Origin of the sequence: Alkalibacillus haloalkaliphilus, assembly GCF_007991275.1 — a bacterium.
GTDB classification, from domain to species: domain Bacteria; phylum Bacillota; class Bacilli; order Bacillales; family Alkalibacillaceae; genus Alkalibacillus; species Alkalibacillus haloalkaliphilus.
The window spans coordinates 57,672-115,342 of record NZ_BJYA01000002.1 but is presented as its reverse complement, the minus strand read 5'-3'; the positions used below and the strand labels follow the sequence as shown (position 1 = coordinate 115,342).

The following is a 57,671-nucleotide window of genomic DNA, read 5'->3' as shown; positions in this document are numbered from 1 at the left end:
GAATCATCAAATACTTTTTATTCAACCTATCAATAAAAGAACCAGCCCATAGATTTGTGCACAATGTGGCTAGCGGTTTTATGATATAAAGCATAGATACAGCTAAAGGAGAGCCTGTCATTTCTAATACGATTAAATTTAGAGCAATGAAATATACCCACTCACCAACACTTGAGCTACCGATTCCGAACAATAACATGATAGAATACTTTCAAGAAACCAACCTCCTCATAATCTAACCCCCCCTTATTTAAAATACAAAAAGCCCCCAAGGCCTTAGCCTTGAGGGCAGGAACATCAAATCCGCGGTGCCACCTCATTTTGATTATATGTCGCCATATAATTCTTTGAAGTACAATATAATACTCGCGCTCTATAACAGGAGCACCTGTCACACTATCATTTTACCATTCCAGCATGATACTCAGAGACTTGTTTCAACGAAATTATCATACCCTTTCTCAGCACATAAGAGCTCTCTGTCATGATTGAACCCGTTTACTTCTTCTCATCATCGCATATTTTAGTATAGAATTTTATTTATATTATCATGAACAGGAAAAAATTACAATGGATTGTTTTTTAATAGGTTCTAAACCAACCCTTTTGATGCCTTCTAAGGAACCCTCTTAATTATGCCATTGGTGTTTGTACATGTAGGAACAAGGATAACAAATAAGGAGTTAACGTGCTTTTTTATATTCTTGATTAAGCACAAAGTTGGTATCAGGTGAGGAGCGAAGGTGGCGACTCCAGCGGGAACAGCACGAGTCTCGAGACCCCACAGGCCCCGCTTTTTGGGCCGAGGAGGCTCGAGCCGTGCCCGCGGAAAGCGTCCACCGAGAGCGGATCACCTGATACCAACGGTTCAGGCACAAAACACGCACCCTTTAAAGCTATAAAAATTGTACAACTACCCCAACAAATATTTTAGAGTCTTTAAACATAAAAAGAGCCCAATTTCTTGGACTCTTTTGAATGCATATAATTTATAATATTACTCCACAGAAAAGATATATGAATAGATCGGTTGGTTTCCTTTATGCACTTCTACTTCAATTTCTTCAAAATGCTTTTCGATATATTCTTCGATTTGTTCTACTTCTTCGTCAGTTCCTTCTTCACCTTGTAAAATAGTTACAATTTCATCTTCTTCATCATCAACAAGGTTGTTTAACAATTCATTGATCGCTTCCATTTTGTCACGGTTCACGGCTTGAATGGAACCATCTAAAATCCCCATGAAATTACCTTCTTCAATTTCACGACCGTCAATTTGTGTATCGCGAACTGCATAAGTGATCTGACCAGTTTTAACAAATTGCATTGCTTCAGTCATTGCTTCTTGATTATCTTCAAGAGAAGCTTCAAAATTCAGTGCTAACATGGCACTCATACCTTGAGGCACTGTCTTCGTTGGCACCACTTTAACGTTAGCATCTGCTAATTCTTCAGCTTGTTCTGCAGCCATCACGATATTTTTATTATTTGGTAGGACTAGTACATGATCAGCATGTGCCTTATTAACTGCTTCAACAATATCTTGTGTACTTGGGTTCATTGTTTGTCCACCCTCAATGACGACCGTTGCGCCTAGGCTTTCAAACATTTCTTTAATTCCATCACCCATACCAACTGTCACAACAGCTAAATTTTGACGTTTAGCCGGGGCTTCTTCTTTAGTTTGTTCTCCGACAATTGATGTATGTTGTTCACGCATATTTTCAATCTTAATATTGATTAAGCTTCCAAACTTTTGACCAAGTGTCATCGCTTCACCAGGATATTCAGCATGAATGTGCACTTTCACAACTTCGTCATCTGATACAACTAATAAAGAATCACCATGTTCGCTTAACTCATTGCGATATTGTTCTTCATCAAATGGGTTGTCTTTTAACTTGTCTTCCTCAAACTTAACCATGAATTCAGTACAGTAACCGAATTCAATATCTTCTGTCTCCATGAAATCTTGGTGCATTTTATGGTGTTCAGCACTTACTAAATCATCAAGTGAAGGAGTAGAACTAACATCTGGTACTTCTTCACCTTTCAATGACGCTAAGAATCCTTCATACACTGTCACTAGACCTTGTCCACCACTATCTACTACTCCTACTTCTTTTAATACCGGAAGTAGATCTGGGGTACGCTCTAATGAAGCTTTTGATTCTTCTAACACTTGTTCAAAAAACGAAACAAGGTCATCAGTTGAATCAGCAGCTTCTAAACCTTTTTTAGCAGCATCTTTTGCAACTGTTAGAACAGTACCTTCCACTGGTTTCATGACCGCTTTATAAGCAGTTTCAACACCAGCTTCTAAAGCTTGTGCTATGTCATTTGTCGTTAAAGTTTCTTTTTCTTTAACACTTTTAGAAAAGCCACGGAACAATTGAGAAAGGATAACACCTGAGTTACCTCTCGCTCCCATTAATAAACCTTTAGCTAAAGCGTTAGCCACTTCGCCAATATGGTTATTAGTTACTTTTTCGACTTCAGAAGCTCCTGAAGTCATCGTTAAGTTCATATTTGTTCCAGTATCACCATCTGGTACTGGAAAAACGTTCAAGGAATCAATCATCTGTGACTGATTAGATAGATGATTTGCACCTAGTAAAACCATCTGTGCGAATTTCTCACCATTTAAAGTATGATTAGACACACTATTTTCCTCCTTCATCCACAACAATCCTCTATGTAGTTACGCGTACACCGTGAATATAAATATTAACGGATACAACATCTAAACCAACCATGCGTTTTAGGGCATACTTCACCTGGTTTTGAACGTTGTGAGCTACTTCTGATACTTTCGTTCCGTAGCTAACGATAATGTACATATCAATATTTAAATCACGATCTTCTTGTCTGACTACAACACCTTTTGTGAAATTTTCTTTACCAAGAATTTCAGACAAGCCATCTTTAAACTGTTTTTTCGAAGCCATACCAACTATACCATAGCATTCCATAGCTGCGCCACCAGCAATTGTAGAAATAACTTCCTTGGAAACTGTTACCTGACCATAATTGTTTTGAAATTCAACTGACATATCCATCCTCCTTGATTCGTGACCATGACTATGGCTATTTTACTACAACATAACATATTTTAAAAGCGTATTCACAAGAGAACAACGTGTCAAGTGTAAAAACTTGATAAACTAGTCATTCAATCGTTGAAATACTCGTAGCCATATGATAAAGTAGAAAAGTGATTTAAAAGAGATGATGCAGGAGGGATTTTATATGGCTCGTAAATGCCAAGTGACAGGACGCAAAACGTCAACTGGTAACCATCGTTCACACGCGATGAATGCCAACAAACGTAAATGGAAATCAAACGTACAAAAGGTACGTATTATGGTAGACGGTAAACCTCAGAAAGTTTATGTTTCTGCACGTGCTTTAAAATCTGGTAAAGTACAACGCGTATAATGCGAACAGAACACGTAAAAAGGGCTGGAGCTTAAAAGATTATTTCCTTTAAGCCAGCCCTTTTTTACGTCCTAATCCTTCTTAATGAGTCCCATCATTGATCTGACGATACCTCCTAAAAATCTAGGAAGCTTAATCGTATAAAATTTCATCTTCCCCCTCCTATACCAACACGATTACAAATATTAAACTATAAATTAATCACGGCTCTTTACAATTATTAATATGCCTTCAGTGAAAAAATAAGTACCTATTTTTTCTTTCCATTCATTTGAAACCGTTAAAGAACTACCACTTTTTACTGTTGCACCGTCTAATTCATATAAAAAACCTTTTAAATTCAAGTTATACACCGTGTCGCTAATTGGGAGAAATGATACATATTGAAAACGTTCATCGCGCTTTAGTTCATATTGACCAGGTGTTTTTAACGTCAACTCATTTTGCACATTACAAATCCAAGCTTCAATTCCTGCATCGTTAAACTTCTTTAATAACATGATATTCACTATTTCATGATCTTTTCGTCCACCAGTAGCACCAAATAAATAGACGCGATCAGGATTTTGTTTCATAACATAATTAATGGCAAGTTCTAAATCTGTATCATCTTTGTCTACAGGATGTACTTCCACTTCATTAGAATACGTCTTAATTTGGGAAAATTCGGTCGCACTAACAGAATCGAAATCTCCAATCGCTAAATCAATGTGACCAACATTTTCACTCAATAAGTAAGCTCCGTGATCCACACCGATCCAATGATTAATATCTTCATAATGATTTAAAGGCGGCAAGTCCGATTTAGGACCTCCCGCCACAATACCAAACACTTTCATTACAATCACCTACACAGATTGTTCATAACTAGCTTTAATTGTTTGTATGGCAGCTTGACGGTCTTCTTGATTAAAGATCGCACTGCCAGCAACTAGCACTTCAGCACCAGCATCAACGCAAGCTTTAGCTGTCTCGGCTTTCACGCCACCATCAACTTCAATTTCATAATCAAAACCGTATTGTTTCTTCAGTTCTGACAATTGTTCGATTTTGGACAATGTTGAATCAATAAATGATTGACCACCAAAACCAGGGTTTACCGTCATAACTAAGACAAGGTCAACATCTTGCAAGATCGGTTCAATCGTTGAAACCGGTGTTGCTGGATTAATGACGACACCAGGTTTAACACCTTCGTTACTAATTTGTTGGATTACACGGTGCAGGTGCGGACACGCCTCAGCATGAACCGAAATGATATCTGCTCCAGCTTTAGCAAACTGCGGGACATAATCTTCAGGGTTCTCAATCATTAAATGAACATCTAATGGGAGATTAGTAACAGGACGGATCGCTTCTACAATTAATGGTCCAATCGTAATATTTGGAACGAAATGACCATCCATGACATCAACGTGAATGTAGTCGACATCATTTTCAACTGATTTAATCTCAGTTGCTAATTTTGAAAAATCTGCTGATAATATCGATGGTGCAATCTTTACCATAACCTAATACCTCGGCTTTCTATTTTTAATTTCTTCATAGAATTGTTTGTAATGCTCATATCTAAATAGCTTAATTTCTTCACTGTCTACTGCTTGTTTAACAGCACACTTGGGTTCGTTCATATGGTAGCATCCTCTAAATTTACAACGGTCTTCATAGTCTAAAAACTCTCGGAATGACCTTCTAATATCCTCTAATTGAAGTTCATCAAAGTCTAGAGCGCTAAAACCAGGTGTATCAGCAACATATCCATTGGCAATAGGATATAGCTCAACATGGCGTGTCGTATGTTTTCCCCGACCTAAACTTTTGGATATGTCACCTGTTTCAATCTCTAACGTTTCATCTAGCTGATTTAAAATTGTTGATTTTCCAACACCTGATTGACCTGCAATTACAGAAATTTTATTAGCTAAATAAGGTTCTAGTTGATTATTTAAATCATCCATCTCACTTGAAACTTTAACAACATCATAGCCAATTGATTGATAATAGTTTATGAAAAAATCAATCTCTTCCTCATGCTTTGAATCAATCAAATCTTCCTTACTAAAAACAATTAAAGCATCTAAGTCTTTATTTTCAACAAGGACTAAAAATCGATCGAGCAGTAATGGATTAAAATCTGGTTCTATCATCGAAGTAACAATAATCGCCTGGTCAACATTAGAAACGGGCGGTCTAATTAGTTCGTTTTCTCGTTCGTATACCGTTTGAATTGTCCCTGTATAATTTTCTTGTACAGATATCTCAACTTCATCTCCAACGAGAGGAGTAATCTTTTGATTTCTGAAGACTCCTCTACCTTTGCAACGATACACTTCCTGACCTATTAATACATCATAAAACCCGCTTAATGCTTTAACTATTTTTCCTTTTGGCATTCATTAATCCTCTCCTGGCTCATAAGGAATTGCTTCTTCATAATAAAGTGTACCCTCTTTCGTAACACGAACTTCACCTGTTTCATCAGGTTCAATCGTTAGTTCAACTGTATAGATTGTATCTTCATAAATGACATCTTCTTCAAACACTTCATTAATACTATTGTTTTGATCCTCTATAAAAATCTGAACCTCTTGTCCTATTGGCTCTTCTTCTTCATCATCTTCAGAATTAATTTCTTCATCATAAGTAACGGTGAACGAAACTTGTTCTGTAATTGGTTGTGGCTCAGCACCTTTAGAAACATATACTTTAAACTCGTCACCACGTTCTAACTCAGCATTTTGACTTGGTTCTTGCCTAGTTATTCTGCCTTCTGAAATATCATCAGAATGTTCTTCTTCTGTTTCTAGCATTAACTCATTTTCCTGTGCAAAATTTTGAACACGCTCTAAAGTATCATCTCTAAAAGAAGGTAACGATATACTTGGTGGCCCTTGACTTACTTCAAAAATGACACGAGTGTCTTCTGGAATAATTTCTTCACCTGGCTCAGGTTGAATTTGATTAATAATTTCGCCTTCAGGACGTTCATCTTCAAGTCTAATTTCACGAACTTGTCCATATCCACGAGACTCAAGTAACCTTCGTGTTTCGTTAAAATCTTGTCCGACATAATCATCGAATTCGATCTTCTCTTGACCTAAGCTCGTATATAAAGCAACCGTGGAACCTTCTTTTACAGTCGTACCACTTCTAGGGTTCGTTCGAATAACATATCCTTCTTCTACTTCATCGTTAAAAACAGATTCACGTTCAACGTCTAAATCTATATTGGATAGTTCGATTAATGCCTCTTCATAAGTATACCCTTCTAGTTCAGGAATGGTGACATCCTCTGGCATAAACATTCCTGGCAGTACAAATAAAGCAATAATAAAAGCTGCAATTAATATACCAACTATTGAAGATACCCACGCAATCCATTTCTTTGACTTCTTTTTCTCATTTTGTTGAGTTGGGACGATTGTCTCTTCATTAGTACTGTTATTTGATGTATTCGGTTGGATCGCTGGAATTACTTTTGTATCTTCTCCTTCTTCTTCAGGAGGGTTATAACGCTCTTCATTTAGCCTTGAATGGTCAAATACAGTCTCTAAACTATTTCTTAACTCTTCTATCGTAGCGTAACGATGAATCGGATTTTTAACTGTTGCTTTTAGCACTACATTTTCGAGACTTTGTGGAACCTCAGAGTTAAAGCTTCTAACAAATGGTGGTTCAGTTTGCATATGTTTTAATGCTATTGAAACAGCAGATTCTCCTGAGAATGGTAATCGGCCAGTCAACAGTTCATATAAAACAATCCCTAAAGAATAAATGTCTGATTTACGTGTTGCTGTTCCACCTCTCGCCTGTTCAGGGGATAAATAATGAACAGAACCCATCACGTCATTCGTTTTCGTTAACGAAGTAGAACTCAGTGCTCTTGCAATGCCAAAATCAGTTATTTTCACATTACCACGATGATCCATCAAAATATTTTGCGGCTTAATGTCTCGGTGAATAATGCCATTATCATGAGCGTGTTCAACTGCATCAGATAACTGGATCATAATTCGAACTGCTTCATGTGTCGAAACCGTGCCTTTATGTTGGATATACTCTTTTAATGTCATACCATCAACATATTCCATAATCATATAATGTAAGTCATCTTCTTGACCGACATCAAAAATGTTAACGATATGATCATTTGAAAGACTTATAGCCGATTCTGCCTCTCGGTTAAATCTTTCAATGAATTCTTCATGATCAGAGTACTCTAGTTTTAATAACTTTATTGCTACTTCGCGACCTAAAATTAAATCTTCACCTAAATATACATTGGCCATACCGCCTCCACCAATGTATTGGATAACTTTATAACGTTCGTTTAAAACTTTACCTATGTCCATGTTTGATCACCCGATTCTAAGCTAATCAATGCTACAGTAATATTATCTTCACCGCCGCGTTGATTTGCCTCCTCTAATAATTGATCAACCTTCTCCTCATTGGACATAGAACGATTAACAATATGTAGTATATCTTCATCTGGCAGTTTATTTGTCAATCCGTCTGTACATAACAAGCAATACGTGTCATTTTGCCACTCATAAGATAACGTATCGACGTTAACTTCTTCTTCCGTACCTAAAGCACGTGTTAACACATTCTTTCTAGGATGTGATTCTGCCTCTTCTTTTGTGATGTGGCCTTGTAAGACGAGTTCGTTCACGAAAGAGTGGTCAGTTGTTTTCTGTTCAATGGTTTCTTCAGTGACATGGTACAGTCGACTATCACCGATATGAGCGACAACGATCTCATTATTAAGTACTGCAGCAGCAATAAGCGTTGTCCCCATTCCTTTGCACTCTTCGTTGTTTTGCGCATGGTCTTTAAGGTCATCATTAACTTCTTTAACGACCGTTTCTAACCACACCTCTAATTCTTTAACATCTGTGAAGACTCTAGTACTTTCCCAGTAACCTTTCATTTGCTCTACCGCTAGTCGACTAGCTACATCACCTGCTTGATGGCCACCCATACCGTCCGCTACAATAGCTAACAACTGATCGTCTTCGTTAAAAAATACGCCACCAAAGTCTTCATTGGCTTCACGAATTTTCCCCTTATCTGTCTTAAATACAGCATGCATCCTCTCATGCACCTCACTTATATAAAAATTACTTAAATACTAAACGAGTAATAAAGAATCCATCTGCTTTAAAATCATGCGGGAAAATTTGAACCCCATATTCAGATTTCCCCTCTAAATGCTGACAAGATTCCGGTAACTCTTCAAAAAAAGCTGGATCAACTTGTAAGTTAGAATACTCTTTTAATAGTTGTTTAATTTGTTCTTCGTTTTCATGACGATCTACGGTGCATGTACTATATACTAGTTTACCATTTTCTTTTAATAAAGGAAGAACTGACCTCAATAAATCATGTTGAATATTGGCTAATTGTTCGATATTTTCTTCCTGTTTGCTATATTTAATATCTGGCTTACTTCTTAACACACCTAATCCAGTGCATGGAGCATCTAACAAAATACGGTCAAACGTACTTTCATCATGTAATTCTGATAAAAGGCGACTGTCATAGGCTTTTACTTGAATATTCGTTAAGTCTAAATCACGCGCCTTTTCTTCAACGAGATTAACTTTAGATTGATGAAGGTCATAGGCATAAATTTCACCCTGTGAATTCATCTTCTCAGCAATGTGTGTCGCCTTACCACCGGGAGCACTACATGCGTCTAACACAGTCATATTTGGCTTTGCATCAATCATTTCAGATACTAACATTGACGTTTCGTCTTGAATTGTTAGAGCGTGTGGAAACAATTCACTTTTTAAAATGTTTCCTTCCAAAATATTTAACCCTTGATTAGATAGAGGCGATCTTTCAACCTTAATCCCTTCAACCTCTAGTTTTTCAACCGCTTCTTCAATTGACAGTTTTTCTGGTTGAATTCGAACTGATACTTTTTTCGACTCAATGTTTGACTCACACATCTTCTTAGTGACATCAAAACCATACTGATCTACCCAACGCGATACTAACCAATATGGATGACTCGTTTCTATAGATACGCGCTCAACTTTGTCCTCAATTGTATCAAATGATGGGACACCTTTTCGCTGAATATTTCTTAAAACCCCATTTACAAATCCACTAATACCTTTATGGCCTTTCTTCTTCGCAATCGTTACCGCCTCATTAATGACAGCATGATCAGGTACTCGCTCTAAATAAACCATTTGATAGACAGACATTCTAAGCAATGTTCTTACCCAATGATCCATCTTCTTGTTACCGACAAATGGAGTTAAATAGAAGTCTAGCGTTAATTGACGTTGTAATGTGCCATATACTATCTCTGTGAATAAACCTTTATCTTCTTGTTTCACTTCATGTTTTGAGATTGCTTGATTTATTAAAATATGACTAAACCCACCACTTTGACTAACTCGTTGTAATAAGTTTAGTGCGACTTCTCGAACTGTTTGTTGTTTAGCCATTTAATCACCTAGTTTCTCGCCTATTTCAAAGTAATCTTTAGATCCTCTTAGGAAATCGACTGTTTTCATACGTTTCTTTCCTGCTGGTTGAAGTTCTGTTATATTAATCAACTTTTGATCACCAGTTGCGACTAAAATTCCTACTTGGTCATCAATTGTCACAATCGTCCCTGGAATTTGATCAATCGTTTGATTAACTTTTTCGCCCCACCATAGTTTTACCGTTTGGCCTTGATATGTTGTAAATGCAACAGGCCAAGGGTGCAAACCTCTAATATGATTATAAATCTCTTGTTGCGATTTGTTCCAATCAATTCGCTCTTGCTCACGCTTAATGTTATAAGCAAATGTTGCTTCATCATGATTTTGTTCTTCTGCTTCAACATCTCCAGCAAACAACTTTGGCAAAGTATCGACTAATAGATTAGCACCGACTTCAGATAATTTATCATGTAAAGTGCCGACGTGATCGGCTTCTTCTATTTTCACTTGATCTTTTGAAATCATCGCACCGGCATCTAGGGCTTCAACCATATACATAATGGTAACGCCTGTTTCATCATGACCTTCTAAAATCGAATAGTGAATCGGTGCTCCACCTCTTAATTTCGGTAACAGTGAGGCATGGACGTTTATACAACCGAAAGGAGGCTCTTCTAAGATCTCTTTCGGTAAAATTTGTCCATAAGCAGCTGTTACAATAAGGTCCGGCTTGTAATCGAGTATGTTTCGATAATCATGTCTAATCTTCTCAGGCTGTAATACTGATAGATCGTGTTTAAGCGCACACTCTTTTACCGGTGACGGTGTTAAAACTTTCTTACGACCTTTAGGGCGATCTGGTTGTGTGACGACAGCTGCTACGTCATAACCTTGTTCTATAATTCTTTCTAAAACAGGTACACTAAAGTCAGGTGTCCCCATAAATACAATTCGTTTTGTCATATAATACCCCTTCTTTTCTACATAAAGTAATACGGTTCAAAATCAACGGTTAATTGCAGTTCTTCTTTATTCATTTCTTTTTGGAAACTGTTTAATACATGCTCTAGTGGTTCATCGACATCTTGGCGATTTTTATATTTAATCATACATTGATATCGAAAACGGTCTTTAATTCTCAACATCGGTGATGGTGATGGCCCCATTAACAAGGCACTTTCACCGAGACGTTGACTTAACATGTTAGCAATCCTCTGTGATGCATCAACTACTTTAACATGGTTTTCATGAGATATATTAATTAATACTAAAAAATAGTATGGCGGGTAAGCAAACCGCCTTCTTATTTGCATTTCACGGTTAAAGAAAGATTCATAATCATATTGTGCAGCTAATTCAACTGTATAATGTTCTGGTGTATACGTTTGAACGACGACTTCTCCAGGAAGCTCATGTCTACCTGCACGTCCACTGACTTGTGTTAATAATTGAAAAGACTTTTCAGCAGCTCGAAAGTCAGGTAAATGTAAGATCGCATCAGCAGCAATCACGCCTACTAACGTTACATTTTCAAAGTCTAATCCTTTAGCAATCATTTGTGTACCTAGTAAAATATCAGCTTCTTGATTACCAAACTTCTTCAGCAGTCGTTCGTGTGCACCTTTACGGCTTGTTGTGTCAACGTCCATACGAATAATACGGGCATGTTCAAATTGTTGTTGCAATGCTTCTTCAACTTTTTGCGTACCAGTACCGAAAAAACGGATCGCTTCACTTTCACACTTAGGACATTGGTTTGGCATCGGCTTTTCATCACTACAGTAGTGACATTTTAATTTATGATTCGTACGGTGGTAAGTCATCGATATATCACAATGTTCACATTGGACCGTTTCACCACATTCGCGACACATAACAAACGTAGAATACCCTCTTCTATTTAACATTAAGACGACTTGTTCACCGCGCTTAATTCGGTCATTAATTTTCTCAACTAAAGGATCAGAAAACATCGTACGGTTACCTTTTTCTAATTCTTTACGCATATCCACGATTTCCATGTGCGGTAACGCCTGTTCATTAACACGTTCTGACAATTCCAGTAGTTGATAAACCCCTTTTTGTGCTCTAGCATAACTTTCTAACGTTGGTGTTGCACTTCCTAATATGACAGGACACTTATGGTATTGACCACGATACTTAGCCACTTCTCTCGCATGATATTTCGGATAGTCTTCTTGTTTGTATGTTGTTTCATGTTCTTCATCGATAATAATAATTCCGAGGTTTTCAAATGGAGCAAAAACAGCTGAACGTGCACCGACAACAACTTTTACTTCTTTTCGATGAATTTTACGCCATTCATCATATTTCTCACCTGTTGATAATCCACTATGTAAAACTGCGACATCATCGCCAAATCTAGATTTAAAGCGTTCAACCATCTGTGGCGTTAAAGAGATTTCAGGAACTAAGACGATTGCTTCTTTGCCCTCTTGTAGAACGCGGTCAATCGATTGTAAGTAAACTTCAGTTTTTCCACTTCCCGTCACACCATGTAATAAGAACATTTCGTGTTTATTTTCATCAATACGTGATAAAACAGGTTCAATAACTTGTTGTTGTTGTTCCGTTAACGGAAGTGGTTTCGTACGTTCATTACTGTTAGCGTGAGGATCACGGTAAACTTCCTTTTGCACTAGACGAATAATACCTTTATCTTCTAACGTTTTAATCGGTGCTCGAGTAACGCCTAAGTCATCCATCAACTGCTTTAATCGGATTTCTCCATTAGTATCTATTAAATACTCTAGTACTTGCTTTTGCCTTTTTGCTTGCTTCCCTAGTTCTTCAATAACTTCTATTACCTTTACTTGTTCAAGTGCTAATTCAATATATGTATCTTTCTTTACTCTATTTTTTCCTTTGACGACATATTTAATTTCTATTAACCCTTCACTTACTAGTGATGAAATTTGGCTCGCCTTTATACCACTCTCTTCTAACTCATTAAACGGGAATACTTCACGCCCTTGAGTCAAGATTTGCCAATCGAATGGCAGCTCACCTTCATCTGCTAATAACCATACTTCTTTTTCATATTTCGCTTTAAAAACAGCTGGTAACATCGCTTGTAAAGCAGAAACTCTAAAGCATAGTGTCTCTTCTTGTAGCCATTTGGAAAGGTTTAATAACTCTGGTGTTAAAACGGGTGCATAATCCATCACAGTATGAATCGGTTTAAGTTTTTCAAATTCGCTACTTCCAGTAATATCAATGACAAACCCCATAATTTTACGAGGTCCGAATGGTACTACCACTCGCACCCCTGGTTTTACAACACTTAGAAGTTCATCAGGAATTTCATAATCAAACAATGAATCAATCGATGAGACAGGAACATCGACAACTACTTTTGCAACTTTCACTTCGATTCACCTAACAATTCTTCTGTAAAAATTGACCATAGATCTTGTGCAATTTCATGTTTTGTCTTCAATGGAATGGATTGTTCTAACCCTTTTTTCGTCAACACGTGAACCGCATTAGTATCAGATTTAAATCCATGTTTGTCTTCACTTATATCGTTAACTGCAATCGCATCTAAGTTTTTGCGTTCTAGTTTGCTTTTACCGTACTCGAGTATGTGATCTGTTTCCGCAGCAAATCCAACTAAATATTGATGTTGTTTCATTTCGCCTAATGTTTTTAATATGTCATCTGTACGTTCCATTTCAATCGACAAGTTACCGTCTTTTTTCTTCATTTTATTTGTTTGAGTATCTTTAGGTCGGTAATCAGCAACGGCTGCAGATTTAACTACGAAATCTTGGTGTTCGAAACGGGTCGTTACCGCGTCATACATTTCTTTAGCTGACGTTACGTGAACCATTTCTACACCGACAATCTCATCTAAATCAACTGGACCACTTACTAACGTGACATTAGCCCCTAATTGTTTTGCTACTTCAGCCAAGGCATAACCCATTTTGCCTGATGAATGGTTTGTAAAATAGCGGACTGCATCAATAACCTCAACAGTCGGACCTGCTGTCACCAGTACATTTTTACCTTTTAATGGTTGGTCTACTGCTTCATTTTGTTCGATAACTTCAATAATGCGTTCAGGCTCTTCTAAACGACCTTTGCCTACATAACCACATGCTAAATAACCAGCACCTGGTTCGATAAAACGGTATCCATATCCATCTAGCGTTTTTAAATTAGCTTTTACTGCTGGATGATCGTACATATGAACATTCATAGCTGGTGCAACGTATACCGGGGCTGTTGTAGCAAGTAAAGTTGTCGTTAACATATCATCTGCAAGTCCATTTGCAACTCTTCCTAATAAGTGCGCAGTAGCAGGAGCTAATAAAACAAAATCAGCCCAATCCGCTAAATCAATATGGGCGATTTTCTCAGGATTCTTCTCATCAAATGCATCTGTAAATACTGGGTTTCGTGATAACGCTTGAAACGTTAACGGACTAACGAATTGCGTTGCACCTTCAGTCATGATTACTCTTACATCATAACCGCGCTGAACTAATTGGCTCGTTAATGCACAAGCTTTATAAGCTGCGATCCCACCCGAAACTCCTAACAATACTTTTTTTTGTTGATTCATCGTTTCTCCTCCAACAACCATTAATTTAGTAATTAAACGGCTAATATGGTTTAAGTATAACCCATTAAAAAGAACAACCTGACATGCAGGTTGTTCTTTTCGGTCAAGACATTGATCACGCTAGGTGGTGAATTGAAATGCTAATTCAACACCAACCTGCAAGCGTATAAATCAACTTTACTTGTAGCCACTAACAGTTAGCTTATCTTCCATAATTTCTTCTAACGCTTGACCAACGTATTTAGGCGACTTGTGATTATCTAAAATGTAATTATTCTCTTCGTGCAATTCACGTGCACGCTTAGCTGATGCAATCACAATCGCATATTTAGAGTCAATCTTATTAAGTAAGTTATCGACAGATGGCTCTAAGATCACAGTTCAACACTCCCTAAAGCTTTTTTATATTGACTAGCAATTCTTTCACGTTTACAATGCTCACTTACTACAATCGATTCAATTCGATCAACAGCATTATGAACGTCATCATTAACGACGACATAATCGTAAGCATCCATCATTTCAATTTCTTTTTTCGCTTCTAATAAGCGATTTCTAACGAGATCTTCAGTTTCAGTACCGCGACTAATAATACGGTTCTTTAATTCTTCTAAACTCGGAGGGAATAAAAAGATAAAAACACCTTCAGGGAAGTTCTCTTTCACTTGTAAAGCTCCCTGTACTTCAATCTCTAAAAAGACATCGCGTCCTTCTTCTAAAGTTTGTTCTACGTATGCTTTAGGTGTTCCATAATAATTCCCTACATATTCAGCATACTCGATAAATTCACCTTGTTCAATCATCTTTTTTACTTCATCTTTCGTTTTGAAGAAGTAGTCAACACCATTTTGTTCGCCTTCACGCGCTTGCCTTGTTGTCACGGAGATCGAATAGGCTAAATCTGGATCACGTTCAAATAACGCTTTTCTAACAGTGCCCTTTCCGACACCAGACGGTCCAGACAGAATAAATAAAATACCTTTTTCGTCTTTCACAACAGTTCCTCCTAGTTGTCTATGTTCATATCTTCATTTACGACACGTTGTCCTACTGTCTCAGGTTGTACAGCTGATAAGATAACGTGGTCACTATCAGTCACGATGACTGCTCTTGTTCGTCTTCCGTATGTAGCATCAACTAACTTATTATTATCCCTTGCAACTGTGATAATACGTTTGATCGGGGCTGATTCGGGTGACACAATCGAAATAATGCGATTGGCAGAAACAACATTTCCAAACCCGATATTAATTAATTTTAAATTCATCCTCTTCTCCCCTAACTTTTATTCTTGAATAATAACTCTATTATAGTCTAAAAATAGTCAAAAACTCAAATATTATTCAATATTTTGTACTTGTTCTTTAATTTTCTCTATTACACTCTTTAAATCTACAGTTACCTTACTCACCTGTACATCATTCGATTTAGACCCTATTGTATTAGCTTCACGGTGTAATTCTTGTGTTAAAAAATCTAACCTTCTACCAATAGATCCATCCTGTTGTAACAACGATTTTACTTGTTCAACATGAGATAGCAATCGGGTGATTTCTTCTGTAATATCACCTTTATCAGTTAAAATTGCGATTTCTTGTAATAACCTATTTTCATCAACATTTGCATCAGCAACAAATTCATTTAAACGATTGGTTACTTTTTCATAATAATTTTGCTTGAATTTATCTTTGTCCTGGTCTAGGCTTTTCGTTAACTGCTCTATTTCTTGAGCGAATTGGTACACATCAGTTTTTAACGCTTCACCTTCATCTATGCGCATACGGTCAACACGACTTAGCGCTTCACCTAACGCATCCAATATGGCTTGCTCAACTTCCGAATTAAAATGATCTTCTTCCTCAATAACGAAAGCATCTTCAATTTGAAAGAGCTGTTCAATGTCTAATTGGCCTGATAAGTTTTTATGTTGTTTAATTTCTTCAACACGATCTATGTATTGGTTTAACAGAGGCCAATTAACGTGGATTGCTTGGTTCGTTTCCGTTTTTCCATTAACATTAACAAAAATGTCGACACGTCCACGTTCAAAATACTGCTTTACTTGACTTTTCATTCGATCTTCAAGTGCCATTAATTCTCTAGGCATTTTAAATGAAAAGTCTAAAAATCGATGATTCACTGTTTTGACTTCTACTGATAGTTGAAGTTCATTTAACTTCTGAGTCGCTTGTCCATAACCAGTCATACTCTTAACCATATCATCACCAACTTTCATATTACGTCTTATATTGTCGCATTAATGACATCGGTTTTTCAACTGTTAACGGCTATTAATCAATGTTTTATTCGTGATATACTTAATATTGATGAGGTGATAGACATGCCATTTGATGGAATCGTAACTCGAGCCATAACAAATGAACTAACTAAACTAGAAGGCGGACGTATTCAAAAGATTTACCAACCGACAAACAGTGAACTAATTTTAACTGTAAGAAATAAAGGACAGAACTATAGCTTACTTATTTCTACACATTCAAGTTATGCAAGGGTTCACTTAACAGACCAAAAGTTTACGAATCCAAAAGAACCACCTATGTTTTGTATGGTGTTACGTAAATATTTAGCAGCTGGTTTTATTGAGAAAATTGAACAAGTCGATATGGAGCGAATTATTCATATCACTGTTCGTAGTAAAGATGAGATCGGTGATGAACAAAATAAAACGTTAATCATTGAATTAATGGGTAAGCATAGTAATGCGATATTAGTTGACCCAGAACGTGAAGTGATTTTAGATAGTCAAAAACATATAAGTCCGGCACAAAACCGTCACCGCACGATCTTACCTGGACAGACTTATATTGCACCACCAGACCAAGGTAAAGTTCATCCATTATCATTAGATGGTGTTGATTTCGTAAAGAAACTTGACTTCAACCAAGGTAAAATTGAAAAGCAAATGATGAGTCTGCTTATGGGCTGCTCATCTGTTGTTACAAACTCATTAGCAAAACAAGCATATTTAGGCTCTAATGAAAAATATGAAGCCATTTATGATCAGTTTAAACAAGAAGTTGAACACCATGAGTATGAGCCGAAGATCTTCAAAGGTAAAAAAGAAGACTTCCACGTATTACAAGATATCGAGCTTGAAGGTGAAGTTACCACGTATGATTCTATTAGTGGTATGCTTGATGCTTATTATGAAGGCAAAGCTGAGCGCGACCGTGTGAAAAACCAAACTCACGATTTAATGAGATTACTAAAGAACGAAAAAGCAAAAAATGAGCGCAAAATAAAAAAACAACAATCAACATTAAAAAAAGCAGAAAAAGCTGATGACTACCAGAAATACGGTGAATTATTAACTGCTCACATGCACCTTGTTAAACAAGGTGATGAACAAGTAAAAGTAATGGATTATTATGACCCTGACCAAAATGAAATTACACTTGAGTTAAATCCTAATAAAACACCAAGTGAAAATGCCCAGCACTACTTTAAGCAATATCAAAAGCTTAAAAAATCTAAAGAAGTCGTACTTGTTGAAATTGAAAAAGCAAAGAAAGAAATTGACTACCTAGAACGCTTAATCCAACAGTTAGAACAAGCTCGTGAAGAAGATATCGAAGACATTCGCGAAGAATTACAAGAAGAAGGCTATATTAGACAAAAACAAAGCAAAAATAAAAAGAAGAAGCAAAAATGGATTACACCTGATTATTATAAATCTTCAGATGGTGTTGAGATCATTGTAGGTCGCAACAATAAACAGAATGAGTTCGTTACAAATCGTATGGCTAACAAAGAAGATATTTGGTTACACACGAAAGACATTCCTGGTTCACACGTCATCATTCGTTCAAGTGAACCTAGTGAAGAGACGATCTTAGAAGCAGCGATGATCGCAGCCTTTTATAGTAAAGCAAAAATGTCTTCATCAGTACCTGTTGATTACACGAACATTAAACATGTCCGTAAGCCAAACGGTGCTAAACCTGGTTATGTCACTTATGATAATCAACAAACTGTTTACGTGACGCCAGATGAAAAAGTAATTAATCAATTAAAAGTAAATGAATAACTAAAATTGACGAACCAGGTTTGGTAAATGGTTCAGTGTAGAGTACAAACAATAATTTAAAATGAGCGTTGAAATGCATAACATTTCAACGCTCATTTTTTACCAATGTTTGTTTTTTTGAATAGTTAATAACACAGGAAAATGCACTCTGTTTGCAAACCACAATATTTATTGAAGGCGGTGCAAATACTAATGCAATTTGCCAACCTTTATTTATCTCTTCTTCAACTAACGATCCGTTACTTGAATACTGCTTATGCTTCACCCATTCCAAATCCAAGTAGGAGAAGAAATGCTATTGTGATAAATGCTAATAAGTTAAGTATTATAATTATCCACTTAACAAAACTATTTTTTGCTTTTAACCCCACAATCGCACCTAATAATGGAAATAGACACATCGAAATTATTGCTATCCTTCCTAATGAACCGAAAGATACATCATTTACCATCATAAAGAATAAGATAACAAATATTCCTAAACATAAACTTGAAATAGCGTTATATTTTTTCATTTTCCCCCTCCAATTTTTGGCATTAAAAAGACCACCCACAAAACTAAGGACACCGATAACTGCTAGGAAAATGTAAAATAATCTATCAACTAACGTAGGAACCACATTCTTCCACCCTTATAGGTTATAAATTGATGCCACTTATTTAGCTTTCACATTAATTAAGTATCCTCTATAATGCTAAATTTCTTGATCATGACTTATCAAATATTCTTCTAAATTTGGAGTCTGATTATATTTAATCGCTGCCTGCTGATCCTTTTTAATAATGGTTTCAGTTAAATCTATACCATTTAAGCTAGCAATCGCCACTGTGTAATGAATAACATCAACTAACTCTTTCTCTAAAGAAGCAGTGTTTGAAGTTTCTTTTCGACCTTCTAGCTGGTTAAGAACCTCTGCGACCTCGCCAATTTCCTCTACAAGTTTCATAAACAGAGCCGATGAAGAGCTACCTTCTTTATACTTTAGTTCTAAATAGCTTTGTAAATCATGGAATGTTAATTGCTTCATATACGACCTCAATTCTCAGTTTATAATTTTTTGCATGATATGTAATCATTACTCTCTGATAAGCACTGGTAAAACTTGATAGGACTCTCCATAAATTTCGTCGTCCCATATGAGTTGAGCAACTATATTATAACGCCCCTCCGTTTCTAACAATTGAAATGTGTCTCCAAAAGTCAGTGTTTCACTATGAGTTTCTACGAGCTCATCGGATGCTGAATAATACATAATGTTAATTTCATCAGGATTGCCTATTCTTGGATCGTCCACCAACCGAAAACTCATGTTGACCTCTTTGCTTGGTTGGTAGATTCGTGTTCGTATTCCTAGTACAACTTCACTTGGATCACTTGGGCTTACTTCACACTTTTCCCCACTAGGAGCCCAACAATGTTTATCTGCCATTAGCTGATTGCGTGCATCATTTCCACTAAAGGAAATGCTAGGGGGTGATATATAACTAGCTATTTGCTCCTCCGATTCTTCAGGTGATTCTTCTTCGCTTGTACAGGCTGTCATTAGAAATAATCCAATACATACAATTAGAATGTATCTCATAATTCCTCCTCATTTACTAATTTTTCTTAATTTTACCATTAAACTGCTTCGTTAGTGAATCAAGAAGCAAAGTTCTTCTTCAACTAACGCCCCCGTTAGTGAAATATCATTTCTTTCTTACAACGAAAGTGATAGCATTTGTTTTTAATAATACATCTCTTTCATTACGAATAATTTTATATTCGAGTGGCTTTACTAACTGCTTAACTACTTCCCAACCATCATAAATATGACTTAATTTATTCATCATATTCTCCGTTGTTATATTTACTTCCATCAGTGCGTCTAATTTCTCGTTTGTTTCAATATCCATTTCTTCTACTTCTGAATTAACAATGATACAGTTTATTCCTTCATTTTTTGTTCCTAATGCCATTTGGCGAATTACATTTTCAAATACATCTTCTGATTCAACATGTTCTAATGTTGATACGGCAACAATAAAATCAAATTCATTTTTAGGAATAACGTAATTTCCTATATCTGCTTTATTCGTTTCAATTACTTCTTCAACTCCGTACTCTTTGCTATACAGTTCTAATTTATCTAATGCAGAATCCAATAAATCTACACAAAGCACTTTTCCATTTTTCGTTTTTATATCTTGTGCAATTGGAATACTGTTTCTACCCACTCCTGAACCTAAATCAAGCACTTTAATATTATTAGTTTTCCCTTCCAACAGTGGTAGTAAATCCATTACTGTTTTAACGGGTTTATATAGCCATGAGCCTTCTTCAAATAATTTGTAGTTTTCGTAACAAAAATCATGGTACTTCTTTTCTTCATTACGGATAAATTCCACTCTACTCATATAGCACATCCCTTATAAATTCACTTCTTTTTAATTTTAAACTCTTACCCTTCTTCAACTAAACTGCTCACGTTAGTTTAATATCTTCTACACCAATGCTAACATAATATTCCAACAATTATTCCAATAAAAAAGACGACCAATTTTCTTGATCGCCTTGCTAAACTCTTGCCCCCGTTACTTTAAGTACAATACATCACAAAGCATAAATCAAATAAATTAAAGCTAAAGCAGCAAGAAGAATTTGTAAAATTCTAAATCCAGTTCTAAATTTAACTATCTTTCTCTCTCCAATAACAGCTAGTACCCATAAAAGAATTGCCGTAATAGGAACTAATATTAAAGTTTGAAATGAAGGGTCAAAAATAAACCACCCAGCTAAAACTAATAAACTAACTCCCAAGACTAATATCCCTGTAATAATATTTATTATCACTACAAACACCCCTTTAGTTTTTCATAATTGATATTCTCTTTATTAAAGGAACCTGCTTCGTTAGTTTAAGAGCAATCGTTCTTATTGAACAATCGCCACCCGTTTGTTGAATGATGGACAAACATATTAGCGTTGGAGAATATCAACTATTTCAATATATTTACTATACTCCTGTTTTGAAAGTACAAGAAATGGGTCTAATTCAAAATTTCTAATTTCGTGGTTTGATACTTTATTTTTATCAACCTCAGATTCGATGGTCAAACCTATAGAATCATCAGTACGACTTAAATCAACCTGCTCATATAATTCCTTATCAGCTAATTGATATATTCGATGACAATCATTTATTTTATATTTATCAATATAATGTTCATTATCAATAGTGAATTCTAGGTAATAATTTTCATCTTCCATAAATTTATCAAGTATAGTTACCTCAGCAAAAGAAATAATTGTAAACAATTGATTTTCATAGTACATCTTCTCTTTTACATAAGAGTAAGTCGCAGGACCAAGCACCAAAGCCAATAAAACAACTCCAATCAATATACCTATTCCTTTTTTCAACCTCACAACTCTCCCCCTCATATAAAAAAATTCACCTATCATAATCACTTTTCTTCTTATAGTTACCTGCTTCGTTAGTTGAACAAACGTTCTTTGTCTTATTTTACCATATAAATGTTAATCACCCTGGAATTTTTTCAATTCTTTATACAATTCGCATTAGAAATAGCCTTACATTATCAAAAACAATTTCATATGTAAAAAGTAGTTCAATTAAGGGTACAAATTACAATCCTGTACTCCTAAACTGAACTACTTTAAAATGGTTGTTCTTTTTAACTTAACACGAGGTCATCGCGCCAATTTAATACTTGCTCTCGTTCTTTTTCTGTTATGTTTCCATTCGTAGTTAATAATGAAGCGACATCATCGAAAGTTACTAGACTTTCATATTCAAAGCCTGCTTCCTTAAAGTTGTCCTCAGCTTCATTTAATCCGTATGAGAAGATTGATAATACTTTTACCACATGACATCCTTGTTCTCTTAAGGCTTCAGCTGCTTTAATGGCACTTGTACCAGTAGAGATTAAATCTTCAATTACAACGACACGTTCACTCTGATCAACTTTACCTTCGATCATGTTTTTAAGTCCATGCCCTTTTGCCTTGCTGCGTACATAAACCATCGGTAAATTCAGCTGATCGGATACAAAGGCAGCATGAGGAATACCTGCTGTTGCACAACCTGCTATTACATCTACATCTAAACCTTTAATTTCGTTAACAAACGCTTTTGCGATTGTCTGTCTAACATCTGGATATGACATCGTTAAACGATTATCACAGTAGACTGGCGATTGTATCCCTGAAGACCACGTAAATGGTTCTTGTACATTAACTTTTAAAGCATTAATATCGATTAACCTTTGAGCTATTGTTTGACGTAAGATGATGACCACTCCTTTAAAACTTGTTCATATGCTTCTTTAGGGTTAAAAGCGTTCGAAACAGTGCGCCCAACGACGATCATGTCACTGCCATTTTTTCGGGCCAATTTAGGTGTAGCAACACGTTTTTGATCGTCATGTTCGCTTTCACTTAACCGAATTCCAGGTGTCAGTGCTAGAAATTGTTCTCCACAAGCTTGTTTTATAGATGGCACTTCTAATACTGAACAAACGACACCATCAGCGCCACTTTGTTGACTGATTGATGCATAATGTTTGACCGTCTCATCCATTGATTGAGAAATGAGTAGCTGTTTATTTAACATTTGTTCATCTGTAGATGTTAATTGCGTTACAGCTAATAATTTGGCATGACAGTTTTCGGCGATTAAGCCTTCTTTAGCCGCTTCAACCATGCGCATACCACCAGCAGCATGAACATTTATAAGATCAGGCTCATATTGGGCTAAACTTCTCATCGATTCTTTAACCGTATTCGGTATGTCGTGTAACTTTAAATCTAAAAAGATCGGATGACCTTGTTCTTTTAAATAAGCAAGTACTCGTTCACCTTCACGGTAAAACAGTTGCATACCGACTTTTACTGGTATATTTGACAGGTTGTTGTTTTCTAACAATTGTTTTGCTTCTTGTAAACTCTTAACATCTAAAGCGAGATAGACGGATTGTGACACCTTGACTCCCTCACTTCCTGAATTGAATTAAATTGATAGTCTTCTAAAGTATTGGGAAGTTCGTTAATAAGCTTTTGACAAATGAATGGATCTTTAAAATTAGCCGTACCAACTGCCACAGCATCGGCTCCTGCAAGTAGAAATTCTATTATATCTTCTGCGGTTGAGATCCCACCCATACCGATAATTGGTAGGTTTGTTTGTTTTCTTACCTCATGGATCATCCTAATCGCAATCGGTTTAATAGCTGGTCCTGATAGCCCACCTGTTTGATTAGCGATCACTGGCTGACGGCTATGTAGATCAAGACGCATTCCCGTTAATGTATTAATCATAGCCAACCCGTCTGCTCCTGCATTTTCTACAGCTTCAGCTATTTGAATGACGTTCGTCACATTAGGTGATAATTTGACGAAGACTGGCTTTGAACTGACTGATTTTACAGCTGAAGTCACTTCATATGCTAATTGAGGGTCTGTGCCAAACTGGACACCGCCCTCTTTCACATTAGGGCATGATATATTTAGCTCTAGTGCTTTAATAACTGGTTCATTAGCCATTTTCTCAGCAACGTGTACATATTCTTCAAGTGTACTACCAGCAATATTAGCAATAATCGGTGTTTCATAGTTTTCAAGAAACGGCAGTTCATTTTCAATAATGCCATCAACACCCGGATTTTGTAGCCCAATAGCGTTCAGCATGCCTGATGACGTTTCTGCAACACGAGGAGTCGGGTTGCCATAGCGCGCCTCTCCTGTAGCAGCTTTAATAGCAATTGCACCTAGTGTGTTTAAATCGTAAAACTGACTAAACTCTTTTCCAAATCCGAAACAACCTGAAGCTGGCATAATTGGATTTTTAAGCTCTAGTTCCCCTAATGATACGGCTAAATTCATAACAACACCTCACTTGCTTTTAATACAGGACCATCCTGACAAATTTTAACGTAACCTTTCTGACTGCGGTATTCACAAACGCAAGCAAAGCAAGCACCGATCCCACAGCCCATTCGCTCTTCTAGTGATAAATAACCTTCTAAATATGTTAGCTGGTTTTGAACCGCTTTTAACATGCCATTCGGTCCACATGCATAAAAAGTTGTAAATGGTTCATTTAATTGGTTAATCACATCGGTTACTAACCCTGAGTGACCGTAAGAGCCATCATCAGTCGCAATGTAAGTCTTTGCATATTGACTAAATTGTTTTTCGTAAAACACAGCTTCTTTTGATTGAAAACCTAATACTGCTGTGACGTTGTTATGTTGTGATAGACGCTTCGTTACGTGGTATAAAGGAGGGACACCAACCCCTCCACCGACAATTAAAATGTTATCACCTACGTGATGGTCTAAATCAAAACCATTGCCGAGTGGTCCTAAAACGTTCAAAACATTAGATTCCTCACGTTTACTTAACCATTTCGTTCCTTCACCCATCACTTTATAAATAATCGTTATTAAACCATTCTCTTGATCTAAGTCAGCGATTGAAATAGGTCTTCGTAACATATGTTCATTTCCTTCTCCTATTTCAACATGGATAAACTGACCCGAATTCGCTCGTTGTGGAATTGTGTTACTAGTTAAAACCATCTCAAAAGTATCAAGTGCGATTGAGCTATTTTTAACAACTGTCATTTGCTCTTGAATCATACTGTCACAACCTCTTGTTTAGGCATAGGACTCGCTGAAAAGCTCATTGATTCTATGACTGTTAAAATCGCTTCTGCCGTATCTAATGAAGTTAAACATGCAATCCCGTGCTCTACTGCCTCACGACGGATCTTAAAACCATCTGTATGAGTTTGTTTCCCTCTCGATAAAGTGTTAATGACAAACTGGACTCTTCCTTCTTCAATGACATTTAAAATATTTCGTTCGTGATCAGCAATTTTATTCACTTCTTCAACTGGTAATCCTTGTTGCTTGATAACATTTGCTGAACCAGTCGTTGCATATAACTGGAATCCTAGAGCATGGAAACGCTTTGCAAGGTTAATCATTTCTTGTTTATCTTGATCTGCTACTGTAAGAAGTACGGCTCCTTCTGTTGGAACTTTAAGTCCTGATGCAATGATACCTTTGTATAGAGCTTTCTCTAAAGTGTTATCGCGACCAATTACTTCGCCAGTTGATTTCATTTCAGGCCCTAATGTAATATCGACACTTCGTAACTTTTCGAATGAGAATACAGGTACTTTAACCGAGATTGTACTGTCTTCTTCTACTAAACCTGAACGGTAACCTAAATCCGCTAAAGTTCTTCCTAACATGATTTGAGTTGCTAAATTTGCCATCGTAACGCCTGTTACTTTACTTAAAAATGGAACCGTTCTACTTGAACGTGGATTTACTTCTAAGACGTACACTTCACCTTCGTGATAAACAAACTGTATATTGATGAGACCTTTAACATCTAGTTCTTTAGCAATCTCTGTTGTAATTTGAGCGCATGTTTGTTTAACCGATTCTGGTATACTTTGCGTCGGATAAACTGCAATTGAATCACCCGAGTGGACGCCTGCTCGCTCAATATGTTCCATCATGCCTGGGATCACAACCGTCTCACCATCACTAATTGCATCGACTTCTAACTCTTGACCCACTAAATAGCGATCAATCAAGACTGGTCGATTTGGATGAACATTAACCGCTTCTTCCATATACCGGTTTAAGTCACGCTCTTCGTATACGATCTCCATCGCACGCCCGCCTAACACGTATGAAGGTCGCACTAAAATTGGATAGCCAACTTCACGTGCTAAACCGATTGCCTCTTCTTTACTTGTTGCAATTTTAGCTTTCGGTCTTGCGATATTAAGCTTCTCTAACATCTGTTCAAACTGATCCCGATCTTCTGCGCTATCAATCGCTGTTTTTGAAGTTCCTAAGATTTCGACACCGCGATCAACTAGATCATCAACTAGTGAAATCGCTGTTTGGCCTCCAAATTGAACAATGACCCCTTCTGGTTGTTCTAGATTAATGACATGCATCACATCTTCTATTGTTAAAGGTTCGAAGTATAACTTATCTGAAATATGGAAATCTGTTGACACCGTCTCCGGGTTATTGTTAATAATAATTGCTTCATACCCTGCTTCTTTTAATGCTAATACTGAGTGTACCGTTGCGTAATCAAACTCAATTCCTTGACCGATTCTAATCGGACCAGAACCTAGTACGACAACTTTTTTTCGATTAGACGCAAACGACTCTGTTTCTTGTTCATACGTGCTATAAAAGTAAGGTGTTTCAGATTCGAATTCTGCTGCACACGTATCAACCATTTTGTAAACTGGGTTAATGTGTTCTTCTAATCGCCAATCATATATAAACTTCTCTTCAGTGTCCCAAAGCCTTGCTAACGTTTGATCGGAGAAACCTAAACGCTTTGCAATAACTGTTAAATCATAATTCCATGGTTGTGTTTTAAGTTGCTGTTCAAGTTTGATTAAATCTTCAAGTTTGTGTAAGAACCAATAATCAATTTGCGTTAAATTAAAAATTTCTTCTAGCTTAAACTCTCTTCTAAACGCTTCCGCAATTAAAAACAGTCGTTCATCATCTGCTTTTTGTAACCTTTTTAATAGTTCAGTATTAGCTAATTGTCTTAGTTTTGGAATATACAGCTCATGAGTACCGATTTCTAATGAACGTACGGCTTTTTGTAGTGATTCTTCAAAATTACGACCAATCGCCATCACTTCACCAGTTGCTTTCATTTGTGTACCTAACGTACGATTAGCGGCTTGGAATTTATCAAAAGGCCACCTTGGGATCTTAGTCACAACATAATCTAATGACGGTTCGAAATGAGCATAAGTCCTTCCAGTTACAGGGTTCTTCATTTCATCTAACGTTAATCCGACTGAGATCTTCGCTGCTAGCTTAGCAATCGGATAACCTGTTGCTTTAGAAGCTAGTGCTGAAGAACGGCTCACCCGTGGGTTTACTTCAATGACATAGTATTGAAAACTGTTTGGATCTAGTGCCAGTTGAACATTACAGCCACCTTCAATGTTTAGCTCTCGAATTAGTTTAAGTGAAACATCACGTAACATTTGATACTCACGATCGCTTAACGTTTGTGATGGTGCCACAACGATTGAATCACCTGTATGGACACCGACTGGGTCAAAATTCTCCATGTTACATACGACGATCGCGTTATCATTAGAGTCACGCATCACTTCATACTCAACTTCTTTAAATCCAGCAATATTACGTTCTATTAAACATTGATTCGCTGGTGATACAGCTAGCCCATTCTGAACCGTTTCTTTTAGTGACTGTTCGTCATCACACATACCTCCACCAGTACCACCTAAAGTGTACGCTGGACGGACAATAATTGGATATCCGATTTCATTTGCGAACTGTACGGCATCATCTACTGTGCTAACAATCTTACTTTCAGGAATCGGTTCGTTTAAATCAATCATAAGCTGTCTAAACAACTCTCGGTCTTCTGCTTTTTCAATTGCTTCTAAATTCGTACCGAGTAATTCAACGTTATATTGTTGCAGAACCCCTCTTTGATCTAATTCAGTTGCTAAGTTTAAACCTGTTTGACCACCTAATGTTGCTAATAACGCATCTGGGCGTTCTTTGCGAATAATCTTGGATAAAAATTCAGGGGTTAACGGCTCCATATATACGACATCAGCGATCGCATCATCTGTCATAATAGTCGCTGGGTTTGAGTTGGCTAAAATAACTTCATAACCTTCTTCTTTCAATGCTTGGCATGCTTGAGTTCCTGAATAATCAAATTCAGCTGCCTGCCCGATAATAATTGGGCCAGATCCAATCACTAAGATCCTACGAATATCTGTTCTTTTTGGCATGATGTAACCCCTCCTAGTTTATTTTCTTTCATCATGTTTAAAAAATGATCAAATAAGACGTTGGCATCACTTGGTCCAGGTGAGCTTTCTGGGTGAAATTGAACCGAGAAGATCGGCAAACTTTCATGTTCTACCCCTTCAACCGAACCATCATTGATTGCTTGGTGTGTTACTTTTAGTTTTGTATGTTCAATAGATTCAGTTGATACGGTATAGCCATGATTTTGTGAAGTCATCCAAGCTTCACCTGTTTCAATCACTTTAACGGGGTGATTGGCACCACGGTGACCAAACTTAAGTCTTTCTGTATTAGCTCCACAAGCTAAAGAAATAAGTTGATGTCCTAAGCAAATGCCGAAGATTGGAACTTTGCCAAGCAAGTCTTCAACTAAATCGATTCCTTGTAGTACGTCTTTCGGATCTCCAGGGCCATTTGATAGCATAATGCCGTCTGGTTGGAGCTGCATCACTTCATCTGCCGTAGTATCATAAGGGACTACGGTGATGTGGCAGCCTCTTTCCGTTAATTCTCTTAAAATGCCATGCTTCATACCATAATCTACTAATACAACCCGAAGCCCTCTTCCTGGAACGACATATGGTTTAGCGGCTGACACTTGACTGACTTGATCTTTAGGGAGTGCTGTTTGTTTGACGTAATCGATAACTTGATCGAGATTAGCTAAATCGTCTATTAAAATACCTTTCATCGTTCCACTTCGGCGGATCTTTTTTACTAAGCTACGTGTATCTATTCCTTCGATGCCAGGGACACCTTTTTGGCTTAAAAACTGACTAATTGACATTTCACTTCTGAAATTCGACGGGTAGTTTTCTGCCTCTTTCACAATCAATGCTTTTAAAGCAGGTCTCACCGTTTCAAAATCATCACGATTAATTCCGTAATTACCGATCAAAGGGTAAGTCATAACGACCATTTGACCGCAATATGACGGGTCTGACAACGTCTCTTGATATCCAGTCATTCCAGTTTGGAACACGACTTCACCAACATAGTCATTGATCTCAGCCCCAAAAGCTCGCCCTTCATAAATAGTTCCATCTTCTAATAACAAATAGCGTTTAGACATAAGTCTCCTCCTTTTTCCAAACTACTTTTCCATCAACAATCGTTAAAGTAGGTATTCCTTTTACTTTCCAATCTTGAAAAGGTGTGTTCGTTCCTTTTGAGTAAAAGTTTGCTGTGTCAATTGATTCTTCATGATCAAGGTCAACTAGTACAAGGTCTGCCTTTGAACCGACTTGTAACGTGCCATAAGGTAAGTCAAACAATTGAGCTGGCTTAACAGTTAACCAATCAATAAGTTGATCTAATGTGAATCTATTGTTTTTTACGAAATGTGTATATAGTAACGGGAAGGCTGTTTCTAAGCCGACAATACCAAATGGAGACTGCATAAATCCGTTTTCCTTCTCTTCACGCGTATGAGGTGCGTGGTCAGTCGCAATACAGTCAATCGTGCCATCAAGTAAACCTTCGATTAATGCTTGGCGATCTGCTTCACCTCGAAGTGGCGGATTCATTTTATAATTGGCATCATCCTCTAGTATATCGAGCTCTGATAATAGTAAATGGTGTGGTGTTACTTCGGCTGTAACGTTAACGCCTGCTCGTTTAGCATCGCGTATAACACGAACCGATTCTTTCGTACTAACGTGGCAAACGTGATAGTGGCAACCTGTCGCTTCAGCTAACAGAATATCACGTGCAATATGGATGGATTCACTTACAGAAGGGATTCCTGGTAAGTTTAGCTCTTTATTTTTAATGCCCTCGTGCATAACACCGCCATAAATTAACGAGTTATCTTCACAATGAGCAACAATCGGTTGGTTTAGTTTTGCTGATAGTTGCATCGCCTCAAACATCTTACTTGCTGTTTGAACACCAACGCCATCATCAGTAAAGGCAACCGCCCCTTTATTCATCAATGTCTCAAAATCGACTAATTCATTTCCTAATTGGCGTGTTGTAATGGACGCATAAGGCAATACACGAACGTGGGCATGATCCTCAATTAATGAATTAATACGTTCTAAATTTTCTTCGTTGTCTGGCACAGGACGTGTGTTTGGCATAGCACAAACTGTCGTAAAGCCACCACGAGCTGCTGCCATTGAACCTGTTTCAATCGTTTCTTTCGCTTCACCACCTGGCTCACGGAAATGAACATGCAGATCAACGAAACCTGGGAATAAATGCTGTCCTTTACCATCAATAATCTCATCTACTTGATCAGCATTTACTGAACCAATTCCTGCAATCAAACCATCTTCTATTAAAAGGTTTGTATTAGTTTCTTGTAGCTTGATATTTTTGATTAATGTTTTCATATAAAGCTCCCCCTTTATGTAGTACGTTATATATAATGGCTTGCCTAATATAAACGCCATTTTCCATTTGGGTGAAAATTTTTGATTTAGAACTTTCGACTAAACTCGAATCAATCTCTACTCCTCTATTAATAGGTGCTGGGTGCATAATAATACTAGATTCTGGCAATAAAGATTCTCTTTCCATTGTTAAGCCGTATTTTTTCAGATATGAGTTTTCGTCATATGACTGTTCATCATGGCGTTCAGCTTGCACGCGTAGAAGCATTAACACATCAGTATCACTTAATACGTCATCTAAAGTGACATAAGGATATGGAAGTTCAGGATCTTGCCATTCTTCCTTTGCGGCTAAACGGACATTGGCTCCTAAGCGGCTTAATGCATGTGCATTGGATTTTGCTACACGACTATGTTTGATATCACCACAGATCGTGACATTTAAATCTTGAAATTTGCTGAACTGTTCTTTAATTGTCATAAGATCAAGCAGACATTGTGATGGATGTTCACCAGACCCGTCACCCCCGTTAATGATTGGAATGTTCACGCCTTCTAGCTGTTTGTAATACTGCTCTTCAGGATGACGAATGACAACGAAATCCGCACCTAATGCTTCTATTGTTTTCACCGTGTCATAAAGTGACTCACCTTTCGTGACACTCGATGTTTCTTTTGAAAAAGCTAATAACTGTATGCCTAACTTATGACAAGCCATTTCAAAACTTAACTTCGTTCGAGTAGAAGGTTCATAAAATAATAACGCTCCTGTTTTATCGCTCAAGTGACTTCCATCTATTTCGTTATTTTTAAACTTTTGGGCTAAGTCTAACAAACCGTGAAGATCACGATTTGTTAGATCATCCATTTTAAATAGATTCAAAGTTTTAGCACCCTCTTTATCAGTTAGTCTTCGAACATATTCCCATTACCTTCAGCATGTTCACGTCCAGGTAATACTAGGTTTAAGATGACACCAACTACTGCAGCTAACGCAAGGCCTGGAATTTCTATCTCGTCAGTTACTGGAATGACTGCTCCTCCAATTCCGATTACTAAAATGACAGATGAAATAATTAAGTTTCTTTTGACACCTAAATCGACTTGGTTATCAATTAACATTCTCATACCGCTAGAGGCGATCACACCGAATAGTAAGATGGAAACACCGCCCATAACAGCTGCTGGGATCGATTCGATAAGCACTGCAATTAAGTCAACAAACCCGAAGAAAATCGCAAGTAACGCTGCACCTCCGATGACAAACACACTAAATACACGTGTGATCGCAAGGACACCGATATTTTCACCGTACGTCGTATTTGGTGGTCCACCTAGTGCTGAAGCAATAACCGTAGCGGCACCATCACCCATTAATGATTTATTCAAACCAGGTTGTTTAATAAAGTTTCGGTTCGTTACTTTTGATAACACCATTTGGTCACCAATGTGCTCTGTAATTGTTACAAAAGCGACAGGCACCATAATGAACGCAACTGTCCATGTTAAAACTTCAAGAGGTTGATAATCTACAAATGGTATAATAAAGTCTGGTGTTACAAACAGAGCACTCATAAACTCTCCAACAGATTGACTGCTCGTTATGTTACCCCAACTTTCCCTCATTCCGCTCGTGTTAACAATCCCGCTAAATAAAGCTGTCAAATATCCACCAACAATACCTAATAAGATTGGGATCACATTCCAAAACCCTTTTAAAAATACAGAACCAATGACGGTGATCAACAAAGTGACACCCGCGACAAACACATATGTTAGCTCAACTTCCCCGTTTGAGTCATACATCGCCATATCAATAGCCGTTGGCGCCAAGCCAAGGCCGATCACCATTATAACTGGCCCGACAACGACAGGTGGCAATATTTTCAGTAACCAGTTTACACCACTCACTTGAATCATTAAGGCAACAACACCGTACACAATACCGGCTAAGAACGCACCAACCATTGCTCCGGCTAACCCATCTGCAGCACTGGCTGCTATTATTGGAGCTATAAATGCAAAGCTAGACCCTAAATACGCTGGAATTTGCCCTCTAGTAATAAGTAAGTAAGCTAACGTCCCTAAACCACTCGTCACGAGCGCTACGTTTGGTGGCATTTCAATTAAGTAAGGCACTAAAATCGTAGCTCCGAACATGGCAAATAAATGTTGTAAACTTAATAACAACCATTTATTCCAGTGTGGCACTTCTTGAACATCTAATACTTTTTTCTCTCTGTCCATATGTAACTCTCCCTTTAATCTTTTAGAGTATAAAAAAACCTCTTTGCGAAAGGTCGCAAAGAGGTATACGTACACATACTCATCCCCGTATGTACGCTTACTTCACGACCTTTTTAGCCTCTCTGGACTAATGTTTAAAGGTCTTCTATTTAATTATTCGTAGATACTGACTTGTTCTAGCTCATCAGTCTCTTCTAGTTGAACTTTGATTACTTCTTGAAGAGATGTTGGAATATTTTTTCCGACATAGTCAGCTCTAATTGGTAGCTCGCGGTGTCCCCGATCAATTAATACTGCTAATTGAATTTGCTTCGGTCGATCTATGTCCATAACAGCATCCATCGCTGCACGCACCGTTCGTCCTGTAAATAAAACATCGTCAATTAAAATGACAGTTTTTCCATTTAAATTATGATCGATATTCGATTGATTAACTTTTGCCTCTTCTTGTTCATCTATATTAGAAAGGTCATCCCGGTAAAGGGAAATATCAAGTTCACCAGTCGAAACTGTCACACCTTCAATTTGTTTAATCGCTGATTGAATGCGTCTAGCAAGGGGCATTCCTCTCGTCTTAATGCCGACTAAAACTAAGTCATCTGTTCCTTTGTTACGCTCAATAATCTCATGAGAAATGCGTTTAATCGCTCGAGAGATTGCTGGTTCATCTAATAGTTGCGTTTTTTCATTCAACTTGACCCCTCCTGTCTATTACTAAACATATAAAAACCCTCTTTTGCTACACCAAGGTAACAAAAGAGGGTATACTTAGCCATACTAATCCCTATTTATCCATCGTTACCTTGATAGCCTCTCTGGACTATGCTTAAAGGTTTTCATATATTTATTTCTTAGTTATTAATTCTACCGTTTTAAATACAAAAGTCAAGGCATCATTTTAATTTTCTCAATTGTATCTAAAAAGATTTGTGGTGGTTCTGATGTTACAGTAACTGTTTCACCTGTAATTGGATGTGTGAATTCTAACTTTTTAGCATGTAAAGCCTGACCTTGAACGTCCAATGTTTTTCTTTGACCGTATTTTGGATCACCTACTAACGGATGTTCGATGTATTTAAAATGAACACGAATTTGGTGCGTTCTACCTGTTTCTAGTTCACACACAACACGAGTGAATCTTTCGTACTTATCAACTACTGAAAAATGCGTAACCGCCTGTTTACCTTCATCGACGATCGCCATCTTTTGACGATCATTGGGATCACGACCTATTGGTGCATCAATTGTACCTAATTCATGTGAAATAACGCCGTGGACTAATGCTTCGTACTGCCTTTTGATCTCTTTGTTTTGTAACTGCTCTGATAACTTCTCATGAGCTTGGTCATGTTTAGCGACGACTAATAAACCACTAGTGTCCTTATCTATTCTGTGTACAATACCCGGTCGGTAAACACCGTTAATACCTGATAGGTCGTCACAATGATGTAACAAGGCGTGGACAAGTGTCCCACTTTCATGTCCATGACCAGGGTGTACAACCATACCCTTTTCTTTATTGACGACTAAAATATGTTCATCTTCAAACCGTATATCTAAAGGGATGTTCTCAGGTTCAATTGTCATTTCTTTTGGTTGAGGTATTTCCCATGTTAATTCATCGCCTAGTTGGCATTTATAATTATTTTTTACATGCTGATCATTAACAGTTACATAACCATTTTGGATCCAAGTTTGAACTTGACTACGTGATGCTTCTTCGTTCAATTGAGATAATACTTGGTCAATACGTTTATTTTGATATGTTTCATCTATGCTCATTTGTTGTTTATTCGTCATCGTTTTTCATCCTCTTGTTATTCCATTCATCAAATAATATTAAAATAATAATAATCGTTACACCAATTGTTAAAGCAATGTCTGCAACGTTAAAAATCGGGAAATTATAATTAAATATGGTGAAGTCTAAAAAATCAACTACTTCTTGCATGACAACTCGGTCTATAAAGTTTCCAATTGCACCACCTAATATGAGTGCAAAACCTGTGTTTAATAGCTTGTAACCATTTCGATATTGTCTCATGTAATAAACAATGACACCAACAACGAACACAGTCACTATATAAAATAACCACATTTGGCCTTGTAACATTCCCCAAGCTGCTCCGCTATTACGATGTGATGTTATGTAGAAGAATCCTGAGATCACTTCGATCGATTCATGCACGTTCATTGTTTGAATGATCATCCATTTAGTAATTTGATCTAAAGCTACAATTAATAGAGCGATAATATAATAAATCAATGGGCTACCTCCATCTCTTTAACGTTCCCTATTGCATTTTACCATAAAAAGAAATTAAAGACGATTTAAAATATGTTCACATTAAGACAATTGTTTCAAACAAAAAGATGATCTCGATTTGACGAGATCATCTTTCTGAGAAAACAAATATGACTTTTAAAGTTGTACGACGATGTTTGCACAGCGTTCACATAAGTCTGGGTGTGAATTGTCAGCACCTACAGAATGTGAAGCTACCCAACAACGTTGACACTTTTCACCTGTGTGCTTTTCAACAGCGACAGATACATTTTCAAAAACTTTTGCTGTCTCATAATCATTCGTTAATTCTGCTTCTGAAACGATTAAATACTGGTGAAGGTTATCTACTGATTCAAGTAATTCTAACGTTGACTCATCTTTCGGTACAATCGTCACTTTAGCTTCTAGTGATTTACCGATTACTTTGTCATTACGTGCTTCCTCTAAAGCTTTTAGAACGTCCTCACGAATCGCCATTAACTGTTGCCATTTAACTTTCGTTTCTTCTTCACCTTCAACTGTTCTAGCCTCAGGTAGGTCCGTTAACTGAACACTTTCAGCTTCTACACCAGGGATATAATCCCAAATTTCATCTGACGTGTGAGATAAAATTGGAGATAATAATTGTGTTAAGCTAACTACGATTTCATGATAAACCGTTTGAATACTACGACGGCGTTTACTATCAGGTTCTTCAATGTATAATACATCTTTTGCGAAATCTAAGTAGAATGCACTTAGATCCACTGTACAGAAATTATTAATCGTATGATAAATTGTTGAGAATTCATAGTTATCATATGCTTTACGAACTTTTGCAACCGTTTCTTGCAAACGGATTAACATATAACGATCAACTTCTTCTAAATCACTCTCAGCTAACTTGTGTGTGCTAGGTTCGAAATCGTGTAAGTTACCTAATAAGAAACGCATCGTATTTCTAATTTTACGGTAAACTTCAGAAACTTGTTTCAAAATTTCATTGGATACACGAACGTCAGCACCGTAATCAGTGCTTGCTACCCATAAGCGTAGAATATCTGCACCTAACTGTTTCATTACTTTTGAAGGTACCATTACATTTCCTAATGACTTACTCATCTTACGACCATCTCCATCTAGAGTAAAGCCGTGGCTTAAAATGCCTTTATACGGTGCTTTACCTGTAACAGCAACAGAAGTCGTTAAAGAAGAGTTAAACCAACCACGATATTGGTCGGAACCTTCTAAGTATAAATCTGCCGGGCGTGCTAAGTCTTCGCGCTCTTCTAAAACCGCTTGGTGAGTTGAACCAGAGTCGAACCAAACATCCATAATGTCCGTTTCTTTCGTAAACTGACCATTTGGACTACCTGGATGAGTAAAGCCTTCTGGTAATAATTCATTTGCTTCTTTTTCAAACCAAATATTTGAACCATGTTCACGGAACAAGTTCGAAACGTGTTCAATTGTTTCATCCGTAATGATTTCTTCACCATTCTCAGCGTAGAATACAGGAATTGGTACACCCCATACACGTTGACGAGAAATACACCAGTCTTCACGGTCTTTTACCATATTGTGCATTCTTGTCTCACCCCACTCAGGGTGCCAATCAACATCTTTAATTGCCTGTAACAAGTCATCACGGAAATCACTAACTGATGCAAACCATTGTGAAGTCGCACGGAAAATAGTCGGCTTCTTCGTACGCCAATCATGTGGATATGAGTGTGTCATGAATTCTAATTTTAATAATGCACCAGACTCTTCTAACTTCTCAGTAATCGCTTTGTTAGCTTTATCATAAAACTCACCTTCAAAGCCTGGCGCTTCGCTAGTGAATACACCTTTTTCATCAACTGGGCATAGCACATCTAAGTCATATTGCTTACCAATCCAAAAGTCGTCTTCACCGTGGCCAGGGGCTGTGTGTACACAACCAGTACCTGATTCAGTTGTAACGTGATCACCTAAAATGACTAGTGAATCACGGTCATATAATGGGTGCTGTGCAACAACACGCTCTAACTCTTCACCTTTATACGTTTTAACGATTGAAGGATTTTCCCATCCTGTTTTTTCCGATACTTCACCTAGTAAGTCTTCAGCAACAATGAATTTACCTTGTTCAGTGCTAACAACAGCATAAGTAACTTCAGGGTGTAGTGCAATTGCTAAGTTAGCAGGAATTGTCCAAGGTGTTGTCGTCCAAATGACGAACTTCTCATCACCTTCTAATACACCATTAGTTTCTTTTACATCGAATGCAACGTAAATGGATGGTGAACGCTTATCTTGGTACTCAATTTCAGCTTCTGCTAATGCTGATTCTGATGATGGTGACCAATAAACAGGTTTTTTACCTTTGTAAATATAACCACGCTTAGCCATGTCACCAAACACTTTAATTTGCTGTGCTTCAAAAGCTGGTTCTAGTGTAATATATGGATTTTCCCAATCACCACGGACACCTAATTGTTTAAATTGTGTACGCTGGTTATCTAATTGCTGTAATGCATATTCTTCGCACATTCTTCTGAATTCAGCGATATCTAACTTTTTACGGTCAATTTTCTTCTTTTTCGTTAATGCTGTTTCGATAGGTAACCCGTGTGTATCCCAACCAGGAACATACGGAGCATGGTAGCCTGACATTGACTTATAACGCACAATAAAGTCCTTTAATACTTTGTTTAAAGCGTGCCCCATATGAAGGTCACCGTTCGCATACGGAGGGCCGTCATGTAAGACAAACAACGGTCGGTCTTTTGTTCTTTCTTGAACTTTTTCATAAATCTTGTTTTCATCCCAAGCTTTTTGCATTTCTGGTTCACGGTTTGGCAAATTACCACGCATCGGAAACTCGGTTTTCGGCATTAATAACGTTTCCTTGTAGCTCATATAAATCCTCCTCATAGTTATAACACTTTGTTAAAAGACATCTTTAGAAACAAAAAAACTTGCCCATCCCTAGAAAGGGACGAACAAGTTCGCGGTACCACCCTAATTGAATGAACATAACAATTCATTCCACTTAGCATTCGTAACGTGAATGTGACGTCCTTTTTTACTTAAAGATTCAAAAAGGAAGCTCAAGGATGATGTTCCTTAAAGGGTCGCTACTAGGCTCACACCGTCCCTAGCTCGCTTTAACAACTGACTTTAAGTACTGTTCCTATCGATGCTTTTAAATTTATAAACACAACATATGTGTTAAGTTCTTTTTCATGATAAAAAAATTATAGGTAATTTCATTCATGAAGTCAAGGTTTATTATTCATTATACATATTAATGTTCCATTTTAAACGTGATTATGACTCAGAATTTGAATGAGTTTGGTAACTGCTCGTTTGATTATGGTAGTTTGATTCTAATTGCATCTCTTCATCTTCCTCAGAATCCAATTCAAACAAGTCTTCCCAGTCTTCATTCTCAATTATGTCGAGTTGTGCTTCTACTAACATTTTTAAACGTGTGCGGAACACTTTAGCTTGTTTTTTCAGCTCTTCAATCTCCATCGAAACTTGACGAGACTTAGCTAATGCATCATTAACAATTCGGTCAGCATTCTTCTCTGCCTCTTTAATGATCAACTTCGATTCTTTATTCGCATTATTTTTCACTTCATCTGCCGTCTCTTGAGCGACAAGAATTGAGCGGTTTAAAGTCTCTTCAATGTTACTAAAGTGACCTAATTTCTCTTCTTTTTCATTAACTCGTTCTTCTAAAGCTTTCTTTTCACGAATAACTTTTTCAAAGTCTTTAATGACTTGGTCTAAAAATTCATTAACTTCATCTTCATCATACCCACGAAAAGCTCTAGTAAACTCTTTATTATGAATATCTAATGGCGTTATACCCATCATTCGAACCCCCTCTATAGCTCTTGCGCTTTTCCTTAATTTATAATTTCGACAAGAAGTTTCATACTCCTGCTAACTTCTGCAATTATTTTAATTTAGCAGTTTTAATGCGAACTTTGTTTTTTCTCGTTTCACCTAATAGGTCCACAATTTTACTTCTACCGTAAGATTTTAGCGATATTAAATCTCCAGACTCTAATTGAAAAGAAGGATTATTGACTACTCGATGGTTGACTTTAACTGCTTCCTTCTCAATAAATGTCTGCGCTTTTTGACGTGAGATTTGATAGATTTCTTTCAAAACAACATCAAGTCTAGTGGATGAGACTGTACCTTCTTGGTCTTGCCAATGATGAATAGGTTTTAAAACATTTGTCTCATCAACTTCTTTTAATGTGATTCGTGTATTTTTAATCTTTTCTACATTCATCTTCAAATAAAGCGCTAAGTCTTGATCACATATAATTTGAAATTGACCTTCTTTTACTACTAAATCACCGAGTTTCTTCCGGTGTAAGCCTAAAGACATAATCGTTCCTAACAAATCACGGTGTGAAAGTGATACAAACTTAGACGCATATGTACCTTGTAAGATGCTTATATTAAAATCGTCAAAATCGACTGTTTCATAGAAAGGAGCCAAAAATGCCCGCTTTCGTTCTGCATATTCATATCCGCCATTAAAAGACAGCTGCAAATTTTCATCCTGTCCGATAATAGACTTAAAAATCAATTGTTCTCTTGGATCAAGGAAATCACTAACAACTGGTATATAGTTACGTTCAACTTGATCTTTCCAGTCTAACACTTGATCAATGAACGGTTGTTCCTCTGGGCGAAAGTGCTGGTATAAATCCATGACCTTCCTCTTCCTTTAATTAAAATAACATACCAAATAATACTATAAGTCCTTGTGAAGCTAAATGTAATGTAATAATCGCAACAATTGGCGAAATATCGATCATTCCTAATGGTGGGACAAACTTACGAAATGGTTCTAAATAAGGTTCACATGCTTTTGCTAAAAACTGACCAAATTGTGATTCTCTTGCTCCAGGGAACCATGACATAAAAATATAACCAATTAGCATAAAGGAATATATTTGAACTCCTAATAATATTAAGCTAAGTAACGCATCCACTCGCCTTACACCCTTTCCTATTTATATTCGAAACTCGAATCGTTAAACAGTTCTGAAATACTACCTGATATATCTACATGATCTGGCGTACAAAGAAATGTTTGTTGACCGAGTTTTTGTATATTGCCGCTTAAAGCATAGACCGTACCACTTAAAAAGTCAACAATACGAACACTCGTATTATGGTCTAACCTTTGAAGATTCACGACGACTGATTTTTTCTTCATAATGTGATCAGCTATATCTTGTGCTTCATCAAAATCAGTTGGCTCACACAGGACCATTTTTGTATCGTTTTGGATTGATGTTAAGCTCACGACGTTGTCTTGATTTTGATTTTTGAACTTTTTCGCTGGTTCTTCTGTCTGTCCAACTTCGTGTTCTTCATGTTTCGGTGTTTCTTCATAAGTTGCTCGTTCATCTAGGTCAAAAAATGATTTGAACTTGTCTTTAAAACTCATCGGAATCCTCTCCTATACTTCTTTTCCAACTAATTTTGAACCTATACGGATATGGGTCGCACCTTCTTCAATTGCGATCTGATAATCATTACTCATCCCCATCGATAACTGATCACAAGGTGCATAAGAAAATTGATGACGTTGCACTTCATCACTCACTTCTCTTAATTTCCTAAAACATTGTCTAATGTACTGTTCATCATCAGTAAGAGGTGCCATCGTCATTAATCCTACAACTTTAACATTTGGATAGTTTGCTAGACTCTCTATAAATGGAACTACTTCTTCTGGTTTTATGCCGTGTTTTGACTCCTCATCACTCGTATTAACTTGCACGAAACAAGACACTTCTCGACTAGCCCTTTTGTTAATTTCCTTTGCTAATGATTTACGGTCTAAAGAGTGAATGCTATCGACATAATCAATTAAATCTTTCACTTTCCGTGACTGAAGTGTACCAATAAAGTGAAAATTAGCAGCTTGTCCAATTGATTCGTATTTCTCCATAAAGCCTTCTAGACGATTTTCGCCTAAATGCTGTACGCCAGCATCAATTGCTTCTTGAGCTGTTTCGTTTGAGACATACTTCGTAACAGCAATAATTTCAATGTCATCAGGATTACGCTTTACGCGTTTACATACTTGCTTTATTTCGTCTTGTATTAGTTGATATCGTTCACTTACTGACATGTGTACAACACCCTTGCTACGATTTTTATAAGGATAACATGGCCATCATTCTACCGGTTTGACCTTTGTCTCTTCTAAATGAGAAAAAGAGCTGTTCATCTTCATATGTGCAATACTGAGAAGTTTCAATTTTACTTGTTGATAGTCCTAGATCCTTTAAATATAAATAGTTTAACATTTTTAGGTCAAGTAAATAACGGCCTTGATGACTAGGTTTTAAGACTTTTTCATAGTATTTTTGTGGGATTTGCTCAATCACTCGTTCATCAACTTCATAGTGCTCTTGAGAGATACAAGGTCCGATCATCACTTTTAGTTCTTCCAATTGGACACCTTTTGACAAGAGAGCTTCCACAACATTGTGACTAATACCACCAACTGTTCCTTTCCATCCTGCGTGCGCTAATCCTATCCAGCCTCGCTCTGGCGCGATAAAATAAAGTGGAACACAGTCAGCATAAAAAGTAACTAATGAATGGCTAGGGTCATTTGTAATCATACCATCAGCATCAATATTCGGATTATCATGCGACAATTCATTGTGATTTGTTTCAGTTAAATCAATTACTTTAGTACTATGCACTTGGTTTAAGCAGCACCATTGTTCTAAAGGTTGTTCGATTTGTTCACTTATGTATTGACGATTTTTTAGAACATTTTCTACTTCGTCATTGACGTGAATGCCAACATTCATTGTATTATATGGTGTGTTACTATACCCATTTAAACGTGTTGAAAAACCTGCTGTAAAACCGAGTTCTTTCCATTTAGAATTAAGTAAATAACTTGTATAATTTTGATCCAATATTTCTGCCATAGTAAGAACTCCTCTATAATGTATTTTATCACATTTCGCTCTATTTTTCTTATTACAATTAAGGAGAATGTTTCATCATTCGCACTAATATGACATCTGCCCCGATCTTTTCGATTTGAGACCAAGATATTGCAATCTCTTCTTGTTCACCAAAGACGCCAAACCATTTTCCTTTTACTGAGATGACTAACGACAATATAACGCCGACTGTTACATCTAATTCTAAGTCGCTAATAAACCCGATTTTTTCACCATTCTCAACCTCAATGATATCTTTTGTTTGTAATTCTGACAATAACATATAATCACGCCTCCTCACTATTAATACTATATGAGGAGAAACACGATAAAAAAACCTCCATATTGAACTCGTTTCAAGTTAATAACAAGTCCAACATAGAGGCCTAACATTTAAGAGTCTAATACAGTTTTATTCATCTCTTTAATCGCGGATTTTTCTAACCTAGACACTTGAGCTTGTGAAATACCTATTTCATCAGCTACTTCCATTTGCGTCTTACCTTCAAAGAATCGTTGATTAATAATTAATTTCTCACGTTCATTCAATTTTTTAATCCCTTCACGAATTGCTAGTTCATTTAACCAAGAAGAGTCTTTTTGTTTATCGTCCTTAAGTTGATCCATTACAAAGATTGGGTCACTACCGTCATTATATATTGGTTCAAACAACGACACAGGGTCTTGGATGGCATCTAAAGCAAAAATAATATCCTCATGAGGGATGTCCATTTCTTTTGCAATCTCCTGCGTTGTTGGTTCAGTAGAACGTTTACTCATTAAATCCTCTCTTACTTGTAATGCTTTATAAGCAATATCACGTAATGAACGAGAAACCCGGATTGGATTGTTATCTCTTAAATAACGTCTAATCTCACCTATAATCATTGGTACAGCATAGGTCGAAAATTTAACATTTTGGCTAAGGTCAAAGTTATCAATGGATTTCATTAAACCGATACAACCAACTTGAAACAAGTCATCAACATTCTCTCCACGATGATTAAATCGCTTAATAACGCTTAATACTAAGCGCAAATTACCGTTAACGAGTTCTTCTCTAGCTTGTTCATCACCTGATTGTAAACGTTTAAATAGAAACCTCATTTCATCATTTTTTAATACGGGTAACTTTGACGTATCAACACCACATATCTCAACTTTATTTCTTGTCATGCTAGCCCCTCCCACCTGGAGATGATGTCATCTACATTTTTTCCAGAATGGGATTTTTTATGCGATAAACTTTAAAGAAGACGACATAAAACAGCCCTTGAATATCAACTGAATCCAAGGGCTGTAAGGTTTAGACCATTTTATTAAATTCTCGTTTTAGACGTCTAATTATTTTCTTTTCTAGTCTTGAAATATAAGATTGTGATATACCTAACTGATCGGCAACATCTTTTTGAGTTTGTTCTTCATAACCACTTAAACCAAAGCGCATCTCCATAATTTGCTTCTCACGACCATTTAACGTAGATAAAGCTGATTTTAACAATGTTTTATCTACCGACGACTCTAAATCTTTCGTTATAATGTTCTCTTCAGTTCCTAAAACATCTGATAATAAAAGTTCATTACCATCCCAATCGACATTTAACGGTTCGTCGAATGAAACTTCCGTTTTTCTTTTATTATTTCTTCTTAAGTACATTAAAATCTCATTTTCGATACAACGTGAAGCGTAAGTCGCTAACTTTATTTTCTTTTCTGGATTAAACGTATTAACCGCTTTTATAAGTCCAATAGAGCCAATACTAATTAAGTCTTCAATATGAATACCCGTATTCTCAAACTTCTTCGCTATATAAACAACTAAACGCAAGTTATGTTCAATTAACATTGATTTAGCTGCTTGATCACCTTCCATCATTCTGTCTAAAACATGACGCTCTTCATCTTTCGACAAAGGAGGTGGTAGAGCTTCACTTCCTCCAATATAATAAATTTCATCTCGTTTAATTTTAAGTTTAACAATTAATTTTAAATAAAATCGTTGCAACATATTCCAAATTCGACGCAATTTACGATACCCCCTCTACATCTTTAACCCTCATTCTTTTTGACTGTAAAAGTAACGGGTTCAACAAACATTGAACATCCATCTGTTTAGAAAAATGTCCATAATGCACTCCGATGTATACTTTCTTAGTTGATATAATTTGTTGACCTAGATCCACTTTAACTTCTTCCGCTAAAAAAGCTGGTAATAAACCTTGTTCGCCTCCTGCTTTCTGGTAAGGAATGAATTGAAGTTCATCATCCAGCCCCCAAAAATCCATTTGTTCAGTTCGTTTTAATAACTCCACGGTTTCTTCGTCAATCCATGTTTTGAAAGTCGGTTCATCTACTAATATGACAGGATGCTGCGTTAACGGGTGTTTTAGCTGGTTACCTGTATCTAGAAAGCTGTTCAAGGCTACATGGCGGTTTTGATGTAAAATTGTAACTGGAAATTGCTGTTGTGAACGTAATTTAAACATTGTCAATTGTTGAAGTTGATCCTTAGTAAAATACACAGCAATTGGAAACATAATTAATACGACTACCCAACTAATGGTATCTCCAAATGGAGCATGGTTGTTAATGACCATATCTGTATTTGTTGTAATGAAATAATGAAGACCAAATACTGCACCACCAATTGAAAAGTTAATTAAGTAAAAACTTAAAAAACGAGTTAAAAAAGCTTTAAAATGCTGGTATGAAAAGGCAATTAAAATAATAAATACAGAATAGCCCAACTTAAATATAGGAGAATCTACTACTCCCCAATTAAAAAGTAGTGTTAAAGGAATAATTAACGATGCAAATAAAGCTCCTAAAAAAATTCTCACATGTGAAAAAGAACTTTTTGTCACCCAGGCAACTAAAAGTAAGATCATCCAATCAAATAATAGGTTTAATAGCCATATCAAATCTACATATAATTGCACGTTTCACATCCTCTTTATTTCCTTATAGCCAGTATAAAAAAAGAAGCCTAAGAAACATGTCAGTTTCTCGGCTTCTTGAGTATCTATTTTTGCAATCTTTTGTCTTAAACAGGCATATCGTATAAAGCAGTATTAGTTCTATTAAGGTTTGATTACTAAGTTTTCTGGTTCTATTCCAAATGTGATGTAAAATTTTACATCATCCACTTATTTTTTTAACGACTATATTTATCATCGCTCCATCAAAATGCTTCGCTTTCCGCGGGCACGGCTCGAGCCTCCTCGGCCCAAAGAACGGGGCCTGTGGGGTCTCGAGACTCGTGCTGTTCCCGCAGGAGTCTACGCATTTTAATTCCGCTTAGTAAAGCTCACCTAACACAAAAAGGTTTTGTGTTCTTTATTCTGTCATAGATGCTTTATTGAATGATTGTAGCACCAATTGGTGCCATAAATTCTTTAGACGCAACCTTTCAAATGATTTAATACCATATGAGATATGTTTCAACACCTTAATGGTATTATTAATCCCCTCTGTAATCCCATTACTATATGGATACATAAAGGAATGGACAATTCCACAGTTAGCTGAAGCCGTGCCACTGCATATAAAACACTGCGACAAACGACCTTAGGGAGTTTGAGCAGATGTTGCACTTGTGCCCTGTGGGTAAAAGCGTCCACCGAGAGCGGATCACCTGATACCAACGGTTCAGGTAAAAGACACCCTACCTTTTAAGTGAAATTGTATAGCTACCCCAACAAATATTTTAGAGCCATATTTTAGAACATGAATCCGTTAGCTCATTACGAAACAAACCCCAGTTAAAGGATTTTACTTCCAATCCTCTAACTGGGGTATAGTTCATCATTTTTAACTGATATTCCATTAGTTAATCATTACTGATCACGGTTTCTGTTTCTTAGGAATGTTGGAATGTCTAATGTTTCCTCTTCATAACTTGGACGTTGTGTTTGTGCTGGACGTTCTCTTCTCGGTTGCTGTCCAACTGAAGATGGATTCGAACTCGCCTGAGTAGGACGAGCTTGTTGCTGCTGGTTATTTGAACTTTCTTCGCTCTCGTCAAATCCAGTAGCAATTACTGTGACTACAATTTCTTCTTTTAAAGTTTCGTTAATAACAGAACCGAAGATTACATTAACTTCTTGATCGGCTGCAGATGTTACAATTTCAGCTGCTTCTTGTACTTCATAAAGGCTTAAGTTTTGACCACCTGATATGTTCATTAGAACTCCATGTGCTCCGTCAATAGAAGTTTCAAGTAATGGTGATGAAATTGCCTTCTTAGCTGCTTCGGCTGCACGACTCTCACCAGTTGCAACCCCGATTCCCATAAGCGCTGAGCCTTTATCAGACATAATCGTCTTAACGTCTGCAAAGTCTACGTTAATTAAACCAGGTACTGCAATTAAGTCTGAGATACCTTGTACACCTTGTCTTAAAACGTTATCTGCTTCACGGAACGCTTCTAGCATTGGAGTATTTTTATCCACTAGTTCTAGTAAACGATCATTAGGAATTACAATTAAAGTATCGACATTCTCTTTTAATGTGTCGACTCCACTTGTAGCGTGAGTTGAACGTTTGCGTCCTTCGAATAAAAATGGACGAGTAACTACACCAACAGTTAAAGCACCAATTTCTTTTGCTACATGAGCAATTACTGGGGCAGCACCTGTACCTGTTCCACCGCCCATACCAGCTGTAACAAACACCATGTCGGCACCTTGAAGTGCTTCTTCAAGAACTTCTTTACTTTCTTCTGCAGCTTTTTTTCCTACATCAGGGTTTGCACCAGCACCTAAACCACGTGTAAGTTTTTCTCCAATTTGCAGTTTAGTATCTGCTTTAGATAAATTTAATGCTTGTGCGTCTGTATTTACTGCAATAAATTCTACACCTTGTACACCATGTTCAATCATACGATTAACGGCATTGGAGCCACCGCCACCAACGCCTATTACTTTTATTGTTGCTAATTGGTCCATATTTGCTTCAAAATCTAACATGTCTCGTTCCTCCTACTTGATCATTTTCCCTTTTTAACACTACCTTTGAAGGAAACGTGCAATTAATCAAAGAAATAGTTCTGGATCTTCTTCATAAAACCTTCTTTATCTACAGGCTCTTCTTTTGCTTTTCGTTTTGGTTTATCTTTTGTATTAGCTGATTTCGGAGTTTGTTCTTGTTTAACTTGATGTCCTTCAATTCCTACTCCATAATCTTTACCTTGTATTTTCGCATTTCGATAGGCGAATTGCAAGGTGCCAAGTCCTACTGTAAATTGTGGTTCCCTAACTCCTATGTGTGAAGGAATGGCCACTCTTACATTTGTTTGGAATACATCTCTTGCTAAGTCTACTATACCTGGCACTTGCATTAACCCTCCGGTCAACACATAGCCGCCTGGTAACGTTGGGTACCCCATACGTCTAAATTCTTGAAGTACAAACTGAAATATTTCATCAATTCTTGCTTCTATGATTTCTGCAATTTGCACTTGGTTAAATGTCTGTTTGTCATCTGTTCCAATTGTTGTAACATTGAAAGAATTGTCTTCAATAGCTGAATTCAAATAAGCATGACCATGTTCTAACTTAATTTGTTCTGCTTCTTCAGTTGTAGTTTTCAAGCCAATCGATAAATCTTTCGTAATGTTGTCTCCACCTAAAGGTATAACTGACGTATTTGCTAAGTTACCGTCTATGTAAAACGAGACTGTAGTACTTCCTGCTCCAATATTAACTAAACCAACACCTAAAGATTTTTCATCTCGTGAAAGAGCAACTTCTGCAGCTGCAAGTGGTTGTAAGCAAATATCTTGAACTTGTAACCCTGCTCTCTCTACGCATTTTAAGATGTTATGTAAATTCGTCTTACCACAAGTAATTAATGTCCCTTGCATTTCTAAACGAACACCAATCATACCGCGAGGGTCATTGATTTCATCTTGACCATCAACAATAAATTGGCGAGGTATGACATCAACGATTTCTCGTTCAGGTGGTATTTGCATTACTTGAGAAGCATCAATAACACGTGTCACATCCTCTTGGTTAATTTCACGTGTCTCACTTGATACTGCCACAACCCCGTGGCAATCTTGTAAAGCAATATGATCACCATTAATTGAGACAATAACACTTTTAATTGCCATGTCTACCATTCTTTCAGCTTGATCAACCGCATTTTGGATGGCGTGTACAGTTTGATCAATATCAACTATTGCACCTTTTTTCATCCCTACAGATTCTGCAGTTCCAACACCGATGACATTTATAGTATCATTGGAAACTTCACCAATAATTACTTTCACTTTAGAAGTTCCAATATCTAAACTTACTAATATTTCGCTTCGGTTCATGATTGCACCTCCAATTAGGCCTTCGCTTCCTTTCAAAATTTTAGCTCCATGTACTACTACACTAGTTAACTTCAACTTAAAAGAGCTTAATACCTTCTAATAATAACAATTTTCTACATTTTTTAAACTTCTTCGTCAAATTCTAGTTCTTCTGCTTCTTCGACGTCTTCTCCTTCATACGGTACAAAGTAAGCACCTACATCAAGGTGAAGGATGCCATCAATATCATCTGAAAGTTGAGAAGCAATTGATGGGTAGGCACTCATTTTACTAGAGAAGTTTGATATAACACCTATGACTTCTTGTCCATCAATTGTAAATAAACGAATTCTTTCTCGGTTAGATTCTTCTGGTTCCCAATAAACCTCAGAGATTAGTAAATTTATAGATTCAGGTATTTGGGAAAGTTGATAAGCAATACTTTGCAACATTTCATCCTCAAAACCATGAAGTAATGGTGCGTCTTCTCGAGGGTGATCTAACTGTACTTCTTCGATTTTATTTCCATTTTGCAAAATCGGATAGTAATAATCGCCGTCCCTTTGATAAGCAACTCGTTCAAATTCTTGTACAGCTATAACAAAAGTATTATACCAACTTCTATTAATTTCTGCATGTCTAATCTCAGGGTGTTGTTCAATTTTCTCCATCACATCATTTGTGTCGACGTTCCAAAAAGATTCGTCAAAACTAATTTTTGAGTAACTAATAATCGTTTCCTCATCAACCATTTCATTGTCTACAACTGTTACAGACTTTACGTGACTTAAAGGTGATTGCATATAAACGATTATAAGAATCAACAAAATAATTAATGTTAGATAGATTATAAAGCGTCTATTCGCTTTCTTTTTTCTAGCTTGTTTAAGTTGAGGTATACGATCTTCTATCGATACTATCTTTTTATCAGCCATCCAAAAAGCTACTCCTTATAATCTAATCTTAAGTATATTAACTTACAACTTTAATAAAAAGTGAGTTATTTTTCTATTATAGCACAGATTAACACTGATATAATAAGGTATTTTGTTCTAATTTGATTATTTTTAATGTTTTGTAAAACAAAAATAAAAAAACAGTAAAAAGAGTTATACTCTTTCACTGTTAAAAGTAATAAATCTTAAAGAATAACAATCTATCTCTAGCTTATTTTCGCATATTTACTAATATTTAACAACACGCCGAGAGATAGTAATGTAATTGTTAAAGATGATCCACCATAACTAAGTAAAGGTAAGGTAATTCCTGTAACTGGAATTAAACCAATTACTACACTAATGTTAATCATAACTTGAATTGTGATCATCGCTGTGATCCCAAATGCTAAAAGCGATGCTGATAAATCTTGTGTGTTAAGTGAAATTAATATCCCTCTCCATATAACGATTAAAAATAATCCTAGAATAAAAGCTCCACCTATAAGCCCTAACTCTTCAGCAATTACAGCAAAGATAAAGTCCGTTTGAGGTTCGGGTAAATAAAAGTACTTTTGCATGCTATTCCCAAAACCAAGGCCCATCAAACCTCCAGGCCCAATTGCGTATAGCGACTGGATAATTTGGAATCCATCACCTAACGGGTCTTCCCAAGGGTTTAGAAAGGCTGTAATTCTACTAATTCTATATGGAGCTGATGCAATTAATGCGACTAACCCTGCTAAGCCAATGCTAGCAAGAAATACAAAGTGACTAATCTTAGCACCAGCAATAAAAAGCATCAGCATTCCAGTTCCAACAAAGACAATGCCTGTACCTAAATCGGGCTGCAACATAATTAACCCAAATGGTACAATGAGCAATAATAACATCGGCAAGAAACCCTTTGAGAATTGGCGTAACTCTCGCTGGATTTTAGGTAAGACAGCTGCAAATAACAAAATCATACCAATCTTCATAAATTCACTTGGTTGAATACTAAAAGCACCTACCCCGATCCAACTTTGTGCTCCACCACGAACCATTCCAATGCCTGGAATTAAGACAGCAATCAGTAATAAGAAACAAAGAACGTAAGCTGTAACTGAATATTGAAGCCATTTATAATATGGAATTTTTAACGTAACTACAATCCCAATGACACCTAGCAATGCAAATAGCGCCTGTCGCTTTAAATAAAAAGCGGAATCTCCAAACTTATAATCCGACCATATAGACGAAGAGCTATAAACCATCACTAGGCCGATTAAAAGCAAAATAGCAATCGCTGTTAGTAATACATAATCTAATTTTTCTTGTTTATAATCCAAAAAAACACCCCTAACTCCAAGTTTTGAAGTTGGGGCTTATGTCGTACAAGCCCCTATTAAAGCTTATGCACGACTTCGATAAACATGTCTCCTCGGTCTTCAAATGATTTAAATTGATCCCAGCTAGCACATGCAGGTGAAAGAAGGACAATGTCACCTTCCTCACTTTGTTCATATGCCTTTCTTGTAGCTTGTTCCAAATTATCTACGACGTACAATCGGTCAAATTGTTGTCGCTTAGCTGCTTGTTTGATTTTCTCGCGTGCTTCACCATAAGCTACGCAACTTCTAACACCGTTAAACTGTTGGAATAACTCATCAAAGTCATTACCTCGATCTAAGCCGCCAATAACTAATACTACAGGACTGCTAAACGATTGTAATGCTTTTGTTGTAGCTAAGATGTTTGTCGCCTTTGAATCATTATAAAATAATCGACCATTTTTATTCTCTACAAATTGCAATCGGTGTTTAACCCCTATAAAACGAGTTAAAACTGTTTGAATGACTTCATCCTGAACACCAAAATGCTTAGCTACTGCGACACTTGCTAAAATGTTCTCAAGGTTATGCATACCAGGTAAAACAACGTCTTCGCGGTCAATTACCCAGTCATTGTTAAAATAAATCGATCGACCATCAAAAGAAACACCTTCATGACTAAAATGGTTTATAGTAAATGCCATTTTTTGAACAGCACAGTCTTCTAATGATTCACTTACTGTCGAGTCATCACCATTATAGACGACGAGGTCCTCTTTAGATTGGCGTTTAACAATATTAAGTTTTGAGTTAATATAATCTTCACGAGATTTATGATAGTCCAAATGTGCCTCAGTAATATTAAGAAGTACTGATACATCCGGCTTGAAATTTTGGATTGCTTTTAGTTGGAACGATGACAGCTCCATTACTACTGGTTGTTGATCTTTTTGTTTACGAACAACTTCAGATGCAACTTGTCCAATGTTGCCTGCTAATAGCGGGTCTTTCCCTGCCTCTTTTAGCAACTCATAAATCAATGTAGTTGTTGTCGTTTTACCATTCGTACCGGTAATCGCAATTAACGGGCCATCTATCAATTCATAAGCTAACTCCACTTCAGTTACAACAGGGATATTTAGTTTTTCTGCTTCTTGAATAACGTTGTGGTGGTGAGGGATACCAGGGTTTTTAACAACAAGGTCAACACCGTCTAAAACATTTAAAGGGTGATGACCTGTCACTGTTTCCACACCTAAACTATTAAAATATTGAGCCTTTTCATTTTGATCAAAAGCTTGTTGGTCATTAATAAGAAAAGGAATACCACTATCATAAAGTAACTGAGCAGCAGCTTCTCCACTTTTCGCTAACCCGAGTACTAATACTTTATTATAAGGAAAATGACGTAACGTTTTCACTACATTAACACCTCAATATAAACCCCAAACGCAGCACAAACGAATCCAACTACCCAGAATGTGATAACAACACGCCACTCTGACCAGCCAACTAATTCGTAATGGTGGTGAAGTGGACTCATTTTGAATACACGTTTACCAGTCGTTTTGTATGAGATTACTTGAATGATTACAGATAATGTCTCAATTACAAAGACACCACCAATAATTATAAGTAAGATTTCAAGCTTCATTAAGATTGCAACAATTGCAATGGCAGCACCGATCGCTAACGAACCTGTATCTCCCATAAATACTTTTGCTGGGTGACTATTAAATACTAAAAAGCCTAACAATGCACCTACAACTGCAAAAGTAAATATTACAACCTCAGTCGGCATACCAAATGCCCAACCGATGATACCAAATGCCGCAAAAGCAATAGATGCTGTACCAGCTACAAGCCCGTCTAATCCATCAGTTAAGTTTACCGCATTTGATGCACCTACTAACATAATTAAAATCAAGATCCCGTAAGCCCATCCTAAATCAAATGAAAAATTAGTTCCCGGAATTGCTATATCAGTAGGGAATGCACTATTGTATAAAATAATATATACGACAATAGCAATAATTAACTGGAAGAACATCTTTTGTTTTGATGTTAAGCCCAAATTACGTTTTTTCGTAATTTTAATAAAATCATCTAAAAATCCGATTAAACCATAACCTATTAATACAAATAATAATATAAATAATTCCGTAGAGAACAGCGTCTGTGGATCTCTTAGAATGAGAATTAATGTCGTAGCTACAACTGAAAAAATGATCATCACACCGCCCATTGTTGGTGTCCCTGATTTAGCTTGGTGTGATTCGGGCCCTTCTTCCCTTATACTTTGACCAAATTTTAACCTTCGTAAAAACGGTATTAAAACTGGCGATAGTAAAACAGCAATTAAAAATGCAACTGCAATTGTTATAAAAATCAATGTTTGTGACAAAACCTATTCTTCCTTTCTTTATCTACTTTAAGAAACTAACTGTTGGACTAGTTGTTCGAATTTCATACCTCTTGATGCTTTAAACAAGATAACTGTATCTTTTTTCATATAATTTTCTATTTCATTCAATAACATATCACGATTATCGAAATGCTCTGCCCTACCATTAAAATCACTCGGTAGTGCTTTAATAATATATTGACTATCTTGGCCAACTGTGAAAACTGCATCAATTTCTTGATTAATTACTTCGCCTACTTTACGGTGTTCACTTTCAGCAAATTGACCCAACTCAAAGATATCACCTAAAACCAATACTTTATAAGACTCCGAAAATCGTTTTATTACATCGATTGATGCACGCATTGAAGTAGCCGAAGCATTATATGCATCGTTAACAACTACTGCTCCAGACTTTGTGGCAATTTGCTCAAATCTCATGCCTGGAAGTGATAAATTCGCTAAAGAATGCGCCATTTTACTAGAATCAATCCTCAATAAATCACTAATTGCTAAAGCGTATGCCGTGTTTTTGGCTTGATGCATACCTAATAAAGGAATGGAAAATAATTGTTCGTTAATAGTAAATGTTGTTTCACTCTTTTTTTGAACTACGTCTTTTACTTCATAGTCTAACCCAGAATTAAAACCGCAAGTCACAATACGTTGTGATAAATCCACTTCAAGAAGTGGTTCATCCCCATCTACGATTAACACACCATCTTCACTCAAGCCTTTTACAATTTCAAGCTTAGCTTTAGCAATCCCTTCTCTACTACCCAAATGTTCAATATGAGATTCACCAATATTCGTTATTACAGCTATATTAGGCTTTGCAATTTCAGATAATCGTTCGATCTCACCAAAACCACTCATACCCATCTCTAAAACTAATACTTCTGTTTGAACTGGCATGCGAAGTATTGATAACGGAAGTCCGATTAAGTTATTTAAGTTTCCTTCTGTTTTAGTAACTTGATAAAACTCACTTAACGAAGAACCTATTAACTCTTTTGTAGTCGTCTTACCGTTAGATCCAGTCACTCCAATAACAGTTGGATTAATGTAATCACGATATTCTGTCGCAAGTTGTTGTAAGCCTTCTAAAGTGTCCTCAACAAAAAATAGCAGAAAATCATCTGGTAAGTCAGCGGGGATTTCTTCTTTTTCAGACCATAATGATGCTACAGCACCTTTATCAACTGCTTGCAAAAGAAAATCGTGCCCATTAAACCGTTCTCCAATTATAGGCACGAACAAACCATTAGTAACAACTTCTCTACTATCAGTGTAGATCGTATCAATATCTAATTGTTGATTTAAATTTCCTCGGTACTTCAGGAAAATTTTATGTAAAAAATCAATCGAAAATTTTTTCATACTATGACTCCTCTTAATTCACTCAGCCGATATATCAATATCGGCTGAAATAATGCTAGTTTTATGAATTAATGGCTCATACGTAATTGAACCATTTCACGAGCCACTTCGCGATCGTCGAAGTGGTGACGTTCTCCATTAACTTCTTGATAAGTCTCATGTCCCTTACCAGCGATTAATATAATGTCATCTTTTTCAGCAATCTGAACCGCACGTTCGATTGCTTCTCTTCTATTTTCAATTACAGTAAACACACCATCATCATCAGTTAAATGACGTGTCATATCAGCTAAAATAGCACTCGGTTCCTCAGATCTAGGGTTATCCGATGTGAAAATGACATGATCACTATACTTCATAGCAGCATCTGCCATTAATGGACGCTTTGTACGATCACGATCACCGCCACAACCAATAATTGTAATAACACGATGCTCTTTAAGCTCATCAATTGTTTGTAAAACATTTTCTAATGAATCAGGTGTGTGTGCATAATCAACAATGACTGAGAAATCTTGCTTCGAATCAACTAATTCAAAACGGCCCGGAACACCTTCCATTCCTTTAATAGCTTCACTAACTACTTCCAACGATATATTGTGTTGATAAGCTGTTCCAACGGCTGCTAATATATTATAAATATTAAATTTACCCGTTAACTTAGTTGAAATGTTTACCGGCCCACGCGGCGTCATAAGGTTAATCGTTAACCCACTAGGTGATATATTATAATCTTCTACATTAATTACAGCTGAATTATTTAAACTATAATTAACGACCGGTTGAGCCGTCGCATCCATCATTAGTTCAGCATAACGATCATCACGGTTTATAATTGCAGCCTTTTCTGTATTAGAATAAGTATTACCTAACTGTGCAAAAAGTAAAGATTTCGCATAAGCATAATCTTCCATCGTTGGGTGATAGTCTAAATGATCTTGTGATAAGTTTGTATAAACTGCTGTATCAAAGTCAATCCCAAACACTCTACCTTGTTTCAAAGCATGCGATGATACTTCCATAATGACTGTATCGACCCCTTCATCTAACATGAGCTTTAAATGCTTATGTAAAAATAAAGGGTCAGGTGTTGTGTTTTGTACAGGGTAACGCTGCTCTCCGATTTTCATATCAATGGTTCCAATAACTGCCGTTTTATGATTAGCCTTACTAAAAATGGCATCTAACAAATACGTTAACGTAGTTTTACCATTTGTACCTGTAATCCCAATCATACTTAGCTTTTGGCTTGGCTGTCCGTAAAATGTATCAGCCAGTTGCGCTAATGCTTGCTTCGTACTTGGTACTAAGATCACAGGGACGTTAGTTTTAACAGGTCTTTGGGCAACAATAGCTATCGCACCTTTTTCAACTGCATCATCAATAAATTGATGACCATCAAATGTAAGACCTTCTTTACATACGAACAACGACCCTTTACTTACTTGCCTTGAATCCATCTCAATAGACGTGATCTCTAAGTTTAATAGTTCATCTCTATCGTCTAATTTTATAACTTGAAGGTTATTAATTAAGTCTAATAACTTCATTTCACCACTACCTTTAAATTAATCTACATACATTATAACAAATTCTACACTAGTCTATAATAATTTATTTTAGAACATTGAATAAAAGTTATCTATATGGTAATTATTGTGTTTCTTCATCACCTAGAAATACACGAATAGTTGAACCAGATTCTACAACAGTTCCACTTGACGGAGCTTGAGAAATGACAACATCCCCTTCTCCTTCTACTTCGATCGTAATGTTAGCTAGGTATTGCTGAAGGTCATTTACTGTTTCACCGACTAAATTTGGAACTTCGACCGTCGGCATATCAGGCCATTGGAAATCTTTTTCAAGACCTCCTTCACGAGTGGGCACGTCTAGATGCCTTAAAGAATCGCCAATAATGCGACCGCCAATTGGACTAGCAACAACTCCACCAAATTGAAGGACATCTTTAGGATTATCTACAGCTACATAAACTAATAACTCAGGGTCATCAGCTGGCGCGAATCCTATGAATGAAACAATATGATCATTCTCTAAATAACGCCCATCTGGTCCAACCTTCTGAGCTGTCCCCGTCTTGCCACCTACACGATAGCCATGAACATATGCTCCTCGACCGGTTCCTTTTGCCACAACGTGCTCTAATGCTCGCTTTACTTCTTCAGACGTTTCAGTAGAAATAATTCGCTCTCTAAGATTAGGTTCACGTTCTTCTACCATTTCACCTGTTATAGGGTCTACAACACCTTTCACTACATACGGTTCGTAAAGGTAACCCCCATTTATGGCCGCTGCAACAGCAGTAACTTGTTGAATTGGTGTTACAGAAACACCTTGGCCGAATGCAGTCGTTGCCAATTCAACTGGTCCGACTTGCTCTTCATCAAATAATATACCGGTACTTTCGCCTTCTAGATCAATTCCAGTTTTTTCTCCAAATCCAAATTGATCAATATACGTAAACAACTTTTCTTCCCCAAGTTTTTGACCTAAGTTTACAAATCCAGGGTTACAAGAGTTTTGAACTACTTCTAAATATGTCTGACTTCCGTGTCCACCACTTTGCCAGCAACGTAGTCGAGCTCCACCTACCTCTACATGTCCATGATCATGAAAATCATCTTCATCTAAGTCGATTAAACCTTCTTGTAAAGCTGCCGATAAAGTTATTATTTTGAATGTTGAACCAGGTTCATAAGTACTGAAAACAGGCAGATTACGGTTATACACTTCAGGCTCAACAGATTGGTATTCATTCGGGTGAAAGTTAGGTCTAGTTGCCATTGACAAGATTTCACCACTTTTAGGATCCATCACCATTGCAAGTGCACCATCCGGGTTATACTCAGCAACTGCTTGGTCAAGTTCTCTTTCGACAATTGCTTGTATGTCTGCGTCGATTGTTAATGATAAATGATTTCCGTCTTTAGGCGGCGTATATCGGTTTGACATTTCTTCTAAACGATGGCCTTTTGCATCAGAGAAAAATGATAACGCCCCAGCTTCACCACTTAATATTTCATCATAACTAGCTTCTAAGCCCATTAATCCTTGGTTATCAATACCTGTGAACCCTAACACATGGGCTA

Annotated in this window: 57 protein-coding genes, 1 pseudogene and 2 other annotated features (2 of these 60 cut by a window edge); of the genes and pseudogenes, 2 read left to right on the top strand and 56 right to left on the bottom strand. The window is 36.8% G+C overall.

Features of this window, described 5'->3' with window-relative positions; genetic code table 11:
* The 3 genes from AHA02nite_RS03235 to AHA02nite_RS03225 all read right to left on the bottom strand — a co-directional run.
* On the bottom strand, positions 1-199 hold the beginning of the coding sequence (locus AHA02nite_RS03235) for an MFS transporter (protein WP_170235957.1). It extends 1,001 nt beyond the left edge of the window; 199 of the gene's 1,200 nt are visible here — the first part of the coding sequence; the start codon lies at positions 197-199; the stop codon falls past the left edge of the window.
* Between the two features lie 82 nt (positions 200-281).
* Positions 282-524: a binding site (T-box leader), on the bottom strand.
* A 473-nt stretch (positions 525-997) separates the two neighbouring features.
* Positions 998-2,662, bottom strand: coding sequence for a DAK2 domain-containing protein (locus tag AHA02nite_RS03230; protein WP_146814345.1), 1,665 nt, complete (start codon positions 2,660-2,662; stop codon positions 998-1,000).
* 31 nt (positions 2,663-2,693) lie between these two features.
* Positions 2,694-3,053, bottom strand: coding sequence for an Asp23/Gls24 family envelope stress response protein (locus AHA02nite_RS03225; RefSeq protein ID WP_146814334.1), 360 nt, complete (start codon positions 3,051-3,053; stop codon positions 2,694-2,696).
* A 196-nt stretch (positions 3,054-3,249) separates the two neighbouring features.
* Between AHA02nite_RS03225 and rpmB the strand changes: the two genes are divergently transcribed.
* The gene (gene rpmB / locus AHA02nite_RS03220) at positions 3,250-3,438 is read left to right on the top strand and encodes a 50S ribosomal protein L28 (protein WP_017186334.1); all 189 of its coding nucleotides are present in this window, start codon (positions 3,250-3,252) and stop codon (positions 3,436-3,438) included.
* A gap of 71 nt (positions 3,439-3,509) precedes the next feature.
* Here rpmB and spoVM read toward each other — a convergent pair whose 3' ends face one another.
* The 14 genes from spoVM to AHA02nite_RS03150 form a co-directional block, all read right to left on the bottom strand.
* On the bottom strand, positions 3,510-3,590 hold the full coding sequence (gene spoVM / locus AHA02nite_RS03215; protein WP_146814619.1) for a stage V sporulation protein SpoVM: 81 nt from the start codon (positions 3,588-3,590) through the stop codon (positions 3,510-3,512).
* A 45-nt stretch (positions 3,591-3,635) separates the two neighbouring features.
* Entirely contained in the window at positions 3,636-4,277 is a 642-nt protein-coding gene (locus AHA02nite_RS03210) for a thiamine diphosphokinase (RefSeq protein ID WP_146814332.1), read from the bottom strand.
* A 9-nt stretch (positions 4,278-4,286) separates the two neighbouring features.
* The gene (gene rpe, locus AHA02nite_RS03205; protein WP_146814330.1) at positions 4,287-4,946 is read right to left on the bottom strand and encodes a ribulose-phosphate 3-epimerase; all 660 of its coding nucleotides are present in this window, start codon (positions 4,944-4,946) and stop codon (positions 4,287-4,289) included.
* A 3-nt stretch (positions 4,947-4,949) separates the two neighbouring features.
* Complete coding sequence (gene rsgA / locus AHA02nite_RS03200; RefSeq protein WP_146814328.1) at positions 4,950-5,831, bottom strand: ribosome small subunit-dependent GTPase A; 882 nt, start codon at positions 5,829-5,831, stop codon at positions 4,950-4,952.
* A gap of 3 nt (positions 5,832-5,834) precedes the next feature.
* The gene (pknB, locus tag AHA02nite_RS03195) at positions 5,835-7,790 is read right to left on the bottom strand and encodes a Stk1 family PASTA domain-containing Ser/Thr kinase (RefSeq protein ID WP_146814326.1); all 1,956 of its coding nucleotides are present in this window, start codon (positions 7,788-7,790) and stop codon (positions 5,835-5,837) included.
* A complete protein-coding gene (locus AHA02nite_RS03190) occupies positions 7,781-8,533 on the bottom strand; it encodes a Stp1/IreP family PP2C-type Ser/Thr phosphatase (protein ID WP_146814324.1) in 753 nt (250 codons plus the stop codon). Before AHA02nite_RS03190 ends, pknB begins: the two co-directional genes overlap by 10 nt.
* Before the next feature lie 28 nt (positions 8,534-8,561).
* Positions 8,562-9,905, bottom strand: coding sequence for a 16S rRNA (cytosine(967)-C(5))-methyltransferase RsmB (rsmB, locus tag AHA02nite_RS03185; protein ID WP_146814322.1), 1,344 nt, complete (start codon positions 9,903-9,905; stop codon positions 8,562-8,564).
* The gene (gene fmt / locus AHA02nite_RS03180) at positions 9,906-10,850 is read right to left on the bottom strand and encodes a methionyl-tRNA formyltransferase (RefSeq protein ID WP_146814320.1); all 945 of its coding nucleotides are present in this window, start codon (positions 10,848-10,850) and stop codon (positions 9,906-9,908) included. It abuts the gene before it with no gap.
* Positions 10,851-10,867: 17 nt separating this feature from the next.
* The gene (priA, locus tag AHA02nite_RS03175; protein WP_146814318.1) at positions 10,868-13,276 is read right to left on the bottom strand and encodes a primosomal protein N'; all 2,409 of its coding nucleotides are present in this window, start codon (positions 13,274-13,276) and stop codon (positions 10,868-10,870) included.
* Positions 13,273-14,478, bottom strand: a complete 1,206-nt coding sequence (gene coaBC, locus AHA02nite_RS03170; protein WP_146814317.1) for a bifunctional phosphopantothenoylcysteine decarboxylase/phosphopantothenate--cysteine ligase CoaBC — start codon at positions 14,476-14,478, stop codon at positions 13,273-13,275. The genes priA and coaBC overlap by 4 nt, the downstream gene beginning before the upstream one ends.
* A gap of 177 nt (positions 14,479-14,655) precedes the next feature.
* Positions 14,656-14,856: a DNA-directed RNA polymerase subunit omega gene (rpoZ, locus tag AHA02nite_RS03165; protein ID WP_146814315.1), complete on the bottom strand. Its 201-nt coding sequence runs from the start codon at positions 14,854-14,856 to the stop codon at positions 14,656-14,658.
* Complete coding sequence (gene gmk / locus AHA02nite_RS03160; RefSeq protein ID WP_146814313.1) at positions 14,853-15,473, bottom strand: guanylate kinase; 621 nt, start codon at positions 15,471-15,473, stop codon at positions 14,853-14,855. The genes rpoZ and gmk overlap by 4 nt, the downstream gene beginning before the upstream one ends.
* An 11-nt stretch (positions 15,474-15,484) precedes the next feature.
* Complete coding sequence (gene remA, locus AHA02nite_RS03155) at positions 15,485-15,745, bottom strand: extracellular matrix/biofilm regulator RemA (protein ID WP_017186428.1); 261 nt, start codon at positions 15,743-15,745, stop codon at positions 15,485-15,487.
* A gap of 72 nt (positions 15,746-15,817) precedes the next feature.
* Positions 15,818-16,696 carry a YicC/YloC family endoribonuclease gene (locus tag AHA02nite_RS03150; RefSeq protein ID WP_218025399.1) on the bottom strand — a complete coding sequence of 293 codons (879 nt, stop codon included), beginning with the start codon at positions 16,694-16,696 and terminating at the stop codon, positions 15,818-15,820.
* Between the two features lie 123 nt (positions 16,697-16,819).
* Here AHA02nite_RS03150 and AHA02nite_RS03145 point away from each other — a divergent pair, with 123 nt between their 5' ends.
* Positions 16,820-18,526 (top strand): Rqc2 family fibronectin-binding protein, encoded by a 1,707-nt coding sequence (locus AHA02nite_RS03145; protein ID WP_146814309.1) that lies wholly within the window; start codon positions 16,820-16,822, stop codon positions 18,524-18,526.
* 254 nt (positions 18,527-18,780) lie between these two features.
* Here the strand turns inward: AHA02nite_RS03145 and AHA02nite_RS03140 are convergent, their stop codons facing one another.
* The 39 genes and pseudogenes from AHA02nite_RS03140 to AHA02nite_RS02950 form a co-directional block, all read right to left on the bottom strand.
* Complete coding sequence (locus tag AHA02nite_RS03140; protein WP_146814307.1) at positions 18,781-19,146, bottom strand: hypothetical protein; 366 nt, start codon at positions 19,144-19,146, stop codon at positions 18,781-18,783.
* A gap of 75 nt (positions 19,147-19,221) precedes the next feature.
* A complete protein-coding gene (locus tag AHA02nite_RS03135) occupies positions 19,222-19,554 on the bottom strand; it encodes a MazG nucleotide pyrophosphohydrolase domain-containing protein (protein WP_146814305.1) in 333 nt (110 codons plus the stop codon).
* Between the two features lie 48 nt (positions 19,555-19,602).
* A complete protein-coding gene (locus AHA02nite_RS03130) occupies positions 19,603-20,109 on the bottom strand; it encodes a hypothetical protein (RefSeq protein WP_146814303.1) in 507 nt (168 codons plus the stop codon).
* A 106-nt stretch (positions 20,110-20,215) separates the two neighbouring features.
* Complete coding sequence (locus tag AHA02nite_RS03125) at positions 20,216-20,923, bottom strand: class I SAM-dependent methyltransferase (protein ID WP_146814301.1); 708 nt, start codon at positions 20,921-20,923, stop codon at positions 20,216-20,218.
* 196 nt (positions 20,924-21,119) lie between these two features.
* Complete coding sequence (locus tag AHA02nite_RS03120) at positions 21,120-21,359, bottom strand: hypothetical protein (RefSeq protein ID WP_146814299.1); 240 nt, start codon at positions 21,357-21,359, stop codon at positions 21,120-21,122.
* A 126-nt stretch (positions 21,360-21,485) separates the two neighbouring features.
* Entirely contained in the window at positions 21,486-21,935 is a 450-nt protein-coding gene (locus AHA02nite_RS03115; protein WP_218025398.1) for a hypothetical protein, read from the bottom strand.
* Positions 21,936-22,204: 269 nt separating this feature from the next.
* Positions 22,205-22,828, bottom strand: coding sequence for an orotate phosphoribosyltransferase (gene pyrE / locus AHA02nite_RS03110; RefSeq protein ID WP_146814295.1), 624 nt, complete (start codon positions 22,826-22,828; stop codon positions 22,205-22,207).
* A complete protein-coding gene (gene pyrF, locus AHA02nite_RS03105) occupies positions 22,801-23,511 on the bottom strand; it encodes an orotidine-5'-phosphate decarboxylase (RefSeq protein ID WP_146814293.1) in 711 nt (236 codons plus the stop codon). Before pyrF ends, pyrE begins: the two co-directional genes overlap by 28 nt.
* Entirely contained in the window at positions 23,484-24,410 is a 927-nt protein-coding gene (locus AHA02nite_RS03100; protein WP_146814292.1) for a dihydroorotate dehydrogenase, read from the bottom strand. The genes pyrF and AHA02nite_RS03100 overlap by 28 nt, the downstream gene beginning before the upstream one ends.
* On the bottom strand, positions 24,407-25,168 hold the full coding sequence (locus tag AHA02nite_RS03095) for a dihydroorotate dehydrogenase electron transfer subunit (protein WP_146814290.1): 762 nt from the start codon (positions 25,166-25,168) through the stop codon (positions 24,407-24,409). Before AHA02nite_RS03095 ends, AHA02nite_RS03100 begins: the two co-directional genes overlap by 4 nt.
* Entirely contained in the window at positions 25,165-28,365 is a 3,201-nt protein-coding gene (gene carB / locus AHA02nite_RS03090) for a carbamoyl-phosphate synthase large subunit (RefSeq protein ID WP_146814288.1), read from the bottom strand. Before carB ends, AHA02nite_RS03095 begins: the two co-directional genes overlap by 4 nt.
* Positions 28,332-29,456, bottom strand: a complete 1,125-nt coding sequence (locus tag AHA02nite_RS03085; RefSeq protein ID WP_146814286.1) for a carbamoyl phosphate synthase small subunit — start codon at positions 29,454-29,456, stop codon at positions 28,332-28,334. The genes carB and AHA02nite_RS03085 overlap by 34 nt, the downstream gene beginning before the upstream one ends.
* Positions 29,449-30,720: a dihydroorotase gene (locus AHA02nite_RS03080; RefSeq protein ID WP_146814284.1), complete on the bottom strand. Its 1,272-nt coding sequence runs from the start codon at positions 30,718-30,720 to the stop codon at positions 29,449-29,451. The genes AHA02nite_RS03085 and AHA02nite_RS03080 overlap by 8 nt, the downstream gene beginning before the upstream one ends.
* A complete protein-coding gene (locus tag AHA02nite_RS03075) occupies positions 30,680-31,588 on the bottom strand; it encodes an aspartate carbamoyltransferase catalytic subunit (RefSeq protein WP_146814282.1) in 909 nt (302 codons plus the stop codon). The genes AHA02nite_RS03080 and AHA02nite_RS03075 overlap by 41 nt, the downstream gene beginning before the upstream one ends.
* Positions 31,589-31,626: 38 nt before the next feature.
* Positions 31,627-32,967, bottom strand: coding sequence for a uracil-xanthine permease family protein (locus AHA02nite_RS03070; protein WP_146814280.1), 1,341 nt, complete (start codon positions 32,965-32,967; stop codon positions 31,627-31,629).
* 153 nt (positions 32,968-33,120) lie between these two features.
* Positions 33,121-33,660, bottom strand: coding sequence for a bifunctional pyr operon transcriptional regulator/uracil phosphoribosyltransferase PyrR (pyrR, locus tag AHA02nite_RS03065; RefSeq protein ID WP_146814277.1), 540 nt, complete (start codon positions 33,658-33,660; stop codon positions 33,121-33,123).
* 192 nt (positions 33,661-33,852) lie between these two features.
* Positions 33,853-34,767 (bottom strand): RluA family pseudouridine synthase, encoded by a 915-nt coding sequence (locus AHA02nite_RS03060; protein ID WP_146814276.1) that lies wholly within the window; start codon positions 34,765-34,767, stop codon positions 33,853-33,855.
* Positions 34,757-35,233, bottom strand: coding sequence for a signal peptidase II (gene lspA / locus AHA02nite_RS03055; RefSeq protein WP_146814274.1), 477 nt, complete (start codon positions 35,231-35,233; stop codon positions 34,757-34,759). Before lspA ends, AHA02nite_RS03060 begins: the two co-directional genes overlap by 11 nt.
* Before the next feature lie 156 nt (positions 35,234-35,389).
* Positions 35,390-38,137, bottom strand: coding sequence for an isoleucine--tRNA ligase (ileS, locus tag AHA02nite_RS03050; protein WP_146814272.1), 2,748 nt, complete (start codon positions 38,135-38,137; stop codon positions 35,390-35,392).
* A 72-nt stretch (positions 38,138-38,209) separates the two neighbouring features.
* Positions 38,210-38,427 (bottom strand) — a binding site (T-box leader).
* 121 nt (positions 38,428-38,548) lie between these two features.
* Positions 38,549-39,100 (bottom strand): DivIVA domain-containing protein, encoded by a 552-nt coding sequence (locus AHA02nite_RS03045; protein WP_017187416.1) that lies wholly within the window; start codon positions 39,098-39,100, stop codon positions 38,549-38,551.
* An 85-nt stretch (positions 39,101-39,185) separates the two neighbouring features.
* Positions 39,186-39,959: a YlmH family RNA-binding protein gene (locus tag AHA02nite_RS03040; RefSeq protein ID WP_146814271.1), complete on the bottom strand. Its 774-nt coding sequence runs from the start codon at positions 39,957-39,959 to the stop codon at positions 39,186-39,188.
* A 19-nt stretch (positions 39,960-39,978) separates the two neighbouring features.
* A complete protein-coding gene (locus AHA02nite_RS03035) occupies positions 39,979-40,242 on the bottom strand; it encodes a YggT family protein (RefSeq protein WP_017187418.1) in 264 nt (87 codons plus the stop codon).
* Positions 40,243-40,259: 17 nt separating this feature from the next.
* Positions 40,260-40,703 carry a cell division protein SepF gene (locus tag AHA02nite_RS03030; RefSeq protein WP_146814269.1) on the bottom strand — a complete coding sequence of 148 codons (444 nt, stop codon included), beginning with the start codon at positions 40,701-40,703 and terminating at the stop codon, positions 40,260-40,262.
* Between the two features lie 12 nt (positions 40,704-40,715).
* Positions 40,716-41,393, bottom strand: coding sequence for a YggS family pyridoxal phosphate-dependent enzyme (locus AHA02nite_RS03025; RefSeq protein ID WP_146814267.1), 678 nt, complete (start codon positions 41,391-41,393; stop codon positions 40,716-40,718).
* Between the two features lie 25 nt (positions 41,394-41,418).
* Positions 41,419-42,210, bottom strand: a complete 792-nt coding sequence (gene pgeF, locus AHA02nite_RS03020; protein WP_146814265.1) for a peptidoglycan editing factor PgeF — start codon at positions 42,208-42,210, stop codon at positions 41,419-41,421.
* Positions 42,211-42,268: 58 nt separating this feature from the next.
* Positions 42,269-42,511, bottom strand: a complete 243-nt coding sequence (locus AHA02nite_RS03015; protein WP_146814263.1) for a YlmC/YmxH family sporulation protein — start codon at positions 42,509-42,511, stop codon at positions 42,269-42,271.
* 110 nt (positions 42,512-42,621) lie between these two features.
* Positions 42,622-43,404, bottom strand: coding sequence for an RNA polymerase sporulation sigma factor SigG (gene sigG / locus AHA02nite_RS03010; RefSeq protein WP_146814261.1), 783 nt, complete (start codon positions 43,402-43,404; stop codon positions 42,622-42,624).
* A gap of 130 nt (positions 43,405-43,534) precedes the next feature.
* The gene (sigE, locus tag AHA02nite_RS03005) at positions 43,535-44,236 is read right to left on the bottom strand and encodes an RNA polymerase sporulation sigma factor SigE (RefSeq protein ID WP_146814617.1); all 702 of its coding nucleotides are present in this window, start codon (positions 44,234-44,236) and stop codon (positions 43,535-43,537) included.
* 19 nt (positions 44,237-44,255) lie between these two features.
* Positions 44,256-45,167, bottom strand: a complete 912-nt coding sequence (gene spoIIGA, locus AHA02nite_RS03000) for a sigma-E processing peptidase SpoIIGA (protein ID WP_146814259.1) — start codon at positions 45,165-45,167, stop codon at positions 44,256-44,258.
* A gap of 397 nt (positions 45,168-45,564) precedes the next feature.
* Positions 45,565-45,741 (bottom strand): annotated as a pseudogene (locus AHA02nite_RS02995) (transposase); the annotation flags it as partial.
* Positions 45,742-46,064: 323 nt separating this feature from the next.
* Positions 46,065-47,195 (bottom strand): cell division protein FtsZ, encoded by a 1,131-nt coding sequence (gene ftsZ, locus AHA02nite_RS02990; RefSeq protein WP_146814255.1) that lies wholly within the window; start codon positions 47,193-47,195, stop codon positions 46,065-46,067.
* A gap of 62 nt (positions 47,196-47,257) precedes the next feature.
* Positions 47,258-48,550: a cell division protein FtsA gene (ftsA, locus tag AHA02nite_RS02985; RefSeq protein WP_170235956.1), complete on the bottom strand. Its 1,293-nt coding sequence runs from the start codon at positions 48,548-48,550 to the stop codon at positions 47,258-47,260.
* 122 nt (positions 48,551-48,672) lie between these two features.
* Entirely contained in the window at positions 48,673-49,464 is a 792-nt protein-coding gene (locus AHA02nite_RS02980) for a cell division protein FtsQ/DivIB (protein WP_146814251.1), read from the bottom strand.
* A gap of 227 nt (positions 49,465-49,691) precedes the next feature.
* A complete protein-coding gene (gene spoVE, locus AHA02nite_RS02975) occupies positions 49,692-50,795 on the bottom strand; it encodes a stage V sporulation protein E (protein ID WP_146814249.1) in 1,104 nt (367 codons plus the stop codon).
* Between the two features lie 56 nt (positions 50,796-50,851).
* Complete coding sequence (gene murD, locus AHA02nite_RS02970; RefSeq protein WP_146814248.1) at positions 50,852-52,198, bottom strand: UDP-N-acetylmuramoyl-L-alanine--D-glutamate ligase; 1,347 nt, start codon at positions 52,196-52,198, stop codon at positions 50,852-50,854.
* The gene (gene mraY / locus AHA02nite_RS02965) at positions 52,198-53,181 is read right to left on the bottom strand and encodes a phospho-N-acetylmuramoyl-pentapeptide-transferase (protein WP_146814246.1); all 984 of its coding nucleotides are present in this window, start codon (positions 53,179-53,181) and stop codon (positions 52,198-52,200) included. Before mraY ends, murD begins: the two co-directional genes overlap by 1 nt.
* Before the next feature lie 27 nt (positions 53,182-53,208).
* A complete protein-coding gene (locus AHA02nite_RS02960; protein ID WP_146814244.1) occupies positions 53,209-54,561 on the bottom strand; it encodes a UDP-N-acetylmuramoyl-tripeptide--D-alanyl-D-alanine ligase in 1,353 nt (450 codons plus the stop codon).
* Positions 54,562-54,629: 68 nt separating this feature from the next.
* Positions 54,630-56,111, bottom strand: coding sequence for a UDP-N-acetylmuramoyl-L-alanyl-D-glutamate--2,6-diaminopimelate ligase (locus AHA02nite_RS02955; protein ID WP_146814242.1), 1,482 nt, complete (start codon positions 56,109-56,111; stop codon positions 54,630-54,632).
* Positions 56,112-56,214: 103 nt separating this feature from the next.
* A protein-coding gene (locus tag AHA02nite_RS02950; RefSeq protein WP_146814240.1) for a stage V sporulation protein D crosses the window boundary here: on the bottom strand, positions 56,215-57,671 show its 3' portion. It continues 478 nt past the right edge of the window; 1,457 of the gene's 1,935 nt are visible here — the last part of the coding sequence; the start codon falls outside the window, past its right edge; it ends in the stop codon at positions 56,215-56,217.

What these genes read in the sequence shown, in the direction of transcription:
- carB (WP_146814288.1), bottom strand. Translation starts at nt 28,365, where the DNA reads ATGCCAAAAAGAACAGATATTCGTAGGATCTTAGTGATTGGATCTGGC.
- pknB (WP_146814326.1), bottom strand. Translation starts at nt 7,790, where the DNA reads ATGGACATAGGTAAAGTTTTAAACGAACGTTATAAAGTTATCCAATAC.
- AHA02nite_RS03225 (WP_146814334.1), bottom strand. Translation starts at nt 3,053, where the DNA reads ATGTCAGTTGAATTTCAAAACAATTATGGTCAGGTAACAGTTTCCAAG.
- rpmB (WP_017186334.1), top strand. Translation starts at nt 3,250, where the DNA reads ATGGCTCGTAAATGCCAAGTGACAGGACGCAAAACGTCAACTGGTAAC.
- pgeF (WP_146814265.1), bottom strand. Translation starts at nt 42,210, where the DNA reads ATGGCAGAAATATTGGATCAAAATTATACAAGTTATTTACTTAATTCT.
- AHA02nite_RS03080 (WP_146814284.1), bottom strand. Translation starts at nt 30,720, where the DNA reads ATGAAAACATTAATCAAAAATATCAAGCTACAAGAAACTAATACAAAC.
- AHA02nite_RS03015 (WP_146814263.1), bottom strand. Translation starts at nt 42,511, where the DNA reads ATGTTATTGTCAGAATTACAAACAAAAGATATCATTGAGGTTGAGAAT.
- AHA02nite_RS03085 (WP_146814286.1), bottom strand. Translation starts at nt 29,456, where the DNA reads ATGTCTAAACGCTATTTGTTATTAGAAGATGGAACTATTTATGAAGGG.
- sigE (WP_146814617.1), bottom strand. Translation starts at nt 44,236, where the DNA reads ATGTTGCAACGATTTTATTTAAAATTAATTGTTAAACTTAAAATTAAA.
- AHA02nite_RS03125 (WP_146814301.1), bottom strand. Translation starts at nt 20,923, where the DNA reads ATGAGTAGAGTGGAATTTATCCGTAATGAAGAAAAGAAGTACCATGAT.
- ftsA (WP_170235956.1), bottom strand. Translation starts at nt 48,550, where the DNA reads ATGAACCGAAGCGAAATATTAGTAAGTTTAGATATTGGAACTTCTAAA.
- AHA02nite_RS03060 (WP_146814276.1), bottom strand. Translation starts at nt 34,767, where the DNA reads ATGACGAATAAACAACAAATGAGCATAGATGAAACATATCAAAATAAA.
- sigG (WP_146814261.1), bottom strand. Translation starts at nt 43,404, where the DNA reads ATGACAAGAAATAAAGTTGAGATATGTGGTGTTGATACGTCAAAGTTA.
- coaBC (WP_146814317.1), bottom strand. Translation starts at nt 14,478, where the DNA reads ATGAATCAACAAAAAAAAGTATTGTTAGGAGTTTCGGGTGGGATCGCA.
- AHA02nite_RS02955 (WP_146814242.1), bottom strand. Translation starts at nt 56,111, where the DNA reads ATGAAGTTATTAGACTTAATTAATAACCTTCAAGTTATAAAATTAGAC.
- rsgA (WP_146814328.1), bottom strand. Translation starts at nt 5,831, where the DNA reads ATGCCAAAAGGAAAAATAGTTAAAGCATTAAGCGGGTTTTATGATGTA.
- spoVM (WP_146814619.1), bottom strand. Translation starts at nt 3,590, where the DNA reads ATGAAATTTTATACGATTAAGCTTCCTAGATTTTTAGGAGGTATCGTC.
- AHA02nite_RS03030 (WP_146814269.1), bottom strand. Translation starts at nt 40,703, where the DNA reads ATGAGTTTTAAAGACAAGTTCAAATCATTTTTTGACCTAGATGAACGA.
- AHA02nite_RS03135 (WP_146814305.1), bottom strand. Translation starts at nt 19,554, where the DNA reads ATGAAGCAATTAACATTCCATGATTTACAAAGCTATTTAGAACTAAAG.
- AHA02nite_RS02960 (WP_146814244.1), bottom strand. Translation starts at nt 54,561, where the DNA reads ATGAAAAAATTTTCGATTGATTTTTTACATAAAATTTTCCTGAAGTAC.
- AHA02nite_RS03040 (WP_146814271.1), bottom strand. Translation starts at nt 39,959, where the DNA reads ATGGATTTATACCAGCACTTTCGCCCAGAGGAACAACCGTTCATTGAT.
- ileS (WP_146814272.1), bottom strand. Translation starts at nt 38,137, where the DNA reads ATGAGCTACAAGGAAACGTTATTAATGCCGAAAACCGAGTTTCCGATG.
- AHA02nite_RS03045 (WP_017187416.1), bottom strand. Translation starts at nt 39,100, where the DNA reads ATGGGTATAACGCCATTAGATATTCATAATAAAGAGTTTACTAGAGCT.
- remA (WP_017186428.1), bottom strand. Translation starts at nt 15,745, where the DNA reads ATGAATTTAAAATTAATTAATATCGGGTTTGGAAATGTTGTTTCTGCC.
- AHA02nite_RS03075 (WP_146814282.1), bottom strand. Translation starts at nt 31,588, where the DNA reads ATGGATGATCTAACAAATCGTGATCTTCACGGTTTGTTAGACTTAGCC.
- AHA02nite_RS03130 (WP_146814303.1), bottom strand. Translation starts at nt 20,109, where the DNA reads ATGAGATACATTCTAATTGTATGTATTGGATTATTTCTAATGACAGCC.
- AHA02nite_RS03100 (WP_146814292.1), bottom strand. Translation starts at nt 24,410, where the DNA reads ATGAATTTAGCCGTATCATTAGGGGAACTAGAGCTTAAAAATCCAATT.
- fmt (WP_146814320.1), bottom strand. Translation starts at nt 10,850, where the DNA reads ATGACAAAACGAATTGTATTTATGGGGACACCTGACTTTAGTGTACCT.
- AHA02nite_RS03095 (WP_146814290.1), bottom strand. Translation starts at nt 25,168, where the DNA reads ATGATTCAAGAGCAAATGACAGTTGTTAAAAATAGCTCAATCGCACTT.
- ftsZ (WP_146814255.1), bottom strand. Translation starts at nt 47,195, where the DNA reads ATGTTAGATTTTGAAGCAAATATGGACCAATTAGCAACAATAAAAGTA.
- AHA02nite_RS03210 (WP_146814332.1), bottom strand. Translation starts at nt 4,277, where the DNA reads ATGAAAGTGTTTGGTATTGTGGCGGGAGGTCCTAAATCGGACTTGCCG.
- rsmB (WP_146814322.1), bottom strand. Translation starts at nt 9,905, where the DNA reads ATGGCTAAACAACAAACAGTTCGAGAAGTCGCACTAAACTTATTACAA.
- AHA02nite_RS03190 (WP_146814324.1), bottom strand. Translation starts at nt 8,533, where the DNA reads ATGCATGCTGTATTTAAGACAGATAAGGGGAAAATTCGTGAAGCCAAT.
- AHA02nite_RS03025 (WP_146814267.1), bottom strand. Translation starts at nt 41,393, where the DNA reads ATGTCAGTAAGTGAACGATATCAACTAATACAAGACGAAATAAAGCAA.
- rpe (WP_146814330.1), bottom strand. Translation starts at nt 4,946, where the DNA reads ATGGTAAAGATTGCACCATCGATATTATCAGCAGATTTTTCAAAATTA.
- AHA02nite_RS02980 (WP_146814251.1), bottom strand. Translation starts at nt 49,464, where the DNA reads ATGGCTGATAAAAAGATAGTATCGATAGAAGATCGTATACCTCAACTT.
- AHA02nite_RS03070 (WP_146814280.1), bottom strand. Translation starts at nt 32,967, where the DNA reads ATGGACAGAGAGAAAAAAGTATTAGATGTTCAAGAAGTGCCACACTGG.
- AHA02nite_RS03145 (WP_146814309.1), top strand. Translation starts at nt 16,820, where the DNA reads ATGCCATTTGATGGAATCGTAACTCGAGCCATAACAAATGAACTAACT.
- AHA02nite_RS03150 (WP_218025399.1), bottom strand. Translation starts at nt 16,696, where the DNA reads ATGGTTAAGAGTATGACTGGTTATGGACAAGCGACTCAGAAGTTAAAT.